The organism is Desertivirga xinjiangensis, from assembly GCF_024436435.1.
GTDB classification, from domain to species: domain Bacteria; phylum Bacteroidota; class Bacteroidia; order Sphingobacteriales; family Sphingobacteriaceae; genus Desertivirga; species Desertivirga xinjiangensis.
The window spans coordinates 1-57,325 of the sequence record NZ_JAFMZP010000007.1; the positions used below are offsets into that span (position 1 = coordinate 1).

The window sequence follows — 57,325 nt, forward strand, 5'->3', positions numbered from 1 at the left end:
TGTATAGCTACTTTAGAAATAACAAATCAAGCTGTATAGCTCAATTACTATTAATCCCCTAACCTGTATAGCCTAATTAGGACGAGACATTACCCCCCCCGCGTATTATTTAGACCGTGACTAAACCGTCAATAAACCGTGACTAGACCGTGAACCTAAGGACTTGGTACGGCAGAAGTACCCCCATGGTTCAAGCTTGTACAGAAGCCATCAAGAGCACGTTAGGAACCCAGTATTGACCGATGCTTGGGTGTTTCTATAGAAATATTTGAAAAGGATAGCGCGGGCATTTAGACCCGCAGGATGGCGGGGCATTCTATAAAGGTAGACAATTTGTATAAATAAATTCAACCAAATAATCCTATCTTTGCGACGCTTTTGGTTCCTCCAACTCAGTTGAAGGATTAAAAGGGAACTCGGGTTAGAATCCCGGACAGTCCCGCTGCTGTGTTCTCCATAACGGTTATTCATTCTCAAAGCCACTTTTTTTAATAAAGGGAAGGCAGAGTAACCGGGAGTAAGTCAGAAGACCTGCCTCAAGTATTTAGATTCATAGCTTTCGGGGATTGAAGCTTGATGAAAGTACCTCCGTGTATTCTCATTTCATATTCCTGTTTTCTATTTCTCACAATTAGTAATGGCAAAGACTGCAGTTTTTAAAATACTTATATTAACAGCTATAATAAGCGTTTCTAATTACTCAGGTAGTTATGCCCAGTTAATTGATACCCTAAAAGAGGTAGAGGTGATAGGTAATAGAATAGCTATCGATACAACTTTGAACCCTGCCCAGATCTTAACAGCTAAACAACTTCAGCGGACCAACAGCTTTTCGGTAGCAGATGCGGTGCGGCACTTTTCCGGCGTACAATTAAAGGATTATGGGGGCGTTGGCGGATTAAAAACCATTAATGTAAGGAGTTTGGGAAGTTTGCATACCTCCGTATTTTATGATGGTCTGGAGTTGGGTAATGCGCAGAACGGGCAGGTCGACCTGGGGAAGTTCTCCCTGGATAACATAGAAGTCATAGAGCTGTACAACGGACAGTCAGATAAAGAACTTCTGCCGGCCAGGGCTTTTTCCCTTGCTAACAGCCTGTTTATTCAGTCGAAGAAACCTAATTTTAATGCGGGGGGCAGGTCAAATATTCAGGGCGGCCTTAAAACCGGTAGTTTCGGATTGTTTAATCCTTCGTTCACCTGGCAGCAAAAAATTACGAAGCGTATTTATTCTTCGATAAGTTCTGAATGGCAAAAAGCCAGTGGCGCTTATAAATTCAAATTCAGAAATGGCGATTTCGACACCGTGCGGACCAGGAACAACACAGATCTCGATGCTCTTCGACTGGAGGCAGGGCTTTTTGGAAATGGCGCCGACAGCAGCATATGGGCTATACAGGCTTATATGTATCGATCGGATCGTGGTTTACCTCGGGCAATAGTCGACAATGTAGATACTTCAAATCAGCGCTTGTCCGATGATGAATTCTTTTCACAGGTATCTTACAATAGACCTGTCAGTGACCGTTATCAGGTAATATTAAGAGGAAAATACAGCTACAGTTATAGCCGGTATAAAGATCCCGATTGGCTGGGATCAAACCCCATCGATAACTGGTATAAGCAAAACGAGCTTTACTTTTCGGTAGCGAACCGCTTTGCTGTCTCTGAAATTTTCAATGTGTCTTTAGCAGCTGACATGATTCATAGCATAATGGATGCAAAGATCGACTTAAGCCGCGACGAGGTCTTTCCCCAACCGTCGCGGTTAACCGGTCTTCTGGCTTTGACTTCATCGCTAAACCTGAAACACTTTGATTTGCAAGGAAGCCTGCTTAGTACAAGCACAAGGGAAACTGTAAAGTTTGGTGAGAGTGCTTATAATAAGCAAGCATTTACCCCCACACTTTCAGCTGCCTGGAAGCCATTCTTTGAAAGTAATTTTCAGTTGCGAGGGCTTTATAAAAGCAGTTTTCGATTGCCGACCTTTAACGATCAATACTATACTTTGATAGGAAACACTGCGCTAAAGCCGGAGTATTCCACACAATATACCCTCGGAGTATCGTATAGCAAAGCTTTTGAAGGTGCGCTTTCTTACCTGTCTATGAAAATAGATGGCTATCATAATAAAATTAAGGATAAAATTGTGGCTATTCCTACTAGTAGTTTGTTTTTATGGACCATGACTAATCTTGGAAAAGTCGATATCAATGGAATAGAAAGCTCTGTCAAATCAGAACTGAAAGTTTCATCTTCAGGTTTTATTGCTGCCAGTTTGAACTATACTTATCAAAAGGCGATCGAAGTGACACCTGGCTACTATTATAAACAGGTGATACCCTACGCCCCAAAACATAGTGGTACTGCCTCCCTAAGCCTGATACAGGGAAAGTACACTGTAAATTATAATTTTTTATATACGTCTGAGCGCTACGGCTTGAGAACCATCGACAGATTCAGTAATATGAAACCCTGGTCTACGCATGACATCTCTGCTTCGCGAGAATTCGGGGCTGGAAAAAACAGATTGACCCTCAGGGCAGAACTAAATAACCTTCTCAATAAAAAGTACGCAGTCGTAAGGAACTATCCCATGCCCGGACGCTCGTTCCGACTGTCAATTAAATATGCATTATCAAATTAAATTAAATATGAAATTCAACAGATTCAGCTGGTTAAAATCAGGTATTATAGCAGCAACAGTGCTAACTTTCGCTTCTTGTAAAAAAGACGGCGACTCGGACGAGGTACAGGCATTCAACCAGAATGTCTTAGTTTTGAACCAGGGAGGTTTTCAACAGAATAATGCCTCAGTAAGCTATTACAATCATGAAACCGGTGCGGTTACCAAAGATATGTACGGAGCAGTCAATGCCAATGCTGGCTTAGGAGATCTTGCTCAGGATATAAAGGTATTCGGATCAAAAATTTATATTACGGTGAATGGTTCTAACAAAGTGGAAATTCTGGACTCCCAGACCTTTAAAAAAACAAGCAGTGTAACCATCTCCTCACCGAGATGGCTCGCCTCAGCTAATGGAAAGGTATTTGTGAGTTCGTATGATGACAACGTTTATGTGCTGGATGGAAACACTGACCAAATCGTAAAAAAAATAGAGGTTGGACGGGATCCGGAGCATATGGCAGTGGTTGGAAATAAACTTTACGTTGCAAATTCCGGCGGATTGGATTACCCCCTTTATGAAAATACTGTTTCGGTTATAGACCTGACATCCTTGACCGAATCAAAAAAGATCACTGTAGATATTAATCCCAATCTCGTGCTTGCAGACAAATATGGCGATGTGTATGTTGTAACTGTGGGCGATTATGGAACAATTAAGTCGAATATTTACGTTATAAATTCAAATACAGATGAAGCCAGGGCTCTTAACCTGCGGGCAACTGGTATGGTAATTAATAACGATGTTGCTTACATTTATAAGGCAGAGTACAGCATGGTGGCTGGTGGCTATGAAATAAGTTATTCTACATTAAATGTAAAAAATGAAATTCCTGGCCCTAGCTTCATTCGTGACGGTTCTGAAACCGCAATCAAACTTCCATATGGCATTGGAGTAGATTCAGGTTCTGGAGATATTTATTTGGCTGACGCGAAAGACTTTCAAGCAGAAGGAACGGTATTTCGGTTTGACAAAGATGGCAAACAGAAAAGTTTCTTTTCCGTTGGTACCAACCCTTCTGCCTTTTGCTTTTTAGATAAATAGTATTCTGCAGGAGCGATAATATTCGCTCCTGCTTCTTCTCCCCCAAATAAGTCGTTCTTATTTCCCTATTCTTCCTTAAATATTAGCACCTTTGCCATCCGAAAAAAAGGTAGGAACGATTAGTATTTAACATGGATTTTTTACACACAATTTTAGGTGACGACATTCAGGCAGGCTTGCTGATTATTTTAAATCTGATAGTCATAGAAAGTTTACTATCTGTGGACAACGCTGCTGTTCTGGCAACAATGGTTTTAGATCTGCCAAAAGAACAGCGCGAAAGAGCATTGAAATATGGTATTATAGGCGCCTATGTCTTCAGGGGGATATGTTTACTGGTTGCGGGCTGGCTTGTAAAAATTTGGTGGCTTAAACCTCTAGGAGGTTTATATCTCTTATTTCTTGCTGTTTCCTACTTTAAAGGGAAAATGAGTAACTCTGAAAAGGGCGAAGAAACGATAGATAAGACTCAAAACTGGTTTTACAGGTCGACAGTAGGAGTGCTGGGGACTTTCTGGTCGACTGTAGCTCTTGTCGAAATAATGGATCTTGCTTTCTCAATTGACAATGTTTTCGCTGCGGTTGCATTTACTGATCATATGTTTCTGATCTATACGGGGGTGTTTATAGGAATATTGGCAATGCGCTTTGTTGCGCAGGGTTTTGTTAAACTGATGGAAAAGTATACCTTTCTTGAAACCATCGCTTTTATTGTGATTGGCGTTTTAGGCTTAAAGCTTACGGCTTCCGTTTACAGCCATTTCGACCATAGTGCTGCATTGGCTCAGTTTCTGGATAGTGAGAAATTAGATCTGATGGTATCAGTTTTTACTGTTGTAATTTTTGTGCTGCCTGTGCTTAGCTCTCACTTCTTTAATTTTCCGAAGAAAAACATCATTGAAGCTGAATTGGCTCATTCAGCGGAGCATGTTTTGATAGACCAGGACGAGATCCTGGAGAATCAGGACAGATAGCGGTAAAACGAAAAAGCTGCTCAAATATTGAGCAGCTTTTTATCTTGCTGAATAAATTCAGATTAGTGAGCAGCTGAATCAGCAGAAACAGAATCAGTAGCAACAGAATCAGTAGCAGTAGTATCAACAGTTAAAGAAGTGTCGATAGCAGCAGAATCAACAGCAGTTGAATCAGAACCTTCGCCAGTTTTGTTTGAAGAACAAGCAGCAACTGATAAAGAGATAGCTAAAGCAACGAATCCGAATTTGAATAGATTTTTCATTTTTGAGGTTAAAGTTTAATAATTAAACAAATAATATTTACTGGTTAATACCCGGTACTTAAAAAGGTAACCCTAATGTTTGATTATTTTTTTATTTTTTTTTTTACTTATCATTGGGTTACAATTAGCATAAAAGCGTATTAAATAGTGAGCAAAGAGATAAAGAGGTCAGTACCAACGGATAGTGAAGTTATATTGGGGATCCTGAATGGCTCAAAAGATGTTCTTGAAACGGTGTACAAGGCATATTTTCCGATGATCCTACAGTTAGTAGTAATGAATAACGGAACAGATGACGATGCTAAAGACATTTTTCAGGAATCAGTAATAGTTCTTTACGATAAGGTAAAAAGTGGAAACTTTGAGCTGAACAGTAAATTAAAAACATTTATCTACTCTGTAAGCCGCAGGTTATGGCTTAAGAGGTTAAACCAGCTTAGTAGAAACGCTGGAAGGATTAGTGACTTTGAAGATGTTTTACCTGTTGAACAGGACATGGAAAGACATGAGGAAAAGGACTTACAGTTCAGACAAATGGAAAGTGCTTTAATGCACCTCGGCGAACCTTGTAAAACTATTATTGAAGACTTTTATATCAATAATAAATCTATGCAGGAAATATGTGCGAAATTTGGTTATACCAATGCAGACAATGCAAAGAACCAAAAGTACAAATGCCTGCAACGTTTGAAAAAGCTTTTTTTTCAAACCTGATTAACGCGCTAATACAATGAAAACAACAGAACGGATAGAAGCTTACTTGAGGGGAGAGATGACTGAAGAGGAGAGGGCTGCATTTGAACAACTTAGGGCAACTGATTCTGAGCTGGATCAGCAGGTTGTTTCGCATCAGGCTTTCATGGACCAGTTGCGTGACTATGGAGTGCGGCATAAGCTGGTATCAGATATGAATGCTATCCACGAAACATTAGATATCGATGAAATAAAGAGCGAAGTTATTCCGCAGAGGTCCATGCTAAAAGTTTTGTGGGCTAAATACCGGATCAATGCTGCTGTTGCCGCTTCGGTGGCAATTGTTGTTGCATTTTCTACCTTACTGTCGACGGGTTATTTTGCTAAAACCAATGCACTGAATTCGGATTATAACGCTTTGAGAAGACAGATCAGCAAGCTGACCAGTATTCAAAGGACTCAAAGTGCACAGATGAAAGATATAGCGGGGATCCCATCTTTACCATCGAATCCCGGCCAATATGGGGGAACTGGTTTTGCACTTTCATCAGACGGTTACCTTGTTACCAATTATCATGTGATTAAAGATGCTGACTCTGTTTATATCCAGAATACAGAAGGCCAGTCTTATAAGGTAAAAACGATCTATGTTCACCCTCAATATGATATTGCCGTTCTTCAGATAACTGATTCGAACTTTAAATCTCTGAAGGCTTTACCATATACATTTAAAAAATCTTCAGCGGACGTTGCTGAAGAGGTGTTTACCATAGGTTTTCCAAGAGAAGATCCTGTATATAACAGGGGCTATCTAAGTGCCAGTACTGGTTATCGTGGCGATACTGTAGCTTACCAGGTGGATATTCCGGTTTATGAAGGGAATAGTGGTGGCCCATTGTTAGATAGTAAAGGTAATGTTATCGGGATCATCAATGCGAAGCAAGCGAAAACGGATGGTGTAACATTTGCAGTGAAGTCGGGTTACCTGCTTGAAGCACTGGATGCAATTCCGAAAGATTCTCTTAAAACTGAATTGGTACTAAATAAGAAAAATAATCTTTCAAACCTGAGCCGCAAGGATCAGTATAAGAAGATGCAGGAATATGTTTACATGGTTAAGGTATATCAATAGATATAGGGAAAAGAATTTTAATGAAAAGCCTTGCGATTTGTTCTTCGCAAGGCTTTTTTATTAAGGCTGTATACTGATCTGTACTGATCACCAGGGGCAAGTCCAAAACTTGCGGACTTTCTTTCTTCGTCATGAACTTGTTTCGCTTGGTCATCCTGACTTGTTTCGGGACCTCCTGCCTGAACAGAGCTTCATGCATACCGTTCAAGAGGTGCCGAATCCTGAACTTGATTCAGGACGGCATGACGATCTGAGCGAGTCTGGCGCTTCAGGTTAATTCGCTTCGCCCTGAACTTAATTCGCTTCGTTATTTTGATTAGCTAGCGGTCAAGTTCTCCTAATACAATATCAATTGAACCTATAATGGCAATCAGATCGGCGATAAGGATGCCTCTTGATATTTCGGAAATAACATGGAGGTTGTTAAAACTAGGCGCTCTTGCTTTTACCCGCTTAGGGATTTCTGATTTTCCGTCCGTAATAAAATAGTACCCCAGCTCGCCCCTCGGGCTTTCAGCTCTTAGATAGAAATCTTGTTCTTTTGGTATTATCTTTTTCGGAAGCTTTGCTCTCGGATCAAAATCAGGCGTCCTTTTTAGATCCTTCATCAAACGTTCCAGGCATTGTTCAATCATCAGAACAGATTGTTCGATCTCATCTACCCGCACCTTAAACCTGTCCCAGCAATCTCCTGTAGTCCCCATTTTTCCTGAACCAACCGGGATATCAAATTCCAGTTCAGGGTAAGCGGAATATTCGTCCACGCGCCGCAAGTCCCATTTTAAGCCTGAAGCCCGGAGCATGGGCCCCGAGCATCCATAACTGATGGCAACGTCCAGGGGTAGTATTCCTACATTTGCTGTTCTTGATATGAAGATTTGATTTTCTGTGAGCAGTTCATTGAGTTCAGTCATTTTAGGTCTAAAATAATCAATGAACTCTTTGCACCGTTCTTCGAAACCTACTGGCAGGTCAAAAAAGAGGCCGCCAACCCAAATGTAATTATAGAGCATTCTCGATCCCGATGCCCACTCTAGCATATTCATAATATGTTCCCGGTCGCGGAAGCACCATAAGAATGGAGTAAATGCGCCGATATCGATACCGTAAGTGCCCAGGGCAATAAGATGGGAGCCAATCCGGTTTAATTCACAAACTAATACCCGTATATATTCAATTCGTTTCGGAATTTCTTTGTCAATGCCAAGCATCCGTTCTACACCCATTACCCATGCATGGCTATTGTTCATGGATGCCAGGTAATCCATCCGGTCTGCGAATGGGATAGTCTGCTGATAGGTTAAGTTCTCCGCATGTTTTTCAAAGCAGCGGTGCAGGTATCCTACGTGTGGAATAACCTCCTTTACAATTTCGCCATCGGTGATCAGTTCCAGGCGCAGTACTCCATGTGTTGAGGGATGCTGCGGTCCCATATTCAGAATCATCTCGCTCGATTGCGCTTCGGCAATCAGCTTTTCGTAACGGGTTTTATATGGAGTTTGGGATGTTGTATTTGTCATATCTATAAGCAGGTGTTGTAATCAATCTACCTTAATGCCATGATAATATTCCTGAGCTTTGTAATCTTTTCTCAGAGGATATCCCTCCCAGTCGTCTGGTAATAAGATCCGCCTTAAATCCGGGTGGTTTTCAAAGTTTATTCCTACAAGGTCATAAGCCTCCCGTTCATGCCATTCAGCTGTCCGCCATACGGAGTAGACAGACGGAAAAGAGGGAAGCCCCTCCTGGGCACGATCGTAATACTTCTTAACTTTTAAAGTTAACTGCGTTTTATAAGGAATAGAAGAAAGGTGATACACTACTCCAAACATATTTTCTCCTATCCCATAATCGACTCCTGAAATACATGATAGAAAGTCGAAAAAGGTTTTTTCATTGTCCCGGAGTTCCAGGCAAACTTCGGCTATTCTATCCGGCTGAATTAATAAGGCTGGTTGTAATCCTGAAATTTCTTCGCCAAGTACAACTTCCTGTCCAAATTTGTCAGTGAGCAGCTGCTTTATATCTTCAAATCCCATATCTGCTGTGTTATTTTCCTTCTGAATTACGGAGCCAGACGCACAACTTTCCAGCTTTTTTTGTCGGTCCTTTTATACATTATCCGGTCATGCAGCCTCGCAGCTCCTCCCTGCCAGAACTCTACTATTTGAGGCTTCAGAATATAGCCGCCCCAATGCGAAGGCTTAGGCACCTCCTTATCCTGGTACTGCCCCTCAAGATCGTGTAATGCATTTTCAAGCACCTCTCTGTTAGGTATGATCTGACTTTGCTGTGAAGCAATAGCGCCGAGCTGGCTTGCCTTGGGCCTGGAATGGAAATATCTTTCGGATTCTTCCTTGCTTACTTTTTCGAGATGTCCTTCAATCCGCACCTGGCGCTCTAGTTCGGCCCAGTAAAACACCATCGCTGCTGACGGATTTTTAGCAATCTCTTTACCTTTTCTGCTGAGGTAATTAGTGTAGAATGTGAAGCCATTATTGTCGAACCCCTTTAACAATAGAACCCGTGCCGATGGTTTTCCATCATGAGTTGCTGTAGCCAGGGTCATTACATTGGGCTCGTACAGGTCGGCATCGAGTGCTTCGGCAAACCATTTGGCAAACTGGCTTATCGGATCGTCGGCCACTGATTTTTCTGATAAGGTTGCAGAGAGATATTCCTGTCTTAAGTTTTGGATCGTTTCTTTGTTGAGGGTCATTATTTCACAAACTTACTAATTGCATTTTCTTTAATGAACTTTACATCTCAAATCTATGTAAAAACATATATTAAAAAATGATTGTTATCAGGTTATGCTAAATCCTATTGCTCCCCATACAGGTAGTTTGCTTATTTCAGAGCCATTTATGCTCGATCCTAATTTTAAGCGTTCGGTAGTTTTGCTTGCGGAGCATAATGAAGACGGTTCGGTAGGATATGTACTGAATCAGAAAAGCGATTATGTGCTGAAAGATTTGATCCCAGAATGCGGTGATGCTATGTTTCCTATTTATGTTGGAGGGCCGGTGGGTAATGACACGCTGCATTTTTTACACCGTTGCTACGACCGTATGAACAGCGGAATTGAAATCGCAAACGGTATCTTTTGGGGCGGAAGTTTTGAAACCCTGAAGGTGCTAATCAGCAATGGCCAGATCAACGATCATGAGATCAGGTTCTTTATTGGTTATTCTGGCTGGAGCCTGGATCAGCTGGACCGGGAACAGCAGCAAAATTCCTGGCTTGTCACAAACCGGTACAATCCGGAGTTGTTGTTCTCTGAGGAAGAAAATCTTTGGAGGGATATTGTTATCGGCTTAGGGCCGAAATATGCCCATATCGTTAATTTTCCGGAAAACCCCCTTTGGAATTAATCTTATGTTAAAATTTATAATCAGGATGGATGTTAGCATCTATCCTGATTATAAATTTAATTCAGACCTTCAAGCTCTGTAGCCGATTCTTCGACCTTCAGTTTGAGTTCTTCTTTATAATCCTTTAATCGTCTCGCAAGGTTATCGTTATTTGTACCCAGGATCTGCGCTGCCAGAATGCCTGCGTTTTTTGCCGCATTTAAAGCAACTGTGGCTACAGGAATACCGTTTGGCATTTGCAGGATCGAAAGGATCGAGTCCCATCCATCAATGGAATTGGATGATTTAACAGGTACACCGATTACCGGCAAGTGTGTAATGGAGGCAACCATGCCTGGTAAATGTGCTGCACCGCCAGCTCCTGCGATGATGACCTTCAGGCCCCTGTCGGATGCGGTTTTTGCGTAATTAAACATTCTTTCCGGGGTACGATGAGCAGAAACTACAGTGATCTCATAGTCAACACCAAGCTCTTTCAGTATGTCGGCTGCATCCTGCATTACAGGGAGATCAGACTTACTTCCCATTATTATGCCTACTTTCATTTGTATATTATAATTGTGAATTTGTTAAACTTTTACCTTCAGCGTTTCCTGAACGTAACGGGCATTAGCAATAGCTTGCTCCCGGTTTTGATCAACAATAGTAACGTGGCCCATCTTTCTGAAAGGCTTAGTGAATTTTTTGCCATAAAGATGAACGTAAACTCCCGGAAGTTTCAGGATTTCGTTCATCCCCTCATAGTCTGCTAAACCCTCGTATCCTTTTTCTCCCAGTAGGTTGATCATTACTGCATGATCAATTGGCCGGGTATCACCCAGGGGCAGATTGAAGATAGCGCGTAAGTGCTGTTCAAATTGTGATGTCCGGTTACCTTCTATACTATGATGTCCGCTGTTATGCGGCCGCGGAGCCAGTTCATTGACCAGGACCTTCCCGTCTTTTGTTAAGAACATCTCCACAGCCAGCAGTCCGTTTATTTTAAACGTATCGGCTAATTGAGTGGCAATCTGTTCCGCTTCTTTTTGAATTTCAATGGGAAGGGTCGATGGGGATATTAAAAACTCAACAAGGTTGGCATCCGCGTTGAATTCCATCTCTACGCAAGGAAAGGTTTGGGTTTCGCCATTGTCGTTTCTTGCGACAATAACTGCAATCTCTTTCTCGAAATCAACCCATTCCTCAATGATGCTCGGGGCTTCAAATGCGTTCTCCAGATCAGCCTCCGACTTTATTTTATAAACGCCTTTACCGTCATAGCCGTCTTTCCTTAGTTTTTGGATATATGGATACTGCAGGTTTGCGTTCTTCAACGCTTCTTTTGAAGAAATAAGTTGAAAAGGAGCTGTTGGGATATTATTTTGCTTGAAAAATTCTTTTTGAAGCCCTTTGTCTTGTATCAGGCGGATCACCCGGGGTTGCGGGTAGACTTTAACACCCTCGTCTTCCAGTTTTTGAAGAGCGTCGACGTTTACTTTTTCGATTTCAATAGTGAGGACGTCCGTGTGTTTTCCAAAATTATAAACGGTTTCGTAGTCAGTTAAGGATCCCACCACAAACTTGTCACAGAGTTTCTTACAAGGGGCCTCAGGATCAGGATCCAGCACACGAATATTTACATTATAGTTAATCGCCTGCTGGATGAGCATACGTCCTAACTGCCCTCCGCCAAGAATTCCTACACGTAAATCACCATAAAATGCTTTCATAGCTGCAAGTTTAGCCTAAATCTCTGAAATTTCCGAATAAGACATCGTTATGTGAAGTTTGAATGATCTTATTTGCTTGTCATCAGGCTTTCTTCCTGGATCTTTTTTTGCAACTCCAATATTCCCCCAATCAGGGCTTCCGGACGAGGGGGGCATCCCTGAACGTATATATCAACAGGAATTATTCTGTCGACACCTTTCACTACATGGTATCCATGCTGCCAATAGGGGCCGCCACAATTTGAACATGAGCCCATCGAAATTACATACTTGGGATCAGGCATCTGTTCATAAAGTCGTTGTATCCGCTCGGCCATTTTAAACGTCACTGTTCCCGCAATAATGATCACATCAGCTTGTCTGGGAGAAGGGCGGGGAAACACTCCGAACCTGTCAAGGTCATAGGTGGATGCCATGGAACCCATCATTTCGATAGCACAACAGGCTATACCAAAACTAACAGGCCATAGTGAAGATAACCTGGCCCAGTTTAATAAGTCGTCAAGTTTAGTAATTATCACACCGCCATCCTGTGGCATTCTGTCGAGGCTCATTATCCGTTATTTGGTTTTCTGAAAGTTGGCTTAAAAGCAGGTTTTGATAAGCTTGGGCCGGGCTTAGGTACATCCGATGAAATTGGTTCTGGTTCTGTGCCGGCATTAAAGCTCCTGACAACATATACCTCCTTATTAATACGATCGTAAGCCGACTTTGGTATGGCAATATCCACATGTGGAATTTGCTGAGCAGGCTTGATCCAATCCAGATCACCTCTGCGCCAAACGTACACCAGGCCAAGAATTAATATCCCTACAAACACAAACATCTCAATTAAGGTTAGCCAACCCCACATTGGAGCTGCCGCCAGCAAGGACTTCTGACCGAAAACGGTAGCCCATGGAAAAATGAACACCATCTCTACATCAAATAAAAGGAAGATAAGTGCTACAACATAGAACCGAGAATTAAATTGAATCCATGAATTGCCTGTTGGTTCTTCACCACATTCGTAAGATGTTAGTTTTAAATAAGTAGGCTTTTTGGGAGCCAGAATGACCGAGAGGAAAACCGTAGCTGTTACCAAAAGTATCCCCAGTATTAGGAAAATAAATATTTTTCCGAACTCGCTTAGCTGAGAAACCTGTTCCATACCGTCAAAACTAAGGATTTTCTGCAGGAGTTTATTTTAAAGCTTTGAAAAATACACCTGTATTACAATTGTGGATAAATAATAGCGTTAAGATTCATCACCTGTTTGAAAAGTGAAAAAATGCTCCTATATTTGCACTCTTGTTTTTAAAAGCTACAAAGTTGATATAAAGTCATGAAAAGAACATTCCAGCCTTCTCAAAGAAAAAGAAGAAATAAACACGGTTTCAGAGAGCGTATGGCCACTGCAAATGGTAGAAGAGTATTAGCATCGAGAAGAGCTAAGGGTAGAAAGAGATTGTCAGTTTCTGACGAGCGTCGTCATAAAGCATAATTTTTGATTCTGGCCTTCGCTGAAGGCTAATTCAATGTATTCATTTAGAAAAGAGGAACGGTTATGTAATAAAAGGCTTTTAGATAAGCTTTTTCATAATGGTTCTTCTTTTCTTTTATACCCTTTCAGGATAGTTCATCTATCCGAAGCGCTTCCGGCGGAAATTCCTTCTCAGGTGGTTATTGGTGTGCCTAAAAGAAAGTTTAAGCGTGCCGTAGACCGCAACCTGATTAAACGACGGATCCGTGAGGCTTTCAGGCTCAATAAAGAAGAGTATCTTTATACTTTCCTGAGGCAGCACAATGTCGGACTGATATTTTCAATCAATTTTGTTGGTAAAGAAATCGGCGACTATGCCTTCCTTGAAAAGAAGTTAATCGCAGCAATGAAGCAATTAACCAAATCGTATGATAAGGATATTGATTGATATGGTTAAATGGCTGATAGGAGGTATGTTTCTCCTCATTATCAAGCTGTATCAATTTTTTTTGTCTCCTCTTTTGGGAGCATCCTGTCGTTTCAGTCCTACGTGTTCGCAGTATGGGGCTGAGGCCATAAAAAAATATGGTCCTTTCAAAGGCGGCTGGTTAACCCTTAAGCGACTCGCCAGTTGTCATCCATGGGGAAGACACGGCCATGATCCGGTTCCCTGAACTGCATATTCTAACCTGTATTTAAGCTCTGTATGGCATTAATCCTCCAAATAGAAACTTCGACATCTTCGTGTTCAATTGCTTTATCTGAGAATGGAACGACTCTCTTCGTTAAAGAGCAAAATGAACGGAATATTCACGCAAGTCATATTACCTTATTTATCGAAGAAGTGTTAACGCTTGCGGGAAAGAAACCCGCGGATCTAAATGCAGTAGCGGTTAGTATGGGGCCTGGTTCTTATACGGGCCTGCGGATTGGTGTTTCTACTGCAAAGGGCTTGTGTTATGCATTGGATATTCCACTAATAGCTGTAAACACTTTGAAAGCGATGGCTTCAGGCATGCTGAAAAAGTCGCCGGATCAGGACGTTTTATTGTGCCCCATGATCGATGCCAGAAGAATGGAGGTATACATGGCTGTTTATGATTCTGCCTTAAATGAACTGACACCCGTTGAAGCAAAAATTATAGACGCGGATTCTTTCAGGGGTTTTCAAAACAAAAAACTTCTGCTTTTTGGAGATGGCGCTGAAAAATGCCGTCAGGTACTCGAAACCTGCCAGAATATAAGTCTTAATACTGGTCATGTTAATTCGGCTGGAGATCTGAGTATGTTGGCTTACGAAAAGTATAAGAATTCCTCGTTTGAGGATGTCGCCTATTTCGAACCTTATTACCTTAAAGATTTTCTGGTAACTCAGCCTAAAGCTAGCGTTTCTTAGATTTTGAGGTAAATATTTTTCCGAAGAAGCTTTTTTCTCCAGGTTTCTTTAGTCCCGGAACACGATCAGCGGTGTTGTAACGCTCGAGAATAGGTCCAACTTTTAAAGCGAAACCCATATACATATTGATTGCGGTATAACCCCTGCCCCGGTTAGCGTCCGACTGCATAATCCCACTAAATGCGGTATATGTTTTCGCTATCTGGTCACTTCCAATAAAGAAATCGAGATTGGGAGATTTCACAAGGAATTGCCCCCCGATTTCCAGGGTCTTATTAAGGTTGTATGTGGTACTTGCACTAAAATTCAGGGACCTCCATCTGTAAGTATTCACCAGTGCTATCTGCCCATTTTTATTAAACAGGCTCTTTGAAAGGATAAGATTTGGCTGGTATGAATTGAAATCCCTGTTTATTAAAAGTTCTGCTCTGGTATCTAGAAGAGAGGTGAATTTGCCTGTTGTGACTGGGTTTTGTAATATATTTTTTTCAATCTCTTCCTTCAGTTTAGTTCCAGCATTTTTAGCTTCAGCATCTTCCAAAGAAATAGTTTGATCAATCTTGTGCAGATATGGTTGTTTGCGCCATAAAATAAATCCGAGGTCTTTGATATTTCCCAGGAAAAAGAACCCGTGTTTATTCCTGTAATTCGTACTTAATGTTAATGCTGCTCCCGGATTCTTTATATTAGGAATCAGTAACAGAGGATCAAAGCTGTTGTACAAAAAGTTAGTGAGATAAGAACCTTTCAGGCGGCTGCTGAAGCTGTGGTTGATTTCGTCGATATTTAGGCCGGAATCCTCTATTGAAAGTTTAGTATACCCAATACCGCTTAGATAGCTCAGTTTTGCACCGAAAGCTAACCGTCTGTTGTAGTTTTCCCGGTAGGAGAAACTAAATTGATGATAGGCCTGACCTTCGCCCTTATTATTAAAGATGTTGCTGTTCTCACCATTAATAAGGTATTTGTAATTATCAAAAATGGACAGGGTTTCGTTGGTAATATGATAAGCAGCCTGAGTCTTTACTTGCCAGGAAAAGCCGATCTCCCGATTGTACTGTATTGACCTGAACATACGAAACATAAAAATATAAGCGTTTTGTGCTATCGAGATGTTGTTCGTCTCTTTACTATCAAGGTCAATGCCGCTGGCATCAAGTGGCAATCCATAAATGGCTTTTCTGAGAGTATTGTCTGCAGGGCCTTTGGCCTGCAATGTTAGTCCTCCATTTGGGACGAAAAAGTTAAAAGCATACCGGCGGCTGCTATCTGGCTGAAATGTTTTTTGAGATGGGTTTTCGAAAGCATCAAATAGTGTCCCGGTATTATACATTGCCCATTGTTGGGCGGATACATCGGTAACATTCAAAAATAGGGAAGCACATAGTATGAAACCCAATAACCTTGAGTTACAATTTGTAGGCAGATAAAAAATAGTCTTTATCACCGGTTATCAGATATTGATGCGTATCGTTTTTAATTTTTGCTACAAGGAAATAGCCGCTCCCTTTTACCGGAAAGCCCCTGGCCAGAGTTCCCTCATCCGTTAACAAAAGTAAACGATTATTTTCTCCGTCGTTCAAGCCCAATTGAAATTTGTACTTATTAGTGTGAAAGAACAGAGGTTTCGTTTTTAAGGGCTTGTTAAAATTGTATGTAAAAAGCGGACTTTCTTCAGAACTGAACACGTTCAGGCCATTTTTGTCCAGATATATAAACTCAGCGCTCTCGTCCCCGGCAATATTTTGATAGTCAAATGTAAAGTCGCCCTGTGGCTCAAATAGTTTTTTCGACTTTATTGAACCTTTAAAAGAGATTTTTACGAGTGCTCCACTGCTGTCGGCAGTAATTACTTCTGAATTGCTCCCAGCACTAAGTTCTAAGCCGATCGGATTTTTAAGCGGTCTGCCATATGCTATGTTTTTAATCAGCGTACCATTCTGGTTATAGAAGTAGAAGTTTCCGTTTTGAGTGGCTGTAATCAAATAGTCGGTGCCCTCTAAAGAAGCGGTTTTCAGATCAAAAAGGATTTTCCCGCTCACTGTTTTATTCCAATCCGGAAGTTTGGTGCCTTTTAGATCATAAGCCATTATAACATTTCCCGCGGGAATAAATAACCTGGCATCGGAGTTCGAACTGCTTAAACTTAGGCCAAATGTTGAATTGTAAGGTAAATTAACTGGAAAGCCTTGTTCGGCCTCACCCCCAATATTCATCCGGTAAAGCTTTCCGGTGGTGTTAAATAAAATGGAGCCATCACCTGGCTGCTGAATCTGACCAAGTATCTTGCTTTCAAGTTGTTTGCTCCATAACTTTTCGCCTTCAGCGGAAATTGCGTACAGGATATTGGACCTGTCCTGCACCAGTATTAATTGCGTCTCTCCATTCTGAACAGTTTGGGGTGTAATAGCCAGGCGCCCGTTAAGTTTAATTTTCCAGGCAGCTTTCATTTCACTGTTATTGTCGGAAATGTAGTTTATATAGATATTAGTAAAGAAATGTTCAGCATCGGCGCTCCATTGATAGGAGAGCCCATAAAAGTTCTTTAAACCATAGTTTTTACTAGTAAAGGCTCTGGAGTAATTCTGTTTAAGGCTGGTTCTTATAATTCTTTCCGACTCTTTCTGATTGATGAAGTAGAGAATGTTGCTTTGATTGGCTACCAGCTGGCTGAACTTGACGAATTCAGATTTCTTTGCCAGAAATTTTTCCTGTTCATAGTTTTTAAGGTAATTAGAGATGACGCCCGGGGTATTAGCAACAATAAGGTAATTGTCAATCACCGAAAAGTACGGGCGCACGAATGGTTTTAAAGGATCTCCCAGAAAAGCATATAGAATATGTGAATAATTAAACTTGCTTACAGACTCGCCGGCTGGTGATGCTATTAGCTGCATAGCAAAGTTCAGTTTCCTTCCGTTTTTTAATTTGATAATGGCAAATTTTTCCCGGTAGGATGTTTCAATAACTGAAAATTCATTGGCAAGTAAAGGCCTCATATCTGTTTCCAGATCAATCCCTGATTTCTCTTTGATCAGGCGCAGATGATTTTGGAGTATTGCTGATTCTTTTCTTTTATCAAAGAGGACTTGAAGACGCTTCTGAAAACCACTATAATCAGACAAACCGAAGGCTATGAAATTGGCGGCATTGTCAGGGATGATATTCTTGATGTCGTTTTTAACAGGGTGCTGATGCAAAAAAATGTTGAGATAACTGGGTGCGGTTGTATCAGGCTTGCTAATACCGTTGAACATTAAAGCATCACTTTTAAAGTTCATGTTTAAAGATGAAATGCCTTTGAGGTTGCTGATCAGGTTTCGGTTGCCGTTCGCCTTCCCTTTGATGAAATGGTTGAGAAAGGCCGAAACCTTTTCATGATTAACAAACAGATTTACCGGAGAGTTAAGGTTCTGACTGCTTTGAGATTTGATCTCGTTGATAAAGTTCTCGTCAAGTTTAGGTGTATTATTATCAATACTCGTTTCCAGCAGTTCTTTGGAAAAGCTTCCGGTAGCGGCTCCATTTTCAATGAACAGATAAAAAGTTTTCTTCAAGCTGGGCAAAGACAATTGATACAAGCCAGGCCTTTCTGCTTTTTTTACCGACAGGTCATGAATTTCGGAAAGCAATTCTTCGATGTTACTTGTTTTCAGATCGTCGTTCAGGTTAATAGAATATAGAAAGTGAACGGAATCATTTTTTGCAGGGTGGAAGGACACAAAGATTTTTTTTTCCTGTGTAGCCTCTGCAAGCTGCGGTTCTCTGAGTAAATACTGCTGAAGTTGTTCTATTTCCTCAGCCCTGGATTTTCCTATAATTGCATCAAAAAGTTCGTAGTCGCTGAAAATATCGTAGAAGGACTCATCATTGTTGAAGTTAAGTATCAGGGCTGCGTCTTGCGGAATATGTCTGAGAACCCTGTCCAGATTGTTTTGAGATCCGGAGATCTCAGAAAAATATTTTATGGCCATTGCAACAACGGCTACGAGCAGGACAAAAGTTAATATTATTGTGTTTCTCATCGAATAAACAAAATTAGCTTTTTAAAGCCATGAAATCGTATCAGGATTACTAAATTAGCACATCTTTAAATATAAAATGGACAGAAAAGTAGCGGTTACAGCCTGTATTTTTGGAGTACTTGCTGTTATAAGTGGTGCGTTTGGTGCTCATGGTCTTAAGGCTGTGTTAGATGAGACGCAGTTAGAACAATGGAAAACGGCGGTCAGCTATCAGTTTTACCATACCTTCGCCTTGCTGTTTCTTTCACTTTTTCATGTGAAAAGCAAGCTTCTGAATACGGCATACTGGGGCTTTACTCTTGGAATCATTCTTTTTTCGGGCTCAATCTATCTTTTATCAACAAGAAATATTACTGGATTTGACTGGGTGTTTTTAGGTCCTGTTACACCTGTTGGCGGGTTGTTTTTTATTATCGGATGGATGTGCTTATTAACAGCGGCTATTAAAAGTAAATAAATGCTTGAATTTAATGAGCTTAAAGCCGACCGGAAAACGTATTTTGTAGATGTTATATTGCCTTTAGCCATCCCCAAAACCTACACCTACCGGGTGCCATTCAGTTTAAATGATGGGCTGTCGGTTGGAAAAAGGGTAATTGTTCAATTTGGCAAAAGCCGGATCTACACAGCGATAATTCTCGGGATCTCTGAGCTGGCCCCTTCGGGTTATGAAGCAAAATATATTCTGGATATTCTCGATGAGGAGCCTATTGTTAACGATCGGCAGCTGCAGTTGTGGAAGTGGATTGCCGATTACTATATGTGCTCGATTGGGGAAGTGATGCAGGCTGCATTGCCCGCTGCACTGAAGCTTGCCAGTGAAACGAGAATAACCCTTTTAGATGCCTCATCTTATGATAAAAGTAGTTTAAGCGACAAAGAATACCTTGTGGTTGACGCGCTCGAAATCCAGCCGGAGTTAAAGGTAGGGGACATTGCAAAACTGCTGGGACAAAAGACAGTATTTCCTTTATTGAAGTCGCTGTTCAATAAGGGAGTAATTCATATTTCAGAGGAAATAATTGAGCGATATAAGCCAAGAAAAAAAGCCTTTATTAAACTAAGCCCCGAATTTAATGATCCTGACAGCAGGAAAGCCTTATTCGAAATCCTTGAAAGAGCTCCCAAGCAATTGGATGCCTTGCTGGCTTATATCAAGTTAAGCAGGGAGCAGAAAGATATTACGAGGGAGCTGCTTCAGGAAGAATCTGGCTGTAGTGTAGCTGTGATCAAAGGCCTGATCGAAAAGGGGGTTTTTATACAAGAAAACCGCGTTGTTAGCCGCCTGAATGCCCAGGAAATTGGTTTATTAAAGAACTTCGAATTGAGCAAGGGACAGGAAGATGTGCTTTCCAGTTTAAAATTGCAGTTTGAAGAGAAGGATGTTGTTTTATTGCACGGTGTCACCTCATCAGGTAAAACACTGCTGTATATCAGGCTCATTGAAGAAACCATCAGCAAGGGCAGACAGGTTCTGTACCTCCTGCCAGAAATTGCCCTGACAACCCAGTTGATCGAACGGTTACGTCAATACTTCGGCAATAAGATAGGTATTTACCACTCTCGCTTCAGTGACAATGAACGCGCCGAAGTTTGGAATAAAGTGCTGAAGAAAGAATATAACATAGTGCTTGGAGCACGTTCATCCGTCTTTTTGCCCTTTTCTGATCTTGGATTAATTGTGGTCGACGAAGAGCAGGAAACGTCCTATAAACAATTTGATCCCGCACCGCGGTACCATGCCAGGGATTCTTCAATCTATCTGTCTCATCTTCACCAGGCGAAAGTGCTGCTGGGATCGGCAACGCCATCCCTGGAAAGTTTTTTCAATGCGAAATCTGGCAAATACGGCTTTGCCGAGCTTCCCGAGCGGTTTGGCGTTTCGCAATTGCCGCAGATTGATATTGTAAGTATAGGGGAAGAGGTCAATAAGAAGACCATACAGGGACATTTTACCCGCGTTTTGACAGATGCCATGAAAAATGCTCTGGCAAATAAAGAGCAGATAATCTTGTTTCAAAACCGGAGGGGATATACACCTATTTCAATTTGCAGGACCTGTGGTTTTTTACCAAAATGCATCAATTGTGATGTAAGCCTGACCTATCATAAGAGTACGGGGAAGTTGCATTGCCACTATTGCGGGTATAAGCAGGATACTATTTCAATTTGCCCGGCTTGCGGATCTGCACATATCGAACAAAAAGGGTTCGGAACAGAAAAGATCGAAGACGACCTGCAATATATTTTCCCGGAGGCCAGGGTAGCCAGGCTGGATCTGGATACTACCAGGACAAAGAACAGTTTTCAGCAGATCATCGGCGATTTTGAAGAAGGTAAAATTGATATCCTCGTGGGAACGCAGATGGTTGCTAAAGGACTGGATTTTGGCCACGTTACTGTCATTGGAATTATAAACGCAGACGGGCTGTTGAACTTTCCGGACTTCCGGGCGTATGAACGCAGCTTTCAGCTACTCTCACAGGTTGCTGGCAGGGCCGGCAGACGCGAAAAGGTTGGTAAGGTAGTTATTCAAACGAATAATGTAAGGCACCGCGTGTTAGACCAGGTACTTACTAATGATTATTCAGAACTTTACAAAACAGAGATCCTTGAACGCAATAGTTTTCAATATCCGCCTCTCTTCCGGTTAATTAAAATGGATGTAAAACACAAGGATCCAATGCTATTGAGTGAAATGGCTCTAAGACTCGCAATGGAGTTAAAAAAGAGCTTTGCCCATCGTGTGATAGGCCCTGAAGAGCCATTGGTAGGACGCATCCGCAACTTTTATATTAAAACCATTTATATAAAGATTGAGCGCAACGGAATTTCAATTTCAAAAGTAAAAGAGTTTTTAAAAGAACTGCTATTGAAGTTTGAGGCTGATAAAAATAATAAGGGGTCTTTTGTACAGGTCGACGTAGACCCTTATTGAGTTGTATGTTGTGAGTTATAAGTTATACTGGATCAAGTGGAAAAGTTGGGGCGGCTAAGCGCATTAGTGCCAAACTTTTTAATACGGTCGTCATGCCGATCCTGAATCAAGTTCAGGATTCGGCAACTCTTGGACTATAAAGGACATGCTTAAGCAAGAGGTCCTGAAACAAGTTCAGGATGAAGAAGGAAAGAACATCCCCCAACTTTTCCGCTTGATCCGTTATACTTCTTACATTAATACAATTCTCCAAAATTATATTGGAGAGATAACATTCCAACTGGTTTGAAAAGGAATTCCCATTTAGTGTAATCTGTGAAAGTAGGAGTCCTGTTAAAGTTTTCGCCGAAATAGGTCTTTTCCTGTTTTTCGTAACTATATAGCAAGTCCAGGCTACTTTCTGCGGCGATAGTAAAATGATTGACAATGTTAAATTTGAGTCCGAACAGAGGAGCCAGCGAGAAACCATTTTTTTGGGTCTTTACATCATAGGAGGGGTATCCCGAGTTTTCAATGGCTCTGGACTTACCTTTGAAAATATTTCTCCTGAAGCCAATGTCAAAGCCAAAATATGGTTGTACAGCCGAATACATGAAATTTCTTTCAAAACCCAACCTCAAAGCATTATCCGAAAGCTTGCCTTCCACTTCTTCACATTCAGCACATTCGTTCCTGAACGATATCCTGTCTGAAAAGAAGTTTCCCGAAATCCTGTAGCTTATTTGATTGTCGTTAATCTTTAGAATAAGGCCCGAAAGGTATTGCTTTTTAAACTCTTCGGCATCCACCTGGTTTAAGATCTTAGGAAATTCCTCATAGCCGAATGCTTTTATGCCTATTGTATATGAATAGAGCTTTTGTGTTTTATATTTTGGAAAGTCAGTATTCCTGGAAGCAACCCTGATCAGAGTACTGTCGACTTTCCTTATTTGAGACTGACTGATAAATGGGATTAGTAATAAAAGAAGTAGAATTCTCTTCATACAGTGGAGCTTAATTTGTGCTAAAATAAGTAACTTAAGTCACTTAATTATTAAAAATGATTTTTATACAACTCATTTTTAAAGAAATAAGAGAACGGCCAGTTCTTTAATTTTAGGATGTTTCAAAGGAAGCGTATTTTTGTATTAGATGGCATATAAGTTCGTAGACAATTACCGTGAAAAAGGGGCAAGGAAGAAACTGGTAACCTTGCTGGCAGACGAGCGAAAAATTGAAGATAAAGATGTCCTGGCTGCCATTGGTAAAGTTCCCCGTCATTTTTTCTTTCCGGAAACGTTCTGGGTTCAGGCTTACAAGGATATTGCTTTTCCAATTGGAGAAGGGCAGACCATCTCTCAACCTTACACCGTAGCCTATCAAACCCAGTTGCTACATATAAAGAAAGGCGACAAAGTTTTGGAAATAGGCACAGGCTCTGGTTATCAAACCTGTATCTTACTAGAACTAGGCGGAACCGTATATACCATTGAACGCCAGGAAAAGCTTTACGAGCGTGCGAAATTGTTCCTTGGTAAAATGGGCTACAAACCCATGTTCTTTCTGGGCGACGGTTCGAAAGGTATTGCAGAGCATGCGCCATACGACAAAATTCTTGTAACAGCAGGTGCTCCATTCGTGCCTGAAACATTGCTTAAACAGCTGAAAATTGGCGGAATATGTGTGATTCCTGTAGGTGATGAACAAAGTCAGAAAATGATCACCATATTCAGGGTTAATGAAACCGACTATGAACGGATTGAACTGGATACGTTCAGATTTGTTCCTCTTGTTGGTGACCAGGCCTGGTAAGCTATATTTTCATTGCCCTGCTCAACTCGATCTTGCCTTCCCGTTCCTTAATTGAATCTCTTTTGTCGAACGTTTTCTTACCTTGGGCCAGCCCGATTTCAAGTTTGGCAAAGCCTCTTTCATTGATAAATAGTGCCAGGGGAACAATAGTATACCCTTTTTCTTCCGATTTATCGCGAAGCTTCTTTAATTCTTTTTTGTTAAGCAAGAGTATGCGGTCGCGTTTTTGTTCATGGTTGTAAAAGGAACCATGCGAGTACTCGGCGATATGCATGTTCCTCACATATAATTGCTGGTTGAGAAAGCCGCAAAATGAATCGTTGATATTTACTTTTCCTTGCCTTATCGACTTAATTTCAGTCCCTAAAAGCTGAAGGCCTGCAGTATACTTGTCAAGTATATGGTATTCAAAATATGCTTTTTTATTTCTTATATTAATATCACTTTTCATTGTTGTCTTCTTTAAACCTTAAACAGTATTCTTCATGCTGTGTTTATCCCTGATCAGATAATTAAAATATTATCAGCAAATTTTTGTGATACAACAATGGTGTTGCTGTTGATCACAATTTCCATTGATCCGTCATAAGGCTGCCTTCCAATCACTTTGATGTGGGTATTTATTCCTAGTTCCAGCTGGCTTACGTACTTAAGAAAAGCCACGGTATTGTCTTTGACTGCTACCATCCGGCAGGTCGTCCCCTCTTTAACTTCCGAAAGAGTTTTTCTAAACGAGGGTTTAAGTTCGCCTTTTGCGTTTGGAATAGCATCTCCATGAGGATCATATTCAGGAAAGCCCAAAAACTTGTCTAACTTGTCGACTAATTTTTGAGACTGGATATGTTCTAATTGTTCGGCCACTTCATGTACTTCATCCCAGCTGAAATCTAATTTTTCATGCAGAAAAGTTTCCCAAAGGCGATGTTTCCGAAGTATTTCTACCGCTTTCTCCCTGCCGCTTCCCGACAAGGATATCTTACCGTATTTCTCATAAACTATGAGTTTTTTCTCCTTTAACTTCTTAAGCATGTCTGTAGCTGTAGCAGGTTTAACACCTAAGTATGAAGCAAGTTCGTTTGTTCCGGCTTCGTTTTTATGCTCCACTTCTATGGTGATATGCAACAGCGCTTTCAGGTAATTCTCTTCAGTAAACGACAGCATGGGATAAAAATACCAAAAAAAAGCTATATAAAAAGTTAGGTATATCTAACTTGTAAAGTTTTGTTATATTTGGTCTGAAAATTTGCGATATGAAACTATTGTACTCTATTTTCCTGATCCTGATTGCTTTCGACGCCCGTTCACAAAATAGCGTCGTTACCGGAATGATAAGTTCGAAAGGCGTTCCCGTGCAATTTGCAAGCGTAAAAAACCTGGAAAAATCTTTGGGAGCAAGTGACAGCACCGGGCTTTTTATGATAAAAGATCTGAATGCAGGAAAATATTCCTTTCGAGTACATGCCGTTGGATTTCATCCTTTAACAAAGACAGTACAATTAGGAAATAGCGACACGCTGAGACTGGACTTTGATTTGAGCCCTTCATCATCCAGTTTGAACGAAGTGGTTGTTTCAGGAACATTAAAAGAGGTAAGCAGGCTTGAAAGTCCGGTGCCAGTGGAAGTTTACAGTCCGGCATTCTTTAGAAAGAATCCTACTCCTTCTATTTTCGAAGCATTGCAAAATGTGAATGGCGTTCGTCCGCAAATTAACTGCAATGTCTGCAATACCGGAGATATTCATATAAATGGTCTGGAAGGTCCTTATACCATGGTAATGATCGATGGAATGCCGATCGTGAGCAGTTTGTCGACGGTTTACGGTTTATCCGGAATTCCTAATTCGCTGATTGAACGAGTAGAAGTTGTAAAGGGCCCGGCCTCTTCCCTGTACGGGTCAGAGGCTGTAGGAGGCCTTATTAATATCATCACAAAAAAACCATCAACGGCCCCTGCATTTTCAGCAGATGTTCTTTCAACCACATGGGCTGAAGTGAATACTGATCTGGGTTTTAAATTTCAAGCTGGAAAGGCCTCTGTTTTGACTGGTCTGAACTACTTCAATTATCAGAACCCAATAGACAATAACCGGGACCACTTTACTGACGTTACACAACAGCACCGGATGTCTTTATTCCAGAAATGGGTTTTTAAGCGAAAGGATGATCGTATGTTTTCTCTGGCCGGGCGCTATTTTTATGAGGACCGGTGGGGTGGCGAAATGAACTGGGACAGGAAGTTCAGGGGGGGAGATGTGATTTACGGCGAAAGCATATATACTAACCGTTATGAGCTATTGGGCGTATATCAGCTTCCGGTTAAAGAGAAATTGTTATTTGCGTTTTCATACAATAAGCACGAGCAAAACTCGGTCTATGGAACAACCACATTTCTGGCGGATCAGCAAATTGCTTTTGGGCAGCTCACGCTCGACAAAAAACTGTCCAGGCACGATCTTTTGGTAGGAGCCGCCCTGAGATATACTCTGTATGACGATAATACAACCGTGACAGGAGGGGGGCTTTACCAGCCTGATAAGGTATGGCTGCCCGGAGTCTTTCTGCAGGATGACATTTCTCTGCATGAGCGGCATAACTTATTGCTTGGGGCGCGTTTCGACTATAACTCCAGCCACGGGAAGATTTTCACTCCGCGGCTTGCTTACAAGTGGAAAGTTAATGGAGCTAATATTCTGCGGCTAAATGCAGGTACCGGTTTCAGGGTTGTTAATTTATTCACCGAGGACCACGCAGCGCTGACCGGCGCCAGGGATGTGCTTGTTATCGATGATCTAAGACCTGAAAAAAGTTATAACGCCAATCTGAATTATATCAGAAAGCTGTTTACAAAGAATGACAATCCGGTCAACCTGGAATTTACGGCCTGGTATACGCACTTTACTAACCGTATAGTAGCCGACTATGAAACTGATGTGAATAAAATCATCTACGATAACCTGAGTGGCTATGCTGTGTCAAGAGGGCTAAGCGCCAATCTGGACATGGCGTTTAATAGAGGGGTAAAGGTACTTGCAGGGATCACTTTGATGGATGTATTTACGGTAGACAAAAACTTAGGGCAATCCATAAAGAAGAGGCAAATGCTTACCGAGCCCTGGATGGGTACCTGGGCTCTGACAGTGCCCTTTAGAAAGCTGAACTTGTCCTTTGATTATACTGGAAATATCTACGGTCGGATGAATTTACCAACTTTAGGGGAACTCGATCCGAGGAGAAAAACATCACCGGTATGGAGCCTGCAGAATATTCAGCTGACTTACACGGTTAAAAAGTTTGAACTGTACGGAGGTATCAAAAATTTGCTGAACTGGACACCCAACAGGAACAACCCTTTTATTATCGCCCGTACCAACGACCCGTTTGATAAAAATCTGGATACAAATAATCCATACGGCCTCACCTTCGATCCTACGTATGTATACGCGCCAAATCAGGGAATGCGCGGCTTTTTAGGGCTGCGTGTAAATATCAGGAAGTAATACTTGTTAAGGTTGTTTTTGCTGAAGCTGCCGTGACCAGTCCTTCAGCAAAAGCGCCCAGCGATCAATACTTTTCTGATCTTTAAACTCGTACCACATATTAGTTGTTCGATCTTTTTTAATGATCCTTACCGAGTGTGGCATTTGATCCATGACCTGCAATATCAACTCTGTGTTGTTGCCCGTTTCAACAGTAACATACTGAAATGGCCCCTTTGCGGCGGCGGCCTCCGTTCTTTTCAAATTATCGAATAACTCGTCTATCACAGCCATGTCCAGCTCAATGGAGGGAGCCGCAGTTTTTGTTTCCGGGTTCAGCGGACCATAATATCTGGCGTTTTTTATGTGTTTAGTTTCAGACTGGCAAGCAATCACTAAAAGCAGGGAAAAGAGGATGAATATATATCGTTTGTTAATTCGCTTCCGCATGCACAAACTTAAATAATCAAAACCGGTATTCCCACTTTGTGTCTTACAGAATCCAGAGTGGTACCGAACACAAGATCGCTCAAACCCTTATGCCCGTGCGCGCCCATTACAAGTAAGTCAAATTTATTCCTTTTCGTAAGATCGGTTATGGCTTTGGATGCATTCCCGTAGCCGATAAGAACACTTGCCTGGTAACCAAGCGTCTCGAGGTTATGCCGGTATTTTTCAACGTTTTCAACGTCACTTTTTGTTTCAAAATCCATTACCTTCTCTCCATGGTAGCGTGCACCTGCAGTTTCTACAATGTGGATCAGGTAATAGTGAGCATGCTTGCCGCCCTGGATCAAGGCATGGCGAATGGTGTTCTTATCCTTGGACGAGAAGTCCAGCGTAATGCCGATCCGGGAATAGGTTACACTCTCGATTTCGCCAATATCTATTGCTTCCCCATGAGGGATGTTGGATATTTTCTTGCCAGGCTTAATTAAGGGGGTTAAGAGCACGTATAACAGAAGCAGGAAAACTGCAATTACCAGGGGAAGGACAAAAGCAAATACCCACCAGTTGTTTGGTGTTGAGGTAACCCAGCCATAAACTTCTTCAAATACGAGTTTTACATTTAAACTGATGATGATCAGGGCGCTTGTCCAGGCTAAAATTTTAACCCAGTGCCTGATCGCAAAGACACCCATTTGCTTTTTATCTGAAGTAAAATGTATCAGGGGAATGATTGCAAATCCCAGTTGCAGGCTTAGTACAACCTGGCTTAATACCAGCAGTTCTCCAAGAGCATCCTCTCCAAAATAAAGAATAGTAAAAAAGGCCGGCGCAATAGCTAAAAGCCTTGTGATCAGTCTCCGTATCCAGGGCTGGATACGGAGGTTCAAATGACCTTCCATAACAATCTGGCCAGCTAATGTGCCCGTAATCGTAGAACTCTGTCCCGATGCAATAAGTGCAATAGCAAAAAGAGTAGGAGCCAGGTTGCCGAATATGCCTTCAAGAAGCTTATGCGCATCCTGGATCTCAGCAACTTCATAAAAACCATTTTTGAAAAAAGAGGCTGCAGCAAGGATCAAAATGGCTGCATTCACAAAAAAAGCCAGATTTAACGCTATAGCTGTATCAATAAAATTGTATTTAATCGCTTCGCGGATACCCTTCTCTGTCCGTTCAATTTTCCGGGTCTGAACAAGTGAAGAATGAAGATAGAGATTATGAGGCATTACAGTGGCTCCAATAATGCCGATAGCAATGTAGAGCGCATTACCACCGGGAAGAGAAGGCTTAAAGCCCCGGGCAACCTCTGCAATGTCGGGCCTAATAATAAACATTTCTGCAAGGAAGGAAACTCCCACAATAAAAACCATGGATACGATGAACGTTTCCATCATCCTCATACCCTTGTTCATTAGAAACAGCAGCAAAAAAGTGTCTAACACCGTTATTGATATACCCCAGATGAGTGGCAAGTCAAAAAGAAGGTTTAAGCCTATGGCCATACCAATGATCTCCGCCAGATCGCACGCTATAATGGCTATTTGCGCTAAGCCATATAAGGGCAGATTTGCCCAGCGCGGATAGGCATTCCTGGAAGCCTGTGCCAGGTCGAGCCCCTTTACAATTCCGAGTCTTGTGCTAAGTGACTGAAGAAGCAATGCAATCAGGTTCGACATCAGCAGCACCCAGATGAGCTTGTATCCAAACTGGCTGCCTCCAGCAATGTCTGTGGCCCAGTTGCCCGGGTCCATATAACCAACACTTATCAGGTAGGCGGGTCCAATAAATGCAAAAAGTTTTCGCCATCCGGTTTTTCCGTTTGTACTTACTGATGAATGTACCTCTCCCAGTGACTCGCTGTATTTGCCTGATGCCATGTGTTTTGTATGTTTTACAAATCTAATATTTAAATTAGATTAGTCTAAAAATAAAATAAACTTTCAAATTGTTTTAACTTGCGGCAATTTTAAGATCGCGATGCCTTACCAACCAGATAAAATAGATTTACAGATACTAAAAATCCTCCAGCAAAATGGAAGGATCACCAATCTACAGCTGTCCAGCGAGATAGGTTTATCGCCTGCCCCCACGCTGGAGAGGGTTCGAAAACTGGAGAATGCCGGCATTATAAAAAATTACCATGCTGTCATAAATGAGGAAGAGCTCGGGCTTGGAATCAAAACTTTTATCCAGGTTCAGCTGGACTTTCACACCAGCAATACCATTCAGCGTTTTGCAGACGAGGTGAAAGAAATAGAAGAAGTAGTAGAGTGTCATCATGTAACGGGCGGCTGCGACTTTATACTTAAGGTTTTCGTAAAGGATATCAAATCATATGAAAAACTGATCATGGAAAAGATCAGTAACATCAGCGTGGTGAAAACATTTCAGACAATGATGATCCTGTCCACCAGTAAGGATGAACCTGTAATGCCTCTCGATTATAATGGGGCAGAACTTAGTTAAGCTTGTTTATCACATTGTGCCTTAGCTCAGCGTCCAGTCAATCTCCTGCTGTCCTTGTTTCTTCAAAATTTCGTTGGCTTTGGAGAAGTGTTTGCAGCCATTAAATCCCTGGGCGAGGGGAGAAGGATGCGGGGCTTTCAGGATAAAGTGTTTGTCTTCGCTGATGAGAGATGCTTTGGACTGTGCATATCTTCCCCAGAGAAGAAATACAATCCCTTCCCGTTGCTCAGCCAGCTTCTGAATAGCCGCATCCGTAAATTCTTCCCATCCTTTTTTCTGATGAGATGCGGCTTCGCCTGCACGAACCGTGAGTGTAGCATTTAAGAGCAGAACTCCCTGGTCGGCCCATTTGGTTAGATCACCGTGGGGGGGAGTTTTGAAATCAGGGATTTCACTGGAAAGTTCTTTATATATGTTCCGTAAAGATGGAGGAACCGGTACTCCTTTTTGCACTGAGAAAGAAAGACCATGCGCCTGGTGTGCACCATGGTAAGGATCTTGTCCGATAATGACCGCTTTAACCTTATCGAAGGGAGTGTGATTGAATGCATTAAAAATAAGATTCCCCGGAGGGTAAACAGTCTTACCCGCATTCTTCTCCGCCTGAAGAAAAGACTTCAGATTTTTCATATATTCCTTTTCAAATTCGGGTTCAAGAATTTTTCTCCATGACTCTTCTATTTGTAATGCCATAATTGTTCGTTTTTTTGTTTAAGCGGCTAAATAAGCAGATATTTGGGCCACAAAATAAAAGAAATAATAAACGATGCCGAATTTTTTTAGGTTAATAATAGCTTTTGCGATTCTGGGTGCTGCTGTATCACTGATGGTTTTTGGCCATTGGGTCTGGGGGGTGCTTGTGTTTTTACTGTCAATATTGGTTTTTGTAACCTTTTTCTTCAACGAGAAGATGCTTATCGCTCAATTTTATCTGAGAAAAGAGGATATGACAAAAGCCGAGCTATGGTTGGGTAAGATCAAGGACTACGAAAAGGAACTGATCAAAGCTCAGCATGGCTATTATAATTTGTTAATTGGATTGATAGAATCAAGGAAGGCACCAATGCAATCGGAAAAGTACTTTAAGAAAGCGCTTGCCTTAGGAATGACCATGGAACATAATATTGCTCTTGCTAAATTGAGTTTGGCCGGTATTGCAATGGCTAAGCGTAATAAACGTGAAGCTACAATGTATCTTCAGGAGGCAAAGAAGGCAGATAAAAACAAGTTGTTGGCTGAGCAGATTAAAATGATGCAGGGGCAAATGGCACAGATGGACAAAACCGTTATTCAAACAAGAGGCGGTGGAGGATTTAGAGGAAGATAAATATTTAGAAATATGGTTTGACTGTCCATAGTGTTGTGGGTTTGGAGGTATGGTTGCCGACTACGGATTGTTTAATAAAAGAGAGTCTCTGACTCGTTAAAGCGTTATATCAAACGCCTGGTCGAGTCGGAGACTCTTTTTTATTGTTGAATCCGGAGAGCGCTTCGCTAACTCTCCGGACAAATAAGGCAGACAGCTGTCTACTGTACAAAGAGAACTGCAGTACTATGCCAGCGAATACAGCTCCTCCCGTTGCTTTTTGACCGCTTCACTAGTTATATACTCATCATAGCTCATTAACTTATCAATAATTCCGTTTGGAGTAATTTCGATGATCCGGTTAGCTACTGTTTCAGTAAGCTCATGGTCACGGGAAGTGAACAGAATTGTACCTCTGAAATCTTTCATTCCGTTGTTGAGAGCCGTGATGGACTCGAGATCAAGGTGATTGGTCGGTTCATCAAACAGAAGTACGTTAGCTTGCTGCAACATCATTTTCGAAAACATGCAACGCATTTTTTCACCACCAGAAAGAACCGTGCATTTTTTAAGAACTTCTTCACCGGAAAACAACATTCTTCCCAGGAAGCCCCTGATAAATTGCTCGTCTTTTTCACCTTCAGAATATTCTCTGAGCCAGTCGATCAGGTTCAGGTCTTTTCCCTCAAAGTATTCAGTGTTGTCGTTTGGAATGTCAGCAGCATTAATGGTGACGCCCCATTTAAACCCACCGTCGAACTCAGTATCTCTTCCCGTTAGAATGTCGTAAAAAGCCGCAGTGGCCAGACTGTTCTGGGAAAGTATTGCAATCTTATCTCCCTTATTTACCCAGAAATTAATATCTGAGAACAATACTTCACCGTTAGAAACTTTTCTAAGGTTCTCCACCTGAAGAATCTGGTCACCTGCTTCGCGGGCCATATTGTTAAAGATAATTCCGGGGTATTTTCTGTTCGAGGGCTTGATCTCATCAAGATTTATCTTATCAAGGGCCTTTTTACGACTGGTTGCCTGCTTGGATTTGGATGCGTTAGCGCTGAAACGACGGATGAACTCCTGCAGCTCTTTTACCTTATCTTCCATTTTCTTGTTCTGATCAGAACGCTGACGCAGAGCAAGCTGACTTGATTCATACCAGAAGGTGTAGTTTCCGGTGAAAATGGTCATTTTTCCGAAGTCAATATCAACAACGTGTGTACATACCGTATCAAGGAAATGCCTGTCGTGAGAAACCACCAGGATTATACCTTCATAACTGGCGAGGAAATCTTCCAGCCAGGAAATGGTATTGATGTCAAGGTCGTTCGTCGGCTCATCAAGAAGTAAAATATCCGGTTTACCAAATAAAGCCTGAGCCAGCAATACCCTTACTTTTTGATTTCCATCAAGTTCTTTAAGTAATTTATAATGAGAGTCTTCCTTGATTCCAAGATTGCTAAGCAATGTCGCTGCATTATTTTCTGCGTTCCAGCCGTCCATCTCAGCAAAGATGTTTTCCAGTTCACCGGCACGTTCACCGTCTTTATCTGTAAAATCTTCCTTTGCGTACAATGCGTCTTTCTCCTTCATCACGTTGAAGAGTTCCTTATGCCCCATAAGCACTGTTTCAATAACAGGGAACTCATCAAATTCGTAGTGGTTTTGCTTTAAAACAGCCATCCGTTCTCCTGGAGTGAAGGCAACTGTTCCGCTGCTTGGGTCAACATCACCCGATAGAATCTTCATGAAGGTAGACTTTCCGGCTCCATTTGCTCCGATAATACCGTAGCAGTTTCCCTGAGTGAATTTAAGATTAACATCCTCAAAGAGAGTACGTTTTCCGTAGCGTAATGATAGATTTGATACCGTAATCATGCTTTTGTATTAGAGGTGCAAAAGTATCGAATATCAATAAGATATACCAGTTCGCTGAAAAGATTTATTTTAGCTCACCGTTTTATGACAAAGGAAGAGTTATCAAAGGAACTTTCTGTTGCCTTCACCAAAAAAAGGGCCATAGAACTTGCTATAATCGCAGCAAAGGATCCGGCAGCAGTCGACCTGCTTATCGATCTTAGTTTTCATAAAAATCAAACTTATGCTTTCAGAGCATCATGGATACTTGATAGTGTTTTTGAGATCTGCCCTGAATCTTTAGAAAAGCATGCAAAGGCTTTTATCGGAAGTTATCCCAAACAAAATAACCCAAGCTGCCAGAGGCATTATACCAGGATAATGATGAGTTTAAGCTCAAAGCCAGGATTTTTAGACGCTTTACCGGCTGATCAGATTGAGCAGATCATTGAATCAAGCTTTGATTGGCTTACACGGGAAGCTTGTCCGGTAGCCGTTCAGGTAAATTGTATGGATGTATTGTACAACCTCAAAGGCTTTGATCCCTGGGTTGCTCAAGAGCTCGAGGCGGAGATCAGGTTTCTGATGCAAAATGGAACAGCAGCTTTACAATCACGCGGAAAGAAACTGCTGAAAAAGCTGAAATGAATTATGAGTTATGAATTATGAACGGACATCCATAACTCATAATTCATAACTCATAATTCTTAAAACCCTATTTATATTTACAAAGGTATGAGGTTTGCTGCTGCGCCTTTACCTTAAATGATGAATTTGCCGGAACTTCAAATGACTGGCCATTCCTATAAACTACCCAGTCCTGCGCTTCCGGTAAAAGAGCTTCCAGTGCACCTTCTATAACCACCATTGTTTCATGTTGAGAAGTGCCGAATTCGTATTCACCTTTTTCTATAACTCCTATGGTAGATTTTCCTTCAGCTGATTCATAACCCAATGATTTTACAGCTCCATCAAAATATTCGTTTACATTTATCATGTTGCAAACATAAAAAATTAGGAATTTATTGAGGAATTTCCGGGTTCGAATAATTATTAATTTATTTGCCACAAGTAAAGATGAAGAACAATATGGATTGGACGAGGGTCGAAGACGGTTTGCCCGACCGTGAAATGGATTTGCTGGTTTGCACAAGTACCTATTACATTGGGATAGGGTGGTATTATATGGATACAAGGCAGTGGGATTTTGAGATCCAAAAACATACAGAGGCAGACCTGGGAGAGGTTACCCATTGGATGCCTTTGCCGAAGCCTCCGGAGAATTAGGGACTAGAAGAAGCTCAAGCCAATATTCCATCCAAACCAACCTTTCAGGTCTTTCTTGCCAATATTAAAAGTCTTAATTTCATTAGGAACAAAACTATAGTTTTCGACTGCCGAAGTTTGATTTGAGTAAAATACGTTAAAAGAAGGTCCGGCAAATACCGAAATGAGCTTAACCGGCTTATAATGGATCAAGAAATTAGCTTTTTCAAGGATGTTGGTATAATTCCAGCTTCCCTGGTATATTTGATAATGGCTGATCTCCGGATGAAGGCTGAACTTTCTCAGCAACTGGATCTCTTTTCCCAAACCTGCACTAAACGAGTATAATTTGCTTGCATTACCACCATTTGCCCCTCCCTGCAGGACAGTATAAAGTCGCGAGGTTCCTGTTTTAACAGCGAGGTTGAAGGCTTGCAGTTCTGTAGAAAAAACAGAAATTGAGTGATACCCTCCTTTTCTCGCCAGGTTTAAAAGTCCGATATTGTATCCGCTGATACTGTCAGTAATATTAAGCAAACCGACCTGGGTACCGTCTACTTTACCTGCAAAATTGAGCAGACCAACTTGTGTACCCTTGAGCTTTCCTGCACTGAGATTCATTACTCCGGCAACCTGGACACCTTGTACCTTTCCTGCGGTGTTTATCACGCCAGTAGCTTGTACTCCTTGAATAGTTCCTGCAAGATTAATTACTCCTGAGGCCTGAGTTCCCTTCAGACTCTTTGCCAGGTTAATAACTCCCGCACCCTGGGAACCCTGCACATGTTTATGAGAAAGATTCGCCACCCCTGCAACCTGCGCACCCTTAACCTCCTCCTTTGTCCGGTTAAGTACTCCTGCAGCCTGGACCCCTGTCAGGCCGCCCCTTAGTTCATTCAACACACCTGCAAACTGGGAGCCGGTGACACTGTCGAGCACCACATTATAAACGCCTGCGGCCTGAATTCCAAGGACCGATTCACCAACAATATTAAATACTCCCGCAAATTGCCCGTATCTGACTCCTTTTTTGTTGATGTTAAATATTCCGCCAATTTCTAATCCTTCTACTCCAGCGGTGTAACCACCCATAATATTTACCGACAACTTGTTGACGATCTGTGAGCTCATCATACCCTGTGTGCTCAGACCCGGAGTAAATGAAAACTGAAAAGGGCTGTCAGCAAAAAAGTTTCCAATATTAACATCCTGCATTCTCTGTTTCGAGGACGTTAAGAATCTGACGAACCTCGCCTTTGACACCCGGTAGAAAGCATTATATCCATTTCCCCCGTCCGCCTGATTTTCGTCAGAACCTACTTTTACATCGGAGAGTACCATAATGGTAGTATCCCTGTAAAATTCTTTACTGAATGTTAAGGCTATTGCGGGATTATAGGTTTTAATCTTAAGATTAAAGTGCCCGTGTTTATCCGTTATTGTAGAGCGCAACTGCTTTTTGTCGTATACACTGGCACTTCTGAGTCTGGCCCCCGAAAGGTCATCAGACACAAAGCCACTGATGTGATACGTTTGATCAGATTTTGTTACCTTCTCCGGTATAAAGTTTAATCTTAAAGGAGCATAACGGAGTATCAGGTAATTTTCAGCTTCTTTATACTCAAACTTGTTATCCAAAATGTGATTAAGAACTTCTTTCACACTCCAGTCATCTGCATAACAGTTAATCAGACTGTCAGAAGGAATACTTTCGCTATTATATGAAAAGGTAAATTTCCCCTCAGACTCAATCAGGTGCAGAACCTCGGCAACACTTTTTTGCCTTACGTTCATCGATATTCTCTTGTTTAAAATGCTTTGCCCAAAGGCGAAGTGGCAAATCAGGCTCAGGGTAATTACAACGAAAGTTCTCATACTTAAGGCAATGACTTATCGAAGAATAAATTGCTTTCCTTCTTTATCCACCTTTATTTTAAATGTTTCTGAAATGATAGCGAGTATTTGCTCTACCGGCTGGTCCTTGAATACAGTGGTGAGAGGCAGCGACTTCACTGCAGGGTTTTCTATTTTTATTTCAACGTTATAAGCTTCCGCCAATACCGAAACCAATTCTGACAGCGGTGTAGCTTCACATACAAATTCCCTGCTACGGTAATAATTATATAATTTGCTATCCGAGGCATCTTTTGTCAGATTACCGCTTAAGGAGTCAACTTCTGCCATTTCTCCCGCCCGAAGTTCTACCACGTCAGCATTTTTTGCAACCTTCACAATTCCGGTCTCTACTATCACCACTGTTTTGCCTTCACGACTTTTAATATTAAATGAAGTCCCGACAACGGTTACCTTAACATTGTTAACGCTGATGACGAAAGGCCTGCTTTTGTCTGGCTCAATATTGAAAAATGCTTCTCCTGTTAATACAACCGCCCTGGTGTTGCCTTTGAATTTTTCAGGGTAACGCAAGCTGCTGTTTTTGTTCAGAGTTATTATTGATCCGTCAGATAGGGTATCAATCAGAATGTTATCGACACTGTTAAGGGCTACCACTTGCGAAGGTGAATTTTGGTATTGATGATAAACAAACCAGGCAGCAGTGCAGCCAATAATGAGAACTGCTGCTATTCTGATCCAATAGGTCAGAGAGCGTACTGGGGGTTCATGTTTTTTAAGTTTTATGCGTTCTTCAAAACGTTCCCATGCGGCATCCCCGCTCACCGTGCTGCTCATCACCGCTTGTTCAGTATTATCCCATATCAGTTTGAAATGTTCAAAATACCTGCTGTTTTCCTTTGAACTTTGGATCCATTGCTCAGCAGAAGCCGCTTCTTCCGGGCTCGCTTCTCCTGCCAGATATTTTACCAGAAGCTCGTCGTTCATATTTGAATTATCCACGTTCATCTCTTTCTGTTAAATAAGTCAAATAATATAAACAGGATAAGAGGCAGAAACTCGGTGAGTTTCAGTCGCATGATTTTTAACGCTTTACCCATTTGATTCTCCACCGTTTTAATCGACAGACCTAACTGATCGGCGATTTCCTGGTACTTTAGCTGTTCAAACCGGCTCATCTGAAAAATCAAACGGCATTGCTGCGGTAGGTCGTTCAATGCCGATAGGATCTGCTTTTCCAGTTCAGATGCAATTACTTTACCCTCCGTTTGCTCCTGTGCTTCTTCCATTGTGTTAGAATAATGCAATTGATAATCAGCTTTTACTTTCTGGTGTTTCAGGTAATTCAAACTTTCATTGTGTACGGCGCGGTACAAGTACGCTTTCAGCGATGCCTGGACATTAAGTTGATCCCTCTTTTCCCATATTCGGACGAAGACGTTCTGAACAGCTTCCTCGGCAAGAGCCTCATCCTTTACAAACATCATAGCATATGAATGAAGGCTTGTAAAATACTGCTTAAAAATCCTTTCAAACGCTTTATTGTCGCCTGTTTGAAGTAACTGGATATCTGTTAATGCGGTTGCCTCCACTAATGAACTTTGGGTTACGTCCCTCAAAGATATAGCTTTAATCAATTGTTCTTTTAAGGTGATACAATTTAAAAAGAAAATACCCCTACGCGTGCCAACAAAATTCTAAATAAAATTATTTATAAGCTTAATGAAACTTCCACTATCGTTTTATCGAAGACCCGACGTGGTGCTTATTGCAAAGGAGCTTTTGGGTAAGTATATTTTTTCAAACATCGATGGCGCTTTTTCTGGAGGTATAATCGTAGAAACAGAAGCATATAGAGGACCTGACGATCTGGGTTCGCATGCGTATAATAACAGGCGAACAGCGCGTAATGAAATGATGTACGCTGCCGGTGGCGTGGTATATATGTATATCTGTTACGGCATCCATGACATGTTAAATATTGTAACCGGCGAACCTGAAGAGTCGCATGCTATATTAGTCAGAGCCATAGAGCCTGTCGAAGGTATGGAGTTTATGCGCGAACGAAGGAAGGTATTTGACGATGACAAACGCTTATGTAAAGGACCAGGAGCATTGGGAAAGGCTCTGGGTTTAGGAAAACAACAAAATGGGATCTCGCTGGCAGGCGACGAAGTTTGGCTTGAAGACAGGGGATTTATTGTTTCCGCCGAGTCTGTTGTAGCCGCCCCCCGAATTGGACTAAACATTGCGGAACCTTACAAGAGCATTCCCTGGAGATTTTATATTAAAGGAAACAAGTTTATTAGCCGGAAGTGACAAAGTTTCAATTGTTTTCAAACCATCTCTCGCTGCATATGTTTTTTATAAAAAAAAGCGATGCAAAGTACCCGAGATAATATTGAAAAGATGAAAGAGCTTATTCAGGGCATTGAAATTGCCATGCTCTCCACTCTTCATGAAGATGAAATTAAGACCCGGCCGATGGCAACCACCGAGGTGGATCAGGAGGGAAATATCTGGTTTTTTACAGACGAGTACTCTGAGAAGGTTAGTGACCTCCAGGAGAGACATAAAGTTTGCCTAAGCTATTCGCATCCCGGAAAAGATTCATACGTTACCGTGAACGGTTACGCGGAAGTGGTGAACGATAAGGATAAAATGATTGCATTGTTTAGTCCGGTGGTTAAACGCTTCTTTCCCGGGGGAATAGATGACCCACGCTTATCTTTATTGAAAATAATACCTTATCAGATGGAATATTGGGAAAGTCATTCAGAAGATGGAATGCTTCACTTTATGGGAGTGCTGGGCTCATCTCCTATAGCTGACGAGGATTTGCATCATGATGAACATGGGAAAATAAGCTTTTAGACCATTGTTCGTCCGCTCAGATCTGATTTCTTTCATACATCACACATGGTATAAGCGGTGTTGTTACCTACTGCTTGCAATTTCTATCCTTGCCTGTAACGAAACAGATCCCGGGCCTGTTAAGATAAAGGAGGCCAGGCTACTCCGGGCGAAGAAAATGACTTACCCTTCGGGTTCAACACTGAGTTTTTATAAAGATCAGCTCTATCTAATGGGGGATGATGCCCCGCACATGCTGATCCTCGATACTGCTTTTCTTATAAAGGAAAGAATACCGGTCTTTTCCTCGGAGACCGTGCGAATAAATAAAAGTGTGAAGCCCGACATTGAAGCCGGCGATTTCATTCAGGAGGGAGAGGAAAGTAATGTGTGGCTTTTCGGCTCCGGTTCTGTGCCGGGGTACCGGGACAGTCTTTTTAGATATAATGTCGCTAACGGGAGCGTGCGCAGAGATGATCTGGGTGTTTTATACGATAAAATTAAGGAGCTTGGGGTAAGAGAATTAAATATTGAAGCTGCGTCCCTCGTAAAACAAAAAATGCTGCTTGGGAACAGGTCCGCAGCGCTTAAACCCGATTATCTGATAAGCATTCCTTATAAATTGACAGAACTGGAGACCACTGCTATAAGACGTATCCAACTTAAGCAGCCAGAAGCAACCGCAGGGATATCTGGCATGGCGTACGATGAAATTAACGACCGGCTGTTACTCACCTTTTCTACAGAAGATACAGCTAACTCTTATTCGGATGGTGAAACTGGGGACAGCTTTCTGGCATTAATTGATAACATTTCCGCTAAATATGAATCTGATTCTCTGTCTGTTGATGTATGGCTGCCACTTGCCTCTGTTGATTCCTCCTTCAAAAAAATGAAGATTGAATCTGTTGCGATTACAAGATCTGCAGGAAAAGAATACGATCTTATACTTGTAGCTGACAACGACGATGGGAACACAATACTATACAAGATATGGATTAGTCTTTAAATGATTGTATTTTTTACTATCTTCCAACCAAACAAACCAATTGCTGAACAATGTTGTTAAGGAGAATACTTTACATGGTGTTTTTTACCTGTATTGTTTTCGGTGCCCTACGGTCAGGGGCGCAAGGCACCTCAAATAAAGGAACAGACTTTTGGGTGGTATATGCAGGGCATGTTGATAGTACGGCATCAAGGCTTACTTTATTTATCACTTCTGAAACTGCTTCTAACGTAACTATAACTGCTGGGAACGATACTTTGAGCAAGGTTTCACTTATTGCAAATCAGGCAAGAGCCGTGGTAATTAACCCAAATCAGGTTGACGTATACGTAGATATCCGAGATGGAATAGAGAGCCAAAAAGGCATTCATATAAGTTCGGATAAACCGGTGGTCGTTTATTCAATGATTTCACATGAGGCCAGATCTGCTGCTTGCTTAGTTTTTCCCACCAGGGCCTTAGGCAGCGATTATTATGCCATAGCTTATGATCAGATAGAAAGTTCCCGCTTCGAAACCCGCTTGTCGCAATTCACCATTGTAGGTGTAGAGGATAGTACAAAAATTGAGATCACCCCTAGTCAGAATAGTGTGGCTAATGCTGCTCACAGAGCCGGAGTTCCCTTCGGGATAATCCTTAATAAAGGAGATGTTTATCAATACCAATCAACCGGAGATCTATCGGGTTCGAGGATCCGGACGGCAACCGGCTGCACTCCATTTGCCGTGTTTTCGGGCAGCTCGAAGAATGGCTTTTGTGAAGACGGCAATACTACAAACCCAAATAGTCCTTCCGGGCATGATAATTTATACCAGCAGCTGCTACCGGTTACTGCATGGGGTAAGAATTTTATATCAGCGCCCTTCTATAATACTCTACATGGAAGTGTAGACATATATCGCATCCAGGTGGCCGAAGATAGTACCACCGTTAAAATAAATGGATCAACAACATCAATCAATGGGGACACACTCGCGAACCCCTATATGAAAGGAAGTATAATTACTTTTTTCAGCCAGGAGGCGAATGTGATAAATGCCGATAAGCCTATCAATGTTACGCAGTTTCAAACGTCGCAGAACTGTAATCCGCAAAACGAGGGTTACCAGGGTAACCAAATCCCATATCCAGGCGACCCGGAAATGACCATACTTAATCCTATTGAGCAGACTTTAAAGGATGTCACCGTGTATTCAGCCATTTCTACTGCCGCAGCCCCAACCTCCATTACTAAGCATTTCATCAATGTAATTATCAAAACGGTCGACGCCGGTACCTTAAGTGTTGACGGAGCGCTTATACCAGCAGCCAATTTTACCCCTATCAACGCCGAATACAGCTATACCGTCATCGATGTCACTCAATCCTCACAGACTAATCCAACGCATCGTGTACGGGCAGACGGAGGTTTCGTAGCCATTGCTTACGGATACGGGCAATTTGAATCATATGGCTATCTGGCGGGATCGGATCTGAAAAATTTGAATAAATTCATTCTCCCTGAGAATTCCTCAACGGGACAAGCCCTCACTTCTGGATGTACAGGAAGTCCATTCAATTTATTTGTAGTGCTGCCTTTTATGACCCCAAGGTTGACATGGGAGCTGGACAGCGGGGTGATCATTACTGACACTAATCCGCAGTACACAGTAATAACCCAGAATGGAGAAACTTTATATAAGTATAAATACCTCAACACAAGTCTTTCTTATCCAGAACCGGGATCGTATCTTATCAAAGCCAGCGCTATTAATCCTGCGCCCATTGGCTGTGACCCGAATGAAGTGATCGAGCTTAGTTATGAAGTTTTCGATTTTCCTATAGCTGATTTTCAGACCTCTGCTCCATTGTGTCAGGGACTTCCGGTAATTATTACAGACAAAAGCTCCGGAAATGGGCAAAATATAAGTAAATGGCACTGGGATTTCGGCGACGGAAGCCCGGTGGAAACCCGCTTATCTGCCGATCCATTTACACATGTCTATGCGGCAAGCGGTAATTACACCATCAGTCTTGTTGTTGAAACGGGTTGTCTTTCTCAAGCCAAAACCCTGGCAGTAAATGTAAATCCCTCAGCTACAGCCAGGTTTGTTTATACTGCCCCTGCCTGCGAGACTTTGGAAGTGGCTTTTACTGATCAGTCTGTAATTAGTGCAGGATCTGTGGAGAAATGGATTTGGGATTTTGGAGATCCGGCTTCTGGCCTGAAAAACGTATCTGATATTCAGAATCCTGTCCATATCTTTTCGCAAAGCGGAACTTACCGGGTTAAACTAACAGTAACAAGCGATCAGGGCTGTGCTACAGCAACAGAGCTTGATGTGATTGTTAATATTTTACCTCTTGCAAACTTTACCGTGCCAGAGGTCTGTCTGACAGATGCAGCCATTTTCGTTAATACCACAAGCTTTGCTGGTAATGCCGCTGAATTACATTATACATGGGACTTTGGCGATCCCGATGGCGTGAACAATATCTCCCAACAAAAAGACGGTGCGCATAGGTTCAGCGGCGAGGGCGACTTTAGGGTGCGGCTGACAGTAACATCGGCAAGCGGATGTAAGACCATTGAGGAAAAGATAGTCACAGTAAGCAGCCCTAACCCCCAAGCTGACTTTTCTATGAGCCAGGGATCAATTTGCAGCGGCTCCGAAGTAGTGTTTGAAGACAAGTCTTCGGTACGAACGGGCAGTATCACCCGGATAGAATGGTACTTCGACGATACGGAACATGCTAACAGCCCGTCATTCTCCCTTGCAGAGGATAACCCTCAGGATGTTCCTGGCAAGAAGTATTCTTTTACCTATCCCGTAACTCATAATACAACACCAAAATTGATCAATGTGAGAATGAGAGTCTTTTCGGGCGAAAATTGCTACAATGACCATGTTCAGCAGCTGACCATTACGGGAAAGCCGCAGATTGAATTTAACCCTTCTGTTGCGGTTTGCGAACAGGACGATGCGTTCCAGCTAAGCGCCCGGGAGATCAACGGCTTCGCTGCAAGCCAGGAGCGATATTCAGGTGATGGAGTTTCTCCGGAGGGAATATTCAATCCCAGGCTTGCAGGTGTGGGCAACCATACCATAATTTATACATTCATAACAACTGATGGTTGCCAGGAAGAAGGATCGCAGACTATCCGTGTGAATCCAATGCCGCAGATAAGCGAGATATCCGATGTTACCATGATCAGGGGAGGGGAGGTCAGGTTGCCTGTTGAAGCGGAGGGGCAGAACCTCACTTACAAATGGACACCATCTGCCGGTCTGAGCAATGATGGCGTTCTGAACCCCGTAGCGTCGCCTGCAGAGGAGACCTCATATCAGTTAACCATAAGCAGTGGGGCAGGCTGTACTATTACGGCAAATGTTCTTGTTAAAATTAAAGAATCGCCCGAGATCCCAAACGCTTTTTCGCCAAATGGAGACGGAATTAACGACACCTGGAACATTCCATATCTTCAAACACTGCCAAAGGCAACTATTAAAATATTTAACAGGTACGGCCAGGTGGTTTTTTCTTCAGGTCAATACCATGAAGCCTGGGATGGAACCGATCATTCAAAAGAGCTCCCTTCAGGAGTATATTATTATATCATTGAGCCTAATAACGGGAAAAAGCGGCATTCGGGCTCAATAACATTGCTTAGGTAAGTAAGAAAGACTTTAAGGCACACGTGGCACGCGTGCGCCTTAAAATCTTTCTTACTTACAGTTCCTTTCTTAACCGCGCAACCGGTATATTCATCGCTTCCCTGTACTTAGCCACAGTCCGGCGGGCAATGTTATATCCTTTTTCTTTCAATATTTCAGCAAGTTTCTCGTCGGCCAAAGGATGTCGCTTATCTTCGTTTCCAATACATTCCTCCAGTATCTTTTTAACCTCTTTGTTAGAAACCTCTTCTCCGCTTTCCGTTTGGATAGCCTCAGAGAAAAACGACTTTAAGAGAAAAGTCCCAAACTCTGTTTGAACGTATTTCGAATTGGCAACCCTTGATACTGTCGAGATATCCATGCCTATTTTATCTGCAATATCTTTAAGGATCATTGGTCTCAGGTTACGCTCATCTCCGGTAAGAAAATAGTCGTACTGATAGTGCATGATCGCGTTCATGGTCTTCAAAAGGGTTTGCTGACGCTGTTTAATAGCGTCTATGAACCATTTTGCCGAGTCGAGCTTTTGCTTAACAAAGTGAACGGCTTCTTTTAATTTTTTATCCTTCTGTGCAGACTTGTCATAATGTTCGAACATCTCCTGATAAGAACGGCTAACCCTTAGTTCGGGTGCGTTCTGAGAATTTAAAGTAAGGACCAGGATACCATCATTGTTCGTAATATGGAAGTCAGGAATCACCTGTAGTTGCTTCGTATTAACTTCGCTCGAATCACCTGGCTTGGGATTTAACTTGAGTATTTCACCGACAATATCTTTAAGCTCTTTAGAACTGATGTTCATAATTCGCTCAATTTTGTCATAATGCTTGCGGGTAAACTCATCCAGATAATTTTCTACGATGCGAATCGCTTTAACAATAACCGGGTTATTAAGATCCTTCTTCCTTAACTGTATGAGGAGACATTCCTGCAGATCACGGGCACCGACCCCGGCAGGCTCAAAATTTTGAATCACCTTTAGCATGTCCTCAACCTCTTCTTCTTCGGCAAAGACGTTCTGGGAAAAGGCAAGGTCATCAATCAAAGAAGTTGTAGAGCGGCGCAAATAGCCATCATCATCAAGGCTTCCGATGATCTGCTGGCCGATCAAAAAGTCTTTATCAGGGAGGGGTACCAGGTCAAGTTGCTGTTGCAGATTCTCATAAAATGAACTTTGAACCGCAATGGGCATCTCTTTACGCTCCTCTTCATCATCACCATTTTGATCATATTTTGAGCCGTATTCGTTAACATTATCCTCCTGAAGGTAGTCGTCTATATTAAATTCGTCAAAATCATCGCTGCTTTTATCTTCAGCATCAAAACTTTCATCAGGATCTTTATCCGGATATTGTTCGACAGGTTCATTAAGATTTGCTAGGCTTAAGTCTTCCAGAGCTGGGTTCTCTTCCAGTTCTTCTTTTATGCGGGCATCTAAGGCAACAGTTGGCACCTGAAGCAGTTTAATAAACTGTATCTGTTGCGGAGATAATTTTTGTAGTAACTTCTGTTGTAAATTTTGTCTTAGCATAAGTTCTGCCCCAAAAGTACATATTCCATTGATAAGGGGAAACAGCAGGTACGTTTAAAGCTGTTATTGATCATCTTGTAACGTTTTATGCACGAAAAAGATTTTACAGGATGCGAATTATTGCTGCATTTATCTCTATTGCTTTTATTTTGAAGTACTTAAATTATGCCTGGAAGTTCAGAGATTTTTTTAACAGAAACAAAAAGCCTCCTTTTATATTGTTTACTTCGTAAATTGCACCCATGTTCACAGGTATTATTGAAACTCTCGGCAGAGTTTCTGAAGTAAAGCAAGATCAGGGGAACCTTCATATTACGATTGTTTCATCTATTTCAGATCAGTTAAAAATTGATCAGTCGGTTGCCCATAATGGCGTATGCTTAACTGTTGTGGGTATCAATGAGAATAGCCATACCGTTACCGCAGTAGAAGAAACACTTTTAAAGTCGAATATTGGAGAATTGAGAGCAGGCGACCTGGTTAATTTAGAACGCTGCATGCAGATGAATGGACGTCTTGATGGACATATCGTTCAGGGGCACGTTGATCAGACAGCTATCTGTGTTGATCTGAAGGAACTTGATGGCAGCTGGATCTATACTTTTAGCTATGATGCTTCCAAGGGAAACATAACGGTTGAGAAGGGTTCAATTTGTGTTAACGGAATCAGCCTTACAGTAGTAGATTCCCGCGACGACGCCTTCTCTGTAGCCATTATACCCTATACCAATGCCAATACCAACCTTCAGAATGTCAAACCCGGAAATTCAGTCAATCTGGAATTTGACATCATTGGAAAATATGTAGCAAGACTTTTAGGCAATAATAGGTGATGAATTATGAATGATGACCTCGCATATCATTCATAATTTATCACTCATAACTCATAACTCAAAGCGGAGTTTCTTCCATCGCCTTCTTCAAAACCACCTCATCGGTAAGATCGAGGCGCAGAGGAGTAATAGAAACATTACCCTGTTCAACCGCCCAACGGTCTGTTCCTTCTTCGGCTGATTCCAGGGGAGTTACGGTAAACCAGTAATGTTTCCTTCCCATAGGATCCGTTCCCGGAACAATTTTACCATCATAGAGCCGTACTGACTGTCGGGTCCATTGAATATCTTTCGGCTGCTCGGGAAAGTTTACGTTATACAAACCCAGCTCCCTGCTTTCCAGGAGAAGTTCCAGAGTGCGTTCTACAAAGGGCTCAAGTAAAGCAAAATCAGGCTCGGTTTTTCCTACAGGAGTACTCAGAGCTATAGAGCGAATGCCCAGTAATACGCCTTGCTTGGCTGCCGCAAGCGTTCCTGAATGCCACATAGAATTTCCCAGATTCGGTCCCATATTGATTCCGGATAGCACAATATCGGTATTAGACCAGAGATGTGTGCCTAAAGCCACACAGTCTGCCGGGGTTCCGTTCACCCTGTATGCTTCAATCCCTTCAAACTTAATCGGTGAAAGCTTATAGGATAGTGGCCTGGAATGAGTTACAGCATGACCCATTGATGATTGCTCAACATCCGGAGCTACCACACGTACTTCTCCAAACCGGGAGGCTACCTTTGCGAGAGCTGCAATTCCCGGGCTGTAAATTCCATCGTCATTGGTTACTAGAATCTTCATAGAAAATATATAATTCGTTACCAATGCAACCAAAAATCACATTTGATGTTTTCCTAAAAATATTTTCGAAAAGATTCATGCTTCTAAAGCAATTTAAAAGGCCCCCAATGATCAAGACTAAGATTATACATAACCCAAAAGCAGGAGATGAAGAGCACTCCCACCTGGAGCTAATAAAATTGATAGAGTCGCGGGGCTTCTATACGGAATATTCATCCATTAAAGATAAAGACTGGGAAAACATAAGCCACGATGTCGACTGTCTAGTGGTGGCGGGGGGTGATGGCACTGTTCGAAAAGTTGTTAAAAAGCTGCTTGAAAGAAAGCTGTCAGACAAAAGGTTTCCTTTAGCAGTTTTGCCCCTTGGTACTGCTAATAATCTGGCACTGACCCTTGGCCTGCCTGAGTCTTCCGAAGAAGTGGTAGATTCCTGGACGAATTTTAAAAAGAAACGTTTCGATGCCGGCTTAATTTATCGTTTTAAGGAAGCCCGGTTCTTCCTTGAAGGGATGGGGTATGGGGTTTTTCCAGAATTGATATCCAGAATGAAAAAGATCGAAGAAAACATGAAGGATACCCCGGAAAAAAAACTGGAAGCTGCCCTGGCTACACTGAACGAGATAGTTTCCTCTTTTGAGCCCGATAGTTTCGAGATTGAGGTTGATGGAATGAAACATACCGGTAGATATTTGCTGGTCGAGATCATGAACATACGCTCCATTGGGCCTAACTTAATTTTATCCCCCGATGCAGACCCCTATGATGGCTGGTTCGATCTGGTACTTATTCCGGAAGATGACAGGGAGCAGCTTTCCGCATACCTGAAGTCGAAAATCGAAGGTGAAGAAATCGAATCCGATTTTAATCGCACCCGCTGCCGGAAAATTAAAATCCTGTCTGCGGCTACCAGGCTCCATGTAGACGACGAACTTTTCAAAATAGAAGAGCCTCTGGAGATAGAAGTCGAGATTCAGGATGGTTTAATAGACTTTCTGACTTAAAAATAAGTCAATTGTGAATACATATCAGACATACTAGGGGCAAAAATAACTTTTTCGCTCTTTTAAGCGTCATACTGGCACCGTAATTGAACACATACGTTTAAGAAAAACTAAATTTTTAACCTATGAGATTCATAAACAGAAAAGTACACGCCATGTTGGATTATATGACGGGTATACTATTAATCGCTTCACCATGGTTGTTTAATTTCGCCGATGTAAACGACGCCAAATGGGTTGCCATCATCGTTGGTGCGATGGTACTTATAATGTCTTTCATGACAGATTATGAAGGAGGTGCCAAAAAGACGATATCTATGTCAACCCACTTAACGATCGACATGATCACAGGTATTTTTCTTGCAGTTTCGCCATGGTTGTTTAATTTTGATGAGATGGTATATTTGCCTCATTTACTTGTTGGTATCTTAGAGATAGGGGCGAGTTTGTTTACCGAGAAAACTTCTCAGCATTCACATGGTCATATCACACCTGCACATTAAATTAACAAGATTCTAAATAAAAACCTCGCAAAAGCGGGGTTTTTTTGTTTAACGGTCACAAGCTTTTTCTATTTTTAGAAATGATTACGATCGAAGGAAATATTGTAGACATCCATTCACAAAGAATTTATGCTGCGGAGCTGAAAGTTCAGGACGGAAAGATCCTGTCTGTGGAAGAAAGGGGCGCGGCCGCGGCCGCGCCATACATTATGCCCGGATTTATAGACGCTCATGTTCATATTGAGAGTTCCATGCTTGTACCTGCACAGTTTGCCCGCTTAGCCGTTGTTCAGGGAACTGTGGCCACCATTAGTGATCCCCATGAGATTGCCAATGTATGCGGTATGGAAGGCGTGACGTATATGATTGAGAATGGGCTGACTGTTCCTTTTAAATTTCATTTTGGGGTACCCAGCTGCGTTCCTGCCACGAGTTTTGAAACAGCCGGAGCAACCATTAACGTAAACGATGTTGACAGCCTTTTGCAGCGGGATGACATCCTGTATTTAAGCGAAATGATGAACTTTCCTGGTGTATTGCACGGAGACCCGGAAGTAATGAAAAAAATAGAGCTGGCTCAAAAATACGGAAAGCCGGTTGACGGTCATGCGCCGGGTCTGAGAGGGGAAGCCCTGAAGAAGTATGTTGCCGCGGGTATAAGCACAGATCACGAATGTTTTACCGAAGAAGAAGCTTCGGAAAAACTTCAGCTGGGGATGAAAATACTGATCAGGGAAGGAAGCGCTGCCAAAAATTTTGAGGCCCTCGTAGCACTATTAAATCACTATCCCGATGCTATGATGTTCTGTAGCGATGACAAGCATCCCGACAGCCTGGCCGAAGGGCACATCAACCAGCTTTGTGCCCGGGCGGTAGCAAAAGGCATTGACCTGTTCAAAGTTTTGAAAGCGGCATGCGTAAATCCCGTAAAGCATTATAAATTAAAAGTTGGCTTGCTAAATTCTGGCGACCCTGCAGATTTTATCATTGTGGAGAATTTACAGGATTTTACGGTGTTAAAAACCTACATCAACGGAACTTTAGTAGCTGAAAATGGCGAGTCGAAAACCAACCTGCAGTTCTCTGATCAGGCAGAATCGTTTGTTAATCAGTTTGACTGCTCTTTTAAAGAAGCTGCTGACTTCAGCATTCGTTCCGCTGAATATCCCCGGCAAAATAATTTGATGCCGGTGATCGAAGCTCTGGACGGGCAGCTGATAACTAATAAATTATGGATAAGTCCTTTGTTTGTCGATGATTTAATAGTCTCTGATGTCGAAAATGATGTATTAAAAATAGTCGTAGTGAATCGCTATCAGGATGCGCCCGTTGCAAAAGCATTTATTAAGAATTTTGGTATCAGGCGCGGCGCGATAGCCTCTTCTGTTGCGCACGACAGTCATAACATCGTTGCGGTGGGGGTTGATGACGAGAGCATTTGTCGCGCTGTAAACAGCCTGATCAAAACGAAGGGTGGCGTTTCCTGTATTGATGGCGATTCAGAGCAAGTACTTCCTTTGCCGGTTGCCGGACTCATGTCTGTAGAAGATGGTTATAAAGTAGCTGAGATGTATCAGGACATCGATAAGGCGGCGAAAAGCCTGGGAAGTAAGCTCAGTTCGCCCTACATGACCCTGTCATTTATGGCTTTGCTGGTAATCCCTGAATTGAAGTTAAGTGATAAAGGCCTCTTCGACGGTAAAGAGTTCAGGTTACTGAATTAAACGAGATTAAGCGTAATTGGGGAGATCCTTTTCTTGTCATCCTGAACTTGTTTCAGGACCTCTTGCCTGGAAAGGCCTCATAAACATTTTTAAAACGATACAAAAAAGGGTTGAACAAAAGTTCAACCCTACATCTACCTATGAAAACGTCCTTTTGGGAAGGACATGTACTTATACCTTAGTTCCCTTCCAATAGTTACAAGAAAAAAGCATTTTTTTAATGCTCTCTGATTATAACTTCTTTTCTGTAGTTTAATGGGGGAGAATTGTGCAGTGGAGACTCTTATCTATAGCTGAATCCATAGACACCCTTCGGAAGTCTATGGACAGTCAAAAGACAGTATAAAGTAGAAAGTATAAAGTCTAATCTGCAAACTTCTAAAAGTTAAATTTTTTATTTTCCCCTTCCATATAAGCGTTTCCGGTCAACGTGTTTTTAACTAATGAAATGATCTGGGTAAGCAGCAGATCGGGCGTATCCCAATATTCTGCCTCTTCCGGAGTGATCTTCAGAAGGCTGATGTTTGGATCTTCTTTTCCTTCGGGGAACCAGGCCTTGAACCTGTCGCTCCACAGCTCGTTGATCTTAGCCATATCCTGGCTTAATTCGGCTTTTCCATTGATCGTAACATACAAGTCGTGTTGCGGATTGCTATAATTTAAAACCACATATGGATTAGCAACTATTTCTGCTACTTTCCGGGAGTCTTTTGCAATAAACATCCATATAATGCCGTCGTCCTTCATCTCAAAGGTATACATCGGGCGACTATGTTGCCGGTTGTCTGCAGTAATGGTAGTTAGCATGGCGATCTTGATGTCCTTTAATTTTCCTGCCAGCTCCCTTACTTTTTTGATGTGTTCAATTTCCTGAGCTTGTTCCTGTAATGTGCCGTGTAATGGTTCCATATTGAGTAGATATCTTAGTAGGTTATATCTTAAAAAAGAAAAAAGTCTTTTTTTGTTTACGGAAATTCCAACAGCATCAATTATCAATATTGTTACCTTCGCATAAATCTTAGAAGCTAATGAATAGAAAAGTAAAATTTACTTTTTTTAAACGCTCGCCTATATGGTTGTTCTGCTTTTGTTTTTTGGTAAGCCAGACAGCTAAAGCGCAACAGCAGCGGTCCACGGTAAGCGGAATAATAAAGGATGCGAGTACCGGCGAAACTCTTATCGGCGCATCGGTCCGCTTAATTGAGATCGACAAAGCCGCCTCAAGTAATTCCTACGGTTTCTATTCCCTCAGTGCACCGAATGGAGAATACAGTCTGCAGATCTCATATATCGGTTACCAGACACTTACGAAAAAGATAAGCCTCGCAGGTAAACTAACTTTAAATCTGGAACTTGCTTCCAGCAACCAGTTGCAGGAAGTAGTTATTAGTAGTAAGAGTTCCAATGAGCTTATGAATAGTCCCCAAATGGGCCTTGAAAAGTTGAACATGGAGGGTGTTAAAAATATCCCGGTGCTGCTGGGCGAGAGGGACGTATTAAAGACCATTCAGCTCTTACCGGGCATAAAGTCGGCAGGAGAGGGTAACAGTGGTTTTTATGTACGAGGCGGATCTTCAGACCATAACCTCATCTTGCTCGACGAGGCAAATGTATATAACGCCTCACACCTCCTGGGCTTTTTTTCGACATTTAATTCGGATGCCATTAAAGATGTAGCGGTTTATAAAGGCGGTATGCCTGCTCAATATGGTGGACGGCTGGCATCGGTGCTTGATATTAAAATGAATGATGGAAATAGCAAAGAATATACAGCAGAAGGTGGTATTGGTTTGATTTCCTCAAGACTGAAGGTCGAAGGACCGCTGATAAAAGATAAAGGTTCTTTTATGCTCAGCGGACGGAGAACTTATGCAGACATGTTCTTAAAATTGTCTTCTGATACCGTTCTTAACGGAAGCGCCTTGTATTTTTATGATGTCAATGCCAAGGCAAACTATGAGATAAACGATAGAAATACGATGTACCTGTCTGGCTATTTCGGCCAGGACAAACTGGGCTTAAACAAGACCTTTTATTTCAACTGGGGCAACACTACCGCTACGCTGCGCTGGAACCATATATTCAATAGTAAGATCTTCTCAAATACCAGCCTTATATATAGCGACTACAATTATGCTATTGAAAATTTGCAAAGTGGGAATGATTTTCGGGTCACCTCTATTATTCGGGACTGGAATTTAAAACAGGATTTTCAGTACTTTACCACCGGGCATACTTTGCGGTTCGGACTCAATGCAAATCATCATAGGATTGAACCGGGAAAAATAAGCTCTTCTCAGACATCCGAAGTTAATGAGCGAACAATAAGTACGAGGAACGGACTGGAACTGGCAGCTTATATTTCGGACGAGTGGCGCGTGTCAGACGTGGTCAGCCTGAACTACGGACTTCGGCTTAGTTCATTTGCCTTACTGGGTCCGGGCACAATTAAATCCTATGATCAGGATGGGAATACAATTGCAAGCCGGTCTTATGACAAGTCTCAGATCATTAAACATTATTTCTATCCCGAGCCAAGGTTCGCCATCAATTACAGGCTGGCAGAACAAAGCGCCTTAAAGGCCTCAGTTACCCGCAATACTCAGAATTTGCATTTGTTGTCTAACTCATCAGCAAGTTTACCTACGGATCTATGGATCATGAGCAGCAATAATGTGAAGCCACAGGTTGCTGACCAGGCTGCCCTGGGCTATTATCTTAATTTTAATAAAGATAAATTTGAGTTCTCTGCCGAAGTATATTACAAGAATATGCGGAACCAGATCGACTATAAAAATGCAGCTAATTTAAGGGCTAATGAAAATGTTGAAGCAGAATTGCTATTCGGGAAAGGCAGAGCATATGGCATTGAACTTTTCCTGAAAAAGAAATACGGAGACTTTAACGGGTGGATTGGATACACCTTATCACGTACAGAAAGGTCATTTGATGGAATAGATAACGGAACTTACTTTCCAGCAAAGCAAGACCGCACTCACGACCTTTCATTAGTAGCAATTTATAAAGCAGGGAAACGTTGGACCCTGTCGGGAACTTTTGTGTATAACACTGGGAATGCAGTTTCATTCCCTCATGGTAAATACCAGCTGGAAGACCGCACCGAATATTATTATGGCGAGAGGAACAGGGACAGAATGCCCGACTATCACAGGCTGGATCTGGGCGCTACTTTGGAGGGAAAACCAGGAAAGAGATTCACATCCAGCTGGACATTTGGTTTATATAATGCTTATAACAGGCATAATGCTTACACTATAGAGTTTGAGGATGTGCCAGGCGACGCCACGCGGACCCAGGCAGTACAAACGGCTCTTTTTGGAATTATTCCATCGGTAACATGGAACTTTAAACTTTAACATGATACACTACTTCAAATATCTTTTTTTAAGTATAGGGCTTATTGCTTTTTCCTCCTGCGAAAAAGTAATAGACCTTAATCTGGACTCTCAGGATCCGGCTTTGGTGATTGAGGGTACTGTAGGAAATTTAACGTCAGACCAAATTGTAAAAATTTCAAGGTCGGTTTCCATAGGTGGAAAAAATGAATTCCCCGGTGTATCTGGCGCTACAGTGACAGTGAGTGACGACCAGGGAAGAATTTATAACTATACTGAACAATCGCCTGGAGTGTACATTACAAGAAGGCTGCTCGGTACGCCGGGACGAACCTACTTTTTAAAAGTTACTTTCGAAGGAAAAGAATACAGGGCAAGTTCAGCAATGCCCTTCCCGGTACACATCGATTCACTTGGTATAACAAGCACCACCATCTTTAGTGACGAACGTAAATCTTTGCAACTGCAATACCAGGATCCTGCCGGAGTAAAAAACTGTTACCGCTTCATCCTGACGGTGAACGGCGTTAAGTCTAAGACCATCTTTATATATAATGACGATTTTAATGATGGAAACACGGTAAATAGGGAACTTTTTGATACCGATATTGATATGGAGAGCGGAGACAATGCCGGACTCGAAATACAGTGTATAGATCCTGTTCTTTACCGTTACTGGCAGGGGCTGGATCAAAACAGGAACAGGGGAGGCGCTTCTACAACTCCTGCAAACCCGGTTTCGAATATCACTAACGGTGCATTGGGCTATTTCAGCGCACATACGCAGCAAATGGAGTCAGTAACAATCCCCTGAGGGTTAATCCACTCGCAATTTTAGAGCTTTGATCGATCTTCTTAATAAATAAACAAGTTCCTGACATTGGCATATTGTCAGCGCTTTAATAAACTTGTAAATTAGCAGACCCAAATAAATTTTATGTCTCAGGAAACAGAACATGTACAATGCTTAATAATAGGTTCAGGACCAGCAGGATATACTGCAGCGATATATGCAGCAAGAGCTGATCTTAAACCCGTTTTATATACAGGGATCGTCCCAGGCGGCCAGCTTACCCAAACAACTGATGTAGAGAACTTTCCTGGATATGCCAATGGCATTATGGGCCCGGAAATGATGGAGGACTTCCGTAAACAGGCGGAGCGTTTTGACACCGAGATCCGGTTCGGATATGTAACATCAGTAGATTTTTCAGACAGGCCACATAAAGTGGTAATAGATGAACATAAGACAATTACGGCCGACACGGTGATCATTGCTACAGGAGCTACGGCAAAATGGCTGGGCCTTGAAAGTGAGCAAAAATATAATGGTTTCGGCGTATCGGCCTGTGCCGTTTGCGATGGCTTCTTCTTCAAAAATCAGGATGTGGCCATAGTTGGTGCAGGAGACACGGCAGCAGAAGAGGCAACCTACCTGGCAAAATTATGTAACAAGGTGCATATGATAGTTAGACGCGACGAGTTCCGGGCTTCCAAAGCGATGGTGAACCGCGTGTTAAATACCAAAAACATTGAGGTTCATTATAATTCTGAAACCCAGGAGATTGTTGGAAACGGTCAGAATGTGACTGGTGTTAAGATCATCAATAAACAAACCCACGAAGAGAAGACCCTTGATGTTACCGGTTTCTTCGTTGCCATAGGGCATAAACCCAATACTGATATCTTTAAAGGTTGGTTAGATATGGATGAAACGGGTTACCTGATCACCAAACCAGGCACTCCACTAACGAATATCGAAGGGGTGTTTGCATGTGGTGATGTTCAGGATAAACATTACCGGCAAGCGGTTACAGCCGCAGGCAGCGGTTGTATGGCAGCCTTAGAAGCGGAACGTTATCTTGCTGCGCGCGAACCGGTAGAAGCCTAGATCTTTTTTGTGTGTTTGTTTCGCAAACCTTTTTTTGCAAACATAATCCGTAGATACTTGTATTCTTTTTGATAAAAAACTAAATGTCTATTATGGGAAAAGGAGATCCAAAATCAAAACGCGGAAAGATCTTTATGGGTTCGTTCGGAAAGAAAAGAAAACACAAGGTAAAAAAGGTAACACCAGCCCCAAAAGAAGAATCTAAAGATTGAGAAGGTGTCCAGAAAGTACTTTCTTCGTCATCCTGAACTTGTTTCAGGATCTCTTGTCTAAGCGGTCTAAACAAGTTCAGGAGTTGCCGAAATAAATTGGCATGACATGGGAGCCTTTTTGGATACGTTTTTTATTTTGCTCAATGGTAAAATCTTCACTTAGGATCCGTACGGCAATTCTGCTTGCTATTTCAATCATTACCATACTGTTCCTGGTATTTATGTTTTTTTACATCAAGAGGCAATTCTTTGTGACCAGGACAGAGATAACCGAGGATGTTATGATCGAAAAGATCACAAATATCGGCAAGCTCGAGCTGGTAAAATACTCTATGAAGGATGTTATCGAGAAAAAGGTAAGCAGACCAATATTGCCTGATAAACGCATTCTTTTCGTAGCGTCCGGAGAAGTAACAGGATGTATTGATCTCACCAAAGTGAAAAAAGAAGATATAAAATCAGGGGTCGATTCCGTTACTGTTTTTCTTCCTAAACCAGAAATCTGTTACTCAAAACTGGATCATCAGAAATCTAAAGTGTATGATCTTACCGGGGTATTCCTCCCCGCGGACCGGCAGGAAATGATTGAGGAAATCTATAAACTGGCCGAACAGAGGATTCTTCAAAATGCCCGTGAACTCAACATTCTTCAAAAAACGGAAGAAAACGCTTTGCTGATTTTTAAGCCTCTCATGGAAAATATTGCAGGCAAGAAGGTCGGGATCCGGTTTAAATAAGCTTGCTCTGCTTTGTGCACTGGTTTGCTTTTCGGAAGATTTATTAATATTTTGCAAGGCTGAATAGTTCAGCGTGTTCATTATGAGAATATTTCTTCGTCCCCTGGCACTAAGTTTATGTGCATTTATGGTATCCTGTGTTTCAGAGGAACTTCCAAAGCAGGCAAATACACCTGCTGTTAAACCAGGCTTGCCACAGCCATTTAGATTCCACAAAGCAGTCGAGGTTACGCCAGGCCTTACATTTGATATTTTGAGTTGGGGGCGCGGTTCTGAACATATTGGCGCATATATAATTCTCCGTTCCGATTCAACCGCTGCGGAATATCGTTCAACCACCGGTGAGCTCGAAGGGGAGATCACTGATGTCTGGAATATGGATATGGACGCCGATGGAAATCCTGAAATCTTTATTCAGGCCAAAGGGCAGGATGAAGACACTTATCTTAACATGTACATCTATGAATTCAGGGAGAACGGATCCTCCCAGCAAATTCGCTTCCCGGATCTTACAAGCTCCACAAAAAAAACATATAGGGGAAAGGATTCTGTTTTTATAAAAGAAGGCGATTTATACCGGGAGTTTCCAACATATGATTCAGCTGATACCGCCGCCGTAAAACCTACTGGTAAAAAGACGCTGAAGTATTTATTAAGAGGAAACAGCTTTTCAGTACAAGAGATAAAGGAAGAAGATTCGGGTAAGAAAGATAATAGATAGTAGTTGTAAGGCACACGCGGCACGCGTTTGCTAAAATAAACTCATCCTGTCCGGAGAGTTCCGAAGGGCTCTCCGGATTCATCAATAAAAAAGAGTCTCCGACTCGCTAAGCGTCCGGTTTAGGCGCCTAAGAAGTCAGAGACTCCCCATTCATTGGATAATCTGTAGTCCCCCCATCACCGGCCCCTGCTACAGACTACAGACAGACGCCAGTACAGGAAATTAAAGACGTCTCACTCAACTTCCAGTGCTTCAAAAGCAATCATTCTTTCCCGGTGAGCTTCAGGGATCATCGCAGGCCTGTTTTCCTCATAATCAAAAAATACACAGGTGGTTTTTCCGGTG

The 57,325-nt window shown here is 42.0% G+C and carries 58 protein-coding genes and 1 riboswitch (1 of these 59 cut by a window edge); of the genes, 32 read left to right on the top strand and 26 right to left on the bottom strand.

Annotation, left to right across the window (positions count from 1 at the left end; genetic code table 11):
- Positions 1-362 precede the first annotated feature (362 nt).
- Positions 363-553: riboswitch (cobalamin riboswitch) on the top strand.
- Between the two features lie 84 nt (positions 554-637).
- The 3 genes from J3P37_RS16485 (at position 638) to J3P37_RS16495 (ending at position 4,705) form a co-directional block, all read left to right on the top strand.
- On the top strand, positions 638-2,647 hold the full coding sequence (locus J3P37_RS16485; RefSeq protein WP_256012454.1) for a TonB-dependent receptor plug domain-containing protein: 2,010 nt from the start codon (positions 638-640) through the stop codon (positions 2,645-2,647).
- A 7-nt stretch (positions 2,648-2,654) separates the two neighbouring features.
- Positions 2,655-3,731 carry a YncE family protein gene (locus J3P37_RS16490; protein ID WP_256012455.1) on the top strand — a complete coding sequence of 359 codons (1,077 nt, stop codon included), beginning with the start codon at positions 2,655-2,657 and terminating at the stop codon, positions 3,729-3,731.
- Positions 3,732-3,862: 131 nt separating this feature from the next.
- A complete protein-coding gene (locus J3P37_RS16495) occupies positions 3,863-4,705 on the top strand; it encodes a TerC family protein (RefSeq protein WP_256012456.1) in 843 nt (280 codons plus the stop codon).
- A gap of 62 nt (positions 4,706-4,767) precedes the next feature.
- On the opposite strand, the gene J3P37_RS16500 is transcribed toward J3P37_RS16495, so the two are convergent.
- On the bottom strand, positions 4,768-4,968 hold the full coding sequence (locus tag J3P37_RS16500; protein ID WP_256012457.1) for a hypothetical protein: 201 nt from the start codon (positions 4,966-4,968) through the stop codon (positions 4,768-4,770).
- A 147-nt stretch (positions 4,969-5,115) separates the two neighbouring features.
- Between J3P37_RS16500 and J3P37_RS16505 the strand changes: the two genes are divergently transcribed.
- A complete protein-coding gene (locus J3P37_RS16505) occupies positions 5,116-5,682 on the top strand; it encodes an RNA polymerase sigma factor (protein WP_256012458.1) in 567 nt (188 codons plus the stop codon).
- 16 nt (positions 5,683-5,698) lie between these two features.
- Positions 5,699-6,793, top strand: a complete 1,095-nt coding sequence (locus J3P37_RS16510) for a S1 family peptidase (protein WP_256012459.1) — start codon at positions 5,699-5,701, stop codon at positions 6,791-6,793.
- On the opposite strand, the gene J3P37_RS16515 is transcribed toward J3P37_RS16510, so the two are convergent.
- From J3P37_RS16515 to pdxH, 4 genes are all read right to left on the bottom strand, one after another.
- A complete protein-coding gene (locus tag J3P37_RS16515) occupies positions 6,777-6,992 on the bottom strand; it encodes a hypothetical protein (RefSeq protein WP_256012460.1) in 216 nt (71 codons plus the stop codon). The genes J3P37_RS16510 and J3P37_RS16515 overlap by 17 nt on opposite strands.
- A gap of 121 nt (positions 6,993-7,113) precedes the next feature.
- The gene (locus J3P37_RS16520; RefSeq protein WP_256012655.1) at positions 7,114-8,238 is read right to left on the bottom strand and encodes an NADH-quinone oxidoreductase subunit D; all 1,125 of its coding nucleotides are present in this window, start codon (positions 8,236-8,238) and stop codon (positions 7,114-7,116) included.
- A gap of 96 nt (positions 8,239-8,334) precedes the next feature.
- Entirely contained in the window at positions 8,335-8,832 is a 498-nt protein-coding gene (locus J3P37_RS16525; protein WP_256012461.1) for an NADH-quinone oxidoreductase subunit C, read from the bottom strand.
- Positions 8,833-8,858: 26 nt separating this feature from the next.
- Positions 8,859-9,512 carry a pyridoxamine 5'-phosphate oxidase gene (pdxH, locus tag J3P37_RS16530; RefSeq protein WP_256012462.1) on the bottom strand — a complete coding sequence of 218 codons (654 nt, stop codon included), beginning with the start codon at positions 9,510-9,512 and terminating at the stop codon, positions 8,859-8,861.
- A 94-nt stretch (positions 9,513-9,606) separates the two neighbouring features.
- On the opposite strand from pdxH, the gene J3P37_RS16535 reads away from it, so the two are divergent.
- A complete protein-coding gene (locus J3P37_RS16535) occupies positions 9,607-10,167 on the top strand; it encodes a YqgE/AlgH family protein (RefSeq protein WP_256012463.1) in 561 nt (186 codons plus the stop codon).
- A gap of 56 nt (positions 10,168-10,223) precedes the next feature.
- Here J3P37_RS16535 and purE read toward each other — a convergent pair whose 3' ends face one another.
- The 4 genes from purE to J3P37_RS16555 form a co-directional block, all read right to left on the bottom strand.
- Entirely contained in the window at positions 10,224-10,712 is a 489-nt protein-coding gene (gene purE / locus J3P37_RS16540; RefSeq protein ID WP_256012464.1) for a 5-(carboxyamino)imidazole ribonucleotide mutase, read from the bottom strand.
- 24 nt (positions 10,713-10,736) lie between these two features.
- A complete protein-coding gene (locus J3P37_RS16545) occupies positions 10,737-11,876 on the bottom strand; it encodes a 5-(carboxyamino)imidazole ribonucleotide synthase (protein ID WP_256012465.1) in 1,140 nt (379 codons plus the stop codon).
- A gap of 68 nt (positions 11,877-11,944) precedes the next feature.
- Positions 11,945-12,430: an NADH-quinone oxidoreductase subunit B gene (locus J3P37_RS16550; protein WP_256012466.1), complete on the bottom strand. Its 486-nt coding sequence runs from the start codon at positions 12,428-12,430 to the stop codon at positions 11,945-11,947.
- On the bottom strand, positions 12,430-13,026 hold the full coding sequence (locus J3P37_RS16555) for an NADH-quinone oxidoreductase subunit A (protein WP_256012467.1): 597 nt from the start codon (positions 13,024-13,026) through the stop codon (positions 12,430-12,432). The genes J3P37_RS16550 and J3P37_RS16555 overlap by 1 nt, the downstream gene beginning before the upstream one ends.
- Positions 13,027-13,200: 174 nt before the next feature.
- Between J3P37_RS16555 and rpmH the strand changes: the two genes are divergently transcribed.
- The 4 genes from rpmH to tsaB are packed head-to-tail and all read left to right on the top strand — an operon-like array spanning position 13,201 to position 14,734.
- Positions 13,201-13,359: a 50S ribosomal protein L34 gene (rpmH, locus tag J3P37_RS16560; RefSeq protein ID WP_055133745.1), complete on the top strand. Its 159-nt coding sequence runs from the start codon at positions 13,201-13,203 to the stop codon at positions 13,357-13,359.
- Positions 13,360-13,393: 34 nt separating this feature from the next.
- Positions 13,394-13,786, top strand: a complete 393-nt coding sequence (locus J3P37_RS16565) for a ribonuclease P protein component (protein ID WP_256012468.1) — start codon at positions 13,394-13,396, stop codon at positions 13,784-13,786.
- Between the two features lies 1 nt (position 13,787).
- On the top strand, positions 13,788-14,012 hold the full coding sequence (gene yidD / locus J3P37_RS16570; protein WP_439648975.1) for a membrane protein insertion efficiency factor YidD: 225 nt from the start codon (positions 13,788-13,790) through the stop codon (positions 14,010-14,012).
- Between the two features lie 32 nt (positions 14,013-14,044).
- Positions 14,045-14,734: a tRNA (adenosine(37)-N6)-threonylcarbamoyltransferase complex dimerization subunit type 1 TsaB gene (gene tsaB, locus J3P37_RS16575; RefSeq protein WP_256012470.1), complete on the top strand. Its 690-nt coding sequence runs from the start codon at positions 14,045-14,047 to the stop codon at positions 14,732-14,734.
- Here the strand turns inward: tsaB and J3P37_RS16580 are convergent.
- Together J3P37_RS16580 and J3P37_RS16585 are read right to left on the bottom strand one after the other, a co-directional pair.
- Positions 14,721-16,133, bottom strand: a complete 1,413-nt coding sequence (locus J3P37_RS16580; protein WP_256012471.1) for a DUF5723 family protein — start codon at positions 16,131-16,133, stop codon at positions 14,721-14,723. The genes tsaB and J3P37_RS16580 overlap by 14 nt on opposite strands.
- A gap of 10 nt (positions 16,134-16,143) precedes the next feature.
- Positions 16,144-18,759 carry a hypothetical protein gene (locus J3P37_RS16585; RefSeq protein ID WP_256012472.1) on the bottom strand — a complete coding sequence of 872 codons (2,616 nt, stop codon included), beginning with the start codon at positions 18,757-18,759 and terminating at the stop codon, positions 16,144-16,146.
- 76 nt (positions 18,760-18,835) lie between these two features.
- On the opposite strand from J3P37_RS16585, the gene J3P37_RS16590 reads away from it, so the two are divergent.
- Complete coding sequence (locus tag J3P37_RS16590; protein WP_256012473.1) at positions 18,836-19,216, top strand: DUF423 domain-containing protein; 381 nt, start codon at positions 18,836-18,838, stop codon at positions 19,214-19,216.
- On the top strand, positions 19,217-21,697 hold the full coding sequence (gene priA / locus J3P37_RS16595) for a replication restart helicase PriA (protein ID WP_256012474.1): 2,481 nt from the start codon (positions 19,217-19,219) through the stop codon (positions 21,695-21,697).
- Between the two features lie 236 nt (positions 21,698-21,933).
- Here the strand turns inward: priA and J3P37_RS16600 are convergent, their stop codons facing one another.
- Complete coding sequence (locus tag J3P37_RS16600) at positions 21,934-22,680, bottom strand: hypothetical protein (RefSeq protein ID WP_256012475.1); 747 nt, start codon at positions 22,678-22,680, stop codon at positions 21,934-21,936.
- Between the two features lie 148 nt (positions 22,681-22,828).
- Between J3P37_RS16600 and J3P37_RS16605 the strand changes: the two genes are divergently transcribed.
- Positions 22,829-23,488, top strand: coding sequence for a protein-L-isoaspartate(D-aspartate) O-methyltransferase (locus tag J3P37_RS16605; protein WP_256012476.1), 660 nt, complete (start codon positions 22,829-22,831; stop codon positions 23,486-23,488).
- Between the two features lies 1 nt (position 23,489).
- On the opposite strand, the gene smpB is transcribed toward J3P37_RS16605, so the two are convergent.
- Entirely contained in the window at positions 23,490-23,939 is a 450-nt protein-coding gene (smpB, locus tag J3P37_RS16610; RefSeq protein WP_256012477.1) for an SsrA-binding protein SmpB, read from the bottom strand.
- 53 nt (positions 23,940-23,992) lie between these two features.
- Entirely contained in the window at positions 23,993-24,649 is a 657-nt protein-coding gene (locus tag J3P37_RS16615; RefSeq protein WP_256012478.1) for a metal-dependent transcriptional regulator, read from the bottom strand.
- 89 nt (positions 24,650-24,738) lie between these two features.
- On the opposite strand from J3P37_RS16615, the gene J3P37_RS16620 reads away from it, so the two are divergent.
- The gene (locus J3P37_RS16620) at positions 24,739-26,985 is read left to right on the top strand and encodes a TonB-dependent receptor (protein WP_305121180.1); all 2,247 of its coding nucleotides are present in this window, start codon (positions 24,739-24,741) and stop codon (positions 26,983-26,985) included.
- A 6-nt stretch (positions 26,986-26,991) separates the two neighbouring features.
- Here J3P37_RS16620 and J3P37_RS16625 read toward each other — a convergent pair whose 3' ends face one another.
- Positions 26,992-27,414 (bottom strand): hypothetical protein, encoded by a 423-nt coding sequence (locus J3P37_RS16625; RefSeq protein ID WP_256012479.1) that lies wholly within the window; start codon positions 27,412-27,414, stop codon positions 26,992-26,994.
- Between the two features lie 8 nt (positions 27,415-27,422).
- On the bottom strand, positions 27,423-29,291 hold the full coding sequence (locus J3P37_RS16630; RefSeq protein WP_256012480.1) for an Nramp family divalent metal transporter: 1,869 nt from the start codon (positions 29,289-29,291) through the stop codon (positions 27,423-27,425).
- A 100-nt stretch (positions 29,292-29,391) separates the two neighbouring features.
- On the opposite strand from J3P37_RS16630, the gene J3P37_RS16635 reads away from it, so the two are divergent.
- The gene (locus tag J3P37_RS16635; protein ID WP_256012481.1) at positions 29,392-29,880 is read left to right on the top strand and encodes an Lrp/AsnC family transcriptional regulator; all 489 of its coding nucleotides are present in this window, start codon (positions 29,392-29,394) and stop codon (positions 29,878-29,880) included.
- A gap of 21 nt (positions 29,881-29,901) precedes the next feature.
- On the opposite strand, the gene ung is transcribed toward J3P37_RS16635, so the two are convergent.
- Positions 29,902-30,573, bottom strand: a complete 672-nt coding sequence (ung, locus tag J3P37_RS16640; protein WP_256012482.1) for a uracil-DNA glycosylase — start codon at positions 30,571-30,573, stop codon at positions 29,902-29,904.
- 73 nt (positions 30,574-30,646) lie between these two features.
- Between ung and J3P37_RS16645 the strand changes: the two genes are divergently transcribed.
- Positions 30,647-31,207 (top strand): DUF2892 domain-containing protein, encoded by a 561-nt coding sequence (locus J3P37_RS16645; RefSeq protein ID WP_256012483.1) that lies wholly within the window; start codon positions 30,647-30,649, stop codon positions 31,205-31,207.
- Between the two features lie 225 nt (positions 31,208-31,432).
- Here J3P37_RS16645 and J3P37_RS16650 read toward each other — a convergent pair whose 3' ends face one another.
- Positions 31,433-33,061 carry an ABC-F family ATP-binding cassette domain-containing protein gene (locus J3P37_RS16650; protein ID WP_256012484.1) on the bottom strand — a complete coding sequence of 543 codons (1,629 nt, stop codon included), beginning with the start codon at positions 33,059-33,061 and terminating at the stop codon, positions 31,433-31,435.
- 84 nt (positions 33,062-33,145) lie between these two features.
- On the opposite strand from J3P37_RS16650, the gene J3P37_RS16655 reads away from it, so the two are divergent.
- Positions 33,146-33,688, top strand: coding sequence for a HEAT-like fold family protein (locus tag J3P37_RS16655; RefSeq protein WP_256012485.1), 543 nt, complete (start codon positions 33,146-33,148; stop codon positions 33,686-33,688).
- Positions 33,689-33,755: 67 nt separating this feature from the next.
- Here the strand turns inward: J3P37_RS16655 and ppnP are convergent, their stop codons facing one another.
- Complete coding sequence (gene ppnP, locus J3P37_RS16660; protein ID WP_256012486.1) at positions 33,756-34,037, bottom strand: pyrimidine/purine nucleoside phosphorylase; 282 nt, start codon at positions 34,035-34,037, stop codon at positions 33,756-33,758.
- An 80-nt stretch (positions 34,038-34,117) separates the two neighbouring features.
- On the opposite strand from ppnP, the gene J3P37_RS16665 reads away from it, so the two are divergent.
- The gene (locus J3P37_RS16665) at positions 34,118-34,327 is read left to right on the top strand and encodes a DUF551 domain-containing protein (RefSeq protein ID WP_256012487.1); all 210 of its coding nucleotides are present in this window, start codon (positions 34,118-34,120) and stop codon (positions 34,325-34,327) included.
- A gap of 3 nt (positions 34,328-34,330) precedes the next feature.
- On the opposite strand, the gene J3P37_RS16670 is transcribed toward J3P37_RS16665, so the two are convergent.
- The 3 genes from J3P37_RS16670 to J3P37_RS16680 form a co-directional block, all read right to left on the bottom strand.
- Positions 34,331-36,100, bottom strand: coding sequence for a hypothetical protein (locus J3P37_RS16670; protein WP_256012488.1), 1,770 nt, complete (start codon positions 36,098-36,100; stop codon positions 34,331-34,333).
- 96 nt (positions 36,101-36,196) lie between these two features.
- On the bottom strand, positions 36,197-37,168 hold the full coding sequence (locus J3P37_RS16675) for a FecR domain-containing protein (protein ID WP_256012489.1): 972 nt from the start codon (positions 37,166-37,168) through the stop codon (positions 36,197-36,199).
- A complete protein-coding gene (locus J3P37_RS16680) occupies positions 37,165-37,779 on the bottom strand; it encodes an RNA polymerase sigma-70 factor (protein ID WP_256012490.1) in 615 nt (204 codons plus the stop codon). The genes J3P37_RS16675 and J3P37_RS16680 overlap by 4 nt, the downstream gene beginning before the upstream one ends.
- 103 nt (positions 37,780-37,882) lie before the next feature.
- Here J3P37_RS16680 and J3P37_RS16685 point away from each other — a divergent pair, with 103 nt between their 5' ends.
- The 4 genes from J3P37_RS16685 (at position 37,883) to J3P37_RS16700 (ending at position 43,678) form a co-directional block, all read left to right on the top strand.
- A complete protein-coding gene (locus J3P37_RS16685; RefSeq protein WP_256012491.1) occupies positions 37,883-38,479 on the top strand; it encodes a DNA-3-methyladenine glycosylase in 597 nt (198 codons plus the stop codon).
- 60 nt (positions 38,480-38,539) lie between these two features.
- Positions 38,540-39,034 (top strand): pyridoxamine 5'-phosphate oxidase family protein, encoded by a 495-nt coding sequence (locus J3P37_RS16690; RefSeq protein WP_256012492.1) that lies wholly within the window; start codon positions 38,540-38,542, stop codon positions 39,032-39,034.
- A gap of 157 nt (positions 39,035-39,191) precedes the next feature.
- Positions 39,192-40,022 (top strand): DUF6929 family protein, encoded by an 831-nt coding sequence (locus J3P37_RS16695; protein ID WP_256012493.1) that lies wholly within the window; start codon positions 39,192-39,194, stop codon positions 40,020-40,022.
- A gap of 50 nt (positions 40,023-40,072) precedes the next feature.
- On the top strand, positions 40,073-43,678 hold the full coding sequence (locus J3P37_RS16700; RefSeq protein WP_256012494.1) for a PKD domain-containing protein: 3,606 nt from the start codon (positions 40,073-40,075) through the stop codon (positions 43,676-43,678).
- 55 nt (positions 43,679-43,733) lie between these two features.
- Here J3P37_RS16700 and rpoN read toward each other — a convergent pair whose 3' ends face one another.
- The gene (rpoN, locus tag J3P37_RS16705) at positions 43,734-45,209 is read right to left on the bottom strand and encodes an RNA polymerase factor sigma-54 (protein WP_256012495.1); all 1,476 of its coding nucleotides are present in this window, start codon (positions 45,207-45,209) and stop codon (positions 43,734-43,736) included.
- 242 nt (positions 45,210-45,451) lie between these two features.
- Between rpoN and J3P37_RS16710 the strand changes: the two genes are divergently transcribed.
- Positions 45,452-46,042: a riboflavin synthase gene (locus J3P37_RS16710; RefSeq protein WP_256012496.1), complete on the top strand. Its 591-nt coding sequence runs from the start codon at positions 45,452-45,454 to the stop codon at positions 46,040-46,042.
- A gap of 58 nt (positions 46,043-46,100) precedes the next feature.
- Here the strand turns inward: J3P37_RS16710 and surE are convergent, their stop codons facing one another.
- Positions 46,101-46,835, bottom strand: a complete 735-nt coding sequence (gene surE, locus J3P37_RS16715; RefSeq protein WP_256012497.1) for a 5'/3'-nucleotidase SurE — start codon at positions 46,833-46,835, stop codon at positions 46,101-46,103.
- Between the two features lie 107 nt (positions 46,836-46,942).
- Between surE and J3P37_RS16720 the strand changes: the two genes are divergently transcribed.
- The 3 genes from J3P37_RS16720 (at position 46,943) to ade (ending at position 50,063) form a co-directional block, all read left to right on the top strand.
- Entirely contained in the window at positions 46,943-47,836 is an 894-nt protein-coding gene (locus J3P37_RS16720; protein WP_256012498.1) for a diacylglycerol/lipid kinase family protein, read from the top strand.
- A gap of 125 nt (positions 47,837-47,961) precedes the next feature.
- A complete protein-coding gene (locus J3P37_RS16725; protein ID WP_256012499.1) occupies positions 47,962-48,339 on the top strand; it encodes an SPW repeat protein in 378 nt (125 codons plus the stop codon).
- A gap of 80 nt (positions 48,340-48,419) precedes the next feature.
- The gene (gene ade / locus J3P37_RS16730; protein WP_256012500.1) at positions 48,420-50,063 is read left to right on the top strand and encodes an adenine deaminase; all 1,644 of its coding nucleotides are present in this window, start codon (positions 48,420-48,422) and stop codon (positions 50,061-50,063) included.
- A gap of 378 nt (positions 50,064-50,441) precedes the next feature.
- Here ade and J3P37_RS16735 read toward each other — a convergent pair whose 3' ends face one another.
- Positions 50,442-50,972, bottom strand: a complete 531-nt coding sequence (locus J3P37_RS16735; RefSeq protein WP_256012501.1) for a pyridoxamine 5'-phosphate oxidase family protein — start codon at positions 50,970-50,972, stop codon at positions 50,442-50,444.
- A gap of 119 nt (positions 50,973-51,091) precedes the next feature.
- Between J3P37_RS16735 and J3P37_RS16740 the strand changes: the two genes are divergently transcribed.
- From J3P37_RS16740 to J3P37_RS16765, 6 genes are all read left to right on the top strand, one after another.
- Positions 51,092-53,440 carry a TonB-dependent receptor gene (locus tag J3P37_RS16740; protein ID WP_256012502.1) on the top strand — a complete coding sequence of 783 codons (2,349 nt, stop codon included), beginning with the start codon at positions 51,092-51,094 and terminating at the stop codon, positions 53,438-53,440.
- A gap of 1 nt (position 53,441) precedes the next feature.
- Positions 53,442-54,233 (top strand): DUF4249 domain-containing protein, encoded by a 792-nt coding sequence (locus J3P37_RS16745; RefSeq protein WP_256012503.1) that lies wholly within the window; start codon positions 53,442-53,444, stop codon positions 54,231-54,233.
- 123 nt (positions 54,234-54,356) lie between these two features.
- Positions 54,357-55,310, top strand: a complete 954-nt coding sequence (gene trxB / locus J3P37_RS16750; RefSeq protein ID WP_256012504.1) for a thioredoxin-disulfide reductase — start codon at positions 54,357-54,359, stop codon at positions 55,308-55,310.
- A 92-nt stretch (positions 55,311-55,402) separates the two neighbouring features.
- Positions 55,403-55,522 (top strand): 30S ribosomal protein THX, encoded by a 120-nt coding sequence (locus tag J3P37_RS16755; protein WP_256012505.1) that lies wholly within the window; start codon positions 55,403-55,405, stop codon positions 55,520-55,522.
- Positions 55,523-55,665: 143 nt separating this feature from the next.
- A complete protein-coding gene (locus J3P37_RS16760; protein WP_256012506.1) occupies positions 55,666-56,259 on the top strand; it encodes a DUF4230 domain-containing protein in 594 nt (197 codons plus the stop codon).
- A gap of 82 nt (positions 56,260-56,341) precedes the next feature.
- On the top strand, positions 56,342-56,980 hold the full coding sequence (locus J3P37_RS16765) for a hypothetical protein (RefSeq protein WP_256012507.1): 639 nt from the start codon (positions 56,342-56,344) through the stop codon (positions 56,978-56,980).
- A 233-nt stretch (positions 56,981-57,213) separates the two neighbouring features.
- Here J3P37_RS16765 and J3P37_RS16770 read toward each other — a convergent pair whose 3' ends face one another.
- Positions 57,214-57,325, bottom strand: the end of a protein-coding gene (locus J3P37_RS16770) for an acyl-CoA thioesterase (RefSeq protein WP_256012508.1). It continues 317 nt past the right edge of the window; 112 of the gene's 429 nt are visible here — the last part of the coding sequence; the start codon falls outside the window, past its right edge — the gene reads right to left on this strand; it ends in the stop codon at positions 57,214-57,216.

Bases quoted from the DNA above. Each gene is read 5' to 3' on its own strand.
- J3P37_RS16635 (WP_256012481.1), top strand. From the start codon at position 29,392: ATGCCTTACCAACCAGATAAAATAGATTTACAGATACTAAAAATCCTC.
- J3P37_RS16485 (WP_256012454.1), top strand. From the start codon at position 638: ATGGCAAAGACTGCAGTTTTTAAAATACTTATATTAACAGCTATAATA.
- J3P37_RS16745 (WP_256012503.1), top strand. From the start codon at position 53,442: ATGATACACTACTTCAAATATCTTTTTTTAAGTATAGGGCTTATTGCT.
- J3P37_RS16495 (WP_256012456.1), top strand. From the start codon at position 3,863: ATGGATTTTTTACACACAATTTTAGGTGACGACATTCAGGCAGGCTTG.
- smpB (WP_256012477.1), bottom strand. From the start codon at position 23,939: ATGAAAAGTGATATTAATATAAGAAATAAAAAAGCATATTTTGAATAC.
- J3P37_RS16695 (WP_256012493.1), top strand. From the start codon at position 39,192: ATGACTTACCCTTCGGGTTCAACACTGAGTTTTTATAAAGATCAGCTC.
- J3P37_RS16765 (WP_256012507.1), top strand. From the start codon at position 56,342: ATGAGAATATTTCTTCGTCCCCTGGCACTAAGTTTATGTGCATTTATG.
- J3P37_RS16645 (WP_256012483.1), top strand. From the start codon at position 30,647: ATGCCGAATTTTTTTAGGTTAATAATAGCTTTTGCGATTCTGGGTGCT.
- J3P37_RS16670 (WP_256012488.1), bottom strand. From the start codon at position 36,100: ATGAACGTAAGGCAAAAAAGTGTTGCCGAGGTTCTGCACCTGATTGAG.
- J3P37_RS16725 (WP_256012499.1), top strand. From the start codon at position 47,962: ATGAGATTCATAAACAGAAAAGTACACGCCATGTTGGATTATATGACG.
- purE (WP_256012464.1), bottom strand. From the start codon at position 10,712: ATGAAAGTAGGCATAATAATGGGAAGTAAGTCTGATCTCCCTGTAATG.
- rpoN (WP_256012495.1), bottom strand. From the start codon at position 45,209: ATGCTAAGACAAAATTTACAACAGAAGTTACTACAAAAATTATCTCCG.
- J3P37_RS16630 (WP_256012480.1), bottom strand. From the start codon at position 29,291: ATGGCATCAGGCAAATACAGCGAGTCACTGGGAGAGGTACATTCATCA.
- J3P37_RS16520 (WP_256012655.1), bottom strand. From the start codon at position 8,238: ATGATTCTGAATATGGGACCGCAGCATCCCTCAACACATGGAGTACTG.
- J3P37_RS16615 (WP_256012478.1), bottom strand. From the start codon at position 24,649: ATGCTGTCGTTTACTGAAGAGAATTACCTGAAAGCGCTGTTGCATATC.
- J3P37_RS16510 (WP_256012459.1), top strand. From the start codon at position 5,699: ATGAAAACAACAGAACGGATAGAAGCTTACTTGAGGGGAGAGATGACT.
- J3P37_RS16760 (WP_256012506.1), top strand. From the start codon at position 55,666: ATGGTAAAATCTTCACTTAGGATCCGTACGGCAATTCTGCTTGCTATT.
- J3P37_RS16550 (WP_256012466.1), bottom strand. From the start codon at position 12,430: ATGAGCCTCGACAGAATGCCACAGGATGGCGGTGTGATAATTACTAAA.
- J3P37_RS16535 (WP_256012463.1), top strand. From the start codon at position 9,607: ATGCTAAATCCTATTGCTCCCCATACAGGTAGTTTGCTTATTTCAGAG.
- J3P37_RS16735 (WP_256012501.1), bottom strand. From the start codon at position 50,972: ATGGAACCATTACACGGCACATTACAGGAACAAGCTCAGGAAATTGAA.
- priA (WP_256012474.1), top strand. From the start codon at position 19,217: ATGCTTGAATTTAATGAGCTTAAAGCCGACCGGAAAACGTATTTTGTA.
- rpmH (WP_055133745.1), top strand. From the start codon at position 13,201: ATGAAAAGAACATTCCAGCCTTCTCAAAGAAAAAGAAGAAATAAACAC.
- J3P37_RS16525 (WP_256012461.1), bottom strand. From the start codon at position 8,832: ATGGGATTTGAAGATATAAAGCAGCTGCTCACTGACAAATTTGGACAG.
- J3P37_RS16545 (WP_256012465.1), bottom strand. From the start codon at position 11,876: ATGAAAGCATTTTATGGTGATTTACGTGTAGGAATTCTTGGCGGAGGG.
- tsaB (WP_256012470.1), top strand. From the start codon at position 14,045: ATGGCATTAATCCTCCAAATAGAAACTTCGACATCTTCGTGTTCAATT.
- J3P37_RS16555 (WP_256012467.1), bottom strand. From the start codon at position 13,026: ATGGAACAGGTTTCTCAGCTAAGCGAGTTCGGAAAAATATTTATTTTC.
- J3P37_RS16500 (WP_256012457.1), bottom strand. From the start codon at position 4,968: ATGAAAAATCTATTCAAATTCGGATTCGTTGCTTTAGCTATCTCTTTA.
- J3P37_RS16565 (WP_256012468.1), top strand. From the start codon at position 13,394: ATGTATTCATTTAGAAAAGAGGAACGGTTATGTAATAAAAGGCTTTTA.
- J3P37_RS16655 (WP_256012485.1), top strand. From the start codon at position 33,146: ATGACAAAGGAAGAGTTATCAAAGGAACTTTCTGTTGCCTTCACCAAA.
- ung (WP_256012482.1), bottom strand. From the start codon at position 30,573: ATGGCATTACAAATAGAAGAGTCATGGAGAAAAATTCTTGAACCCGAA.
- surE (WP_256012497.1), bottom strand. From the start codon at position 46,835: ATGAAGATTCTAGTAACCAATGACGATGGAATTTACAGCCCGGGAATT.
- J3P37_RS16710 (WP_256012496.1), top strand. From the start codon at position 45,452: ATGTTCACAGGTATTATTGAAACTCTCGGCAGAGTTTCTGAAGTAAAG.
- J3P37_RS16590 (WP_256012473.1), top strand. From the start codon at position 18,836: ATGGACAGAAAAGTAGCGGTTACAGCCTGTATTTTTGGAGTACTTGCT.
- J3P37_RS16650 (WP_256012484.1), bottom strand. From the start codon at position 33,061: ATGATTACGGTATCAAATCTATCATTACGCTACGGAAAACGTACTCTC.
- ade (WP_256012500.1), top strand. From the start codon at position 48,420: ATGATTACGATCGAAGGAAATATTGTAGACATCCATTCACAAAGAATT.
- yidD (WP_439648975.1), top strand. From the start codon at position 13,788: ATGGTTAAATGGCTGATAGGAGGTATGTTTCTCCTCATTATCAAGCTG.
- J3P37_RS16675 (WP_256012489.1), bottom strand. From the start codon at position 37,168: ATGAACGTGGATAATTCAAATATGAACGACGAGCTTCTGGTAAAATAT.
- J3P37_RS16665 (WP_256012487.1), top strand. From the start codon at position 34,118: ATGAAGAACAATATGGATTGGACGAGGGTCGAAGACGGTTTGCCCGAC.
- J3P37_RS16700 (WP_256012494.1), top strand. From the start codon at position 40,073: ATGTTGTTAAGGAGAATACTTTACATGGTGTTTTTTACCTGTATTGTT.
- J3P37_RS16690 (WP_256012492.1), top strand. From the start codon at position 38,540: ATGCAAAGTACCCGAGATAATATTGAAAAGATGAAAGAGCTTATTCAG.
- J3P37_RS16585 (WP_256012472.1), bottom strand. From the start codon at position 18,759: ATGAGAAACACAATAATATTAACTTTTGTCCTGCTCGTAGCCGTTGTT.
- J3P37_RS16720 (WP_256012498.1), top strand. From the start codon at position 46,943: ATGATCAAGACTAAGATTATACATAACCCAAAAGCAGGAGATGAAGAG.
- J3P37_RS16740 (WP_256012502.1), top strand. From the start codon at position 51,092: ATGAATAGAAAAGTAAAATTTACTTTTTTTAAACGCTCGCCTATATGG.
- pdxH (WP_256012462.1), bottom strand. From the start codon at position 9,512: ATGACCCTCAACAAAGAAACGATCCAAAACTTAAGACAGGAATATCTC.
- J3P37_RS16515 (WP_256012460.1), bottom strand. From the start codon at position 6,992: ATGCATGAAGCTCTGTTCAGGCAGGAGGTCCCGAAACAAGTCAGGATG.
- J3P37_RS16625 (WP_256012479.1), bottom strand. From the start codon at position 27,414: ATGCGGAAGCGAATTAACAAACGATATATATTCATCCTCTTTTCCCTG.
- J3P37_RS16620 (WP_305121180.1), top strand. From the start codon at position 24,739: ATGAAACTATTGTACTCTATTTTCCTGATCCTGATTGCTTTCGACGCC.
- J3P37_RS16600 (WP_256012475.1), bottom strand. From the start codon at position 22,680: ATGAAGAGAATTCTACTTCTTTTATTACTAATCCCATTTATCAGTCAG.
- J3P37_RS16605 (WP_256012476.1), top strand. From the start codon at position 22,829: ATGGCATATAAGTTCGTAGACAATTACCGTGAAAAAGGGGCAAGGAAG.
- J3P37_RS16490 (WP_256012455.1), top strand. From the start codon at position 2,655: ATGAAATTCAACAGATTCAGCTGGTTAAAATCAGGTATTATAGCAGCA.
- ppnP (WP_256012486.1), bottom strand. From the start codon at position 34,037: ATGATAAATGTAAACGAATATTTTGATGGAGCTGTAAAATCATTGGGT.
- J3P37_RS16755 (WP_256012505.1), top strand. From the start codon at position 55,403: ATGGGAAAAGGAGATCCAAAATCAAAACGCGGAAAGATCTTTATGGGT.
- J3P37_RS16685 (WP_256012491.1), top strand. From the start codon at position 37,883: ATGAAACTTCCACTATCGTTTTATCGAAGACCCGACGTGGTGCTTATT.
- trxB (WP_256012504.1), top strand. From the start codon at position 54,357: ATGTCTCAGGAAACAGAACATGTACAATGCTTAATAATAGGTTCAGGA.